Origin of the sequence: Enterobacter cloacae complex sp. IR5422 (assembly GCF_049238165.1) — a bacterium.
Lineage (GTDB): Bacteria > Pseudomonadota > Gammaproteobacteria > Enterobacterales > Enterobacteriaceae > Enterobacter > Enterobacter roggenkampii.
In genome coordinates this window covers 1-57671 of record NZ_JBMKHT010000019.1, presented here as the reverse complement: position 1 = coordinate 57671, position 57671 = coordinate 1, and the positions used below count along the sequence as shown (strand labels likewise).

Here is a 57671-nt window from a genome sequence, read left to right as displayed (position 1 = left end):
TCGCTGTTTTGTTCACCAAATGTCATCGTGCCCAACCCCAGTTGGCTAATTTCCAGAGCGCTGTGGGGGATACGGTGATAATGCATAGCCGGCTTCCTCAGTAGACTTATAGACCGCGTCAGGCCGTGCCCGACAAAGGAATATAAACATGGCAGAGGGGAAGCAAAAGGGGAAGAAAAAAATCAAAAAGGCCAGCAAGCGACTGACCTCTCTCTGTTTATCGCTCGATAATTTGCGAGACTTCGTCGCGATTGATCTGCATTTTATTGCCTTCCTGGTCGCGGTAGCTGACCAGACCGGTATCATCGTCGACTTCGGGTTTGCCGTCGGTCAGGATCATTCGACCATCTTTTGTCGCCATGACGTAATCGCTGCTACAGCCCGATACAGCAAACGCTAAACCGACTGCTGACACTAACACTGCCCATTTTTTCATCGTTATCGTCCTCATCTGGCTTGTATCAAATCATAATCTAGTATTAACCCGATATAGCGACTTGAGGAAGCGGTAAAATCTTAAAAAGCAGTCGATTATGTTCGAGAGCTCTCAAAATAAGTAAAAAACTATGTTTTCAACAGGAAATGACGTGCAAGTAGTGCACCGGTGAAATTCTTTTTGAGATAAAAACCGCGCGGCAACGTCAGGATAGGCTCGCCCTGCGCGCCGATTGCCTCGGTAAGTGCTTTACTGTTGGCCGCTTTCGGACGCAGCTGTAGTACTTCTCCGTGTCGGGCGGTGATACGCTCTACCTGCCCAAGCACAATCATGTCCATTAGCTCCTCCCAGTCCAGACGCAGCTGATGCTCCTCATCCTCGTCAGGGCTCCAGAGCAGCGGCGCGCCGACGCGTCGGTCGGCCAGGGGGATCTGACGCTCACCCTCAACCGGTACCCACAATACGCGCTTCAGCTTGTGGCGAACGTGGCTGGTTTCCCAGGTTACGCCGGTATTGCCGGTTAATGGCGCAACGCAGACGAAGGTGGTCTCAAGCGGCTTGCCCTGGCGGTCTACTGGGATGGTTTTTAACTCCACGCCAAGGGCTGCAAAATCCTGCTCGGGTTTGCTCCCTGCGCTGGCACCCAGCCACAGCTCCAGCAGCATACCGATCCAGCCTTTATCCCGCTTCAGATCCTTTGGGATCGGAAGCCCGGCCATTGCCGCCAGCTCGCCAAGCGAAAAGCCAGCCAGACGCTGTGCCTGCAGTAGCAACTGGCTCTCGCTGGACGGTGGTGAGAGCAAGGGTGTAAGCGGGTGCATGACGGTAACCTTTTGATTAAAAAATAAACGAAGAAATTGTCCCCTGTGGATAGAGTTTAACTATTTCTGTACCAATATGACATCTCTATGATTTATAGGATTTTTTATTGGTCTGAAATCGTTCCGCCTGGGCGAGAAAACCGGTTGTTCAAATCTGGTCACTGACAATGAACAGGATCTTACACCATGTTATCCACAGAAAAATGGGATAACTGGGCATAACCCTGACTACTGTTTCCATTTACAGCCTTGACGTGCGATGAAAATCGAATTTTCAAACAAATTGTGACTAAGTTATTGGCACAATCTGTGGATAAAACCGACGCTGTTCGATCTTTCATCAGTGCGACGATCCCTGATGTGACGATCGTCACGCTAATCAGTTTTTTGTTTATGTAAATACGTATAACTATATGAAAATAATCATATTAATGAGGTGGGGTATAAAAGGGTCTTTCGCGGCGCTTGAGGTTGTTCATCGGTAATCAGACACTTCTTCACAACTATATCCACAGAAAAGGTGAATAAAATTCCCTTTGCTGTCTCACATCTGTTTATAACTCCGCACATATTTGTGAGTTATTCAATTGTTATTAGGTTGCAGGCCTGTAAGAGAGTGGTTTACCGCCTCCCTGTAGTGTGAAACAATCATTCATATATAAGGTTTAGTTTGGGGTAGTCCGGTGATTGATGACGATGGCTACCGCCCAAACGTAGGAATAGTAATTTGTAATCGTCAGGGCCAGGTGATGTGGGCCCGTCGATATGGTCAGCACTCCTGGCAGTTCCCGCAAGGCGGGATCAATCCTGGAGAGTCCCCAGAACAAGCGATGTACCGGGAGCTTTTTGAAGAGGTCGGTTTGAGCCGAAAAGATGTTCGCATCCTGGCTTCGACCCGCAACTGGTTGCGTTACAAGTTACCGAAACGTTTGGTGCGTTGGGACACAAAGCCGGTTTGTATCGGCCAGAAACAGAAGTGGTTTCTGTTGCAGTTGGTGGGCAACGATTCAGACATCAATATGCAAACCAGCAGTACGCCGGAGTTCGATGGCTGGCGCTGGGTGAGCTATTGGTATCCTGTTCGTCAGGTCGTGTCATTTAAGCGCGATGTTTACCGTAGGGTGATGAAAGAGTTTGCAAGTGTGGTGATGCAGCTTCAGGAGATCCCGCCTAAGCCGCAGAGCGCACCTGCCTGGCGACGTAAAAGAGGTTAAGCTACGCAAATCATGCTCACCCGCTTGCGAGAAATAGTCGAGAAGGTGGCCAGCGCGCCGCGTCTGAACGAGGCGCTGAATATTCTGGTCACCGACATCTGTCTTGCGATGGAGACCGAGGTCTGTTCGGTGTATCTGGCCGACCACGATCGGCGCTGCTATTACCTGATGGCGACCCGTGGTTTGAAAAAACCGCGTGGACGCACCGTAACGCTCGCATTTGATGAGGGTATCGTGGGTCTGGTTGGGCGACTGGCTGAACCTATTAACCTTGCTGACGCGCAAAAACACCCCAGCTTTAAATACATTCCTTCCGTAAAAGAAGAGCGCTTCCGCGCTTTCCTTGGCGTGCCGATTATCCAGCGTCGCCAGCTGCTCGGCGTGCTGGTTGTCCAGCAGCGTGAGCTACGTCAGTACGACGAAAGCGAGGAGTCATTCCTCGTCACGCTGGCCACGCAGATGGCGGCGATCCTCTCCCAGTCTCAGCTTGCCGCGCTCTTTGGCCAGTATCGCCATACGCGCATTCGTGCCCTTCCGGCCTCGCCAGGCGTGGCGATTGCTGAAGGCTGGATGGATGCCACGCTGCCGCTCATGGAGCAGGTTTACGAAGCCTCAACGCTTGATGAAGCGCTGGAGCGCGAGCGTCTTACCGCCGCGCTGGAAGAGGCCGCGAATGAATTTCGTCGCTACAGCAAACGCTTTGCCGCAGGCGCGCAAAAAGAGACGGCGGCCATCTTTGACCTCTATTCGCACCTGCTTTCCGATGCGCGCCTGCGTCGTGAGCTTTTTGCGGAAGTGGATAAAGGCTCGGTCGCGGAGTGGGCGGTTAAGAAGGTCATCGAAAAATTTGCCGATCAATTTGCGGCACTGACCGACGGTTACCTGAAAGAGCGCGCAGGCGATCTGCGCGCCCTGGGGCAGCGCCTGCTGTTCCATCTTGATGACACCATTCAGGGGCCGAACGCCTGGCCAAAACGGTTTGTTCTGGTCGCCGATGAACTCTCAGCAACGACGCTGGCTGAACTGCCGCAGGACAGGCTGGCTGGTGTGGTGGTGCGCGATGGTGCCGCCAACTCGCACGCCGCCATTATGGTGCGCGCGCTGGGTATCCCTACCGTTATGGGGGCGGACATTCAGCCGTCGGTGCTTCATCGCCGTACACTGGTGGTCGACGGCTATCGCGGTGAGCTGCTGGTCGATCCTGAGCCGGTTCTGCTCCAGGAATACCAGCGTCTTATCAGCGAAGAGAATGAATTAAGCAAGCTGGCGGAAGATGACGTTAACCTGCCCGCCCAGCTTAAGAGCGGTGAGCGGATCAAAGTCATGCTCAACGCCGGTTTAAGCCCTGAGCATGAAGAGAAGCTGGGCAGCCGCATCGACGGCATTGGCCTGTACCGCACCGAAATCCCGTTCATGCTGCAAAGCGGTTTCCCCTCTGAAGAGGAGCAGGCGGCGCAGTATCAGGGCATGCTGCAGATGTTTAACGACAAACCTGTCACCCTGCGAACCCTGGACGTCGGGGCGGATAAACAGCTGCCCTATATGCCGATCAGCGAAGAAAACCCGTGCCTGGGCTGGCGTGGGATCCGCATTACGCTCGATCAGCCGGAGATCTTCCTGATCCAGGTGCGCGCGATGCTCCGCGCCAACGCGGCGACGGGCAATCTCAGCATTTTACTGCCGATGGTCACCAGCATCGATGAGATCGACGAAGCGCGTCGGTTGATCGAACGTGCAGGCCGTGAAGTGGAAGAGATGATCGGTTATGCGATTCCGAAACCGCGGATCGGCGTCATGCTTGAAGTGCCGTCTATGGTCTTTATGCTGCCGCAGCTGGCGAACCGGGTTGATTTTATCTCTGTCGGCACGAACGACCTGACGCAATATATTCTGGCCGTCGACCGTAACAACACCCGCGTCGCCAGTATCTATGACAGCCTGCATCCGGCGATCATTCGCGCCTTAGCGATGATTGCCCGTGAAGCGGAGCAGTACGGCATTGATTTACGCCTGTGCGGTGAAATGGCCGGGGACTCCATGTGCGTTGCGATCCTGATTGGTCTGGGATATCGCCATCTGTCGATGAACGGTCGCGCTGTTGCCCGCGTGAAGTATCTGCTGCGGCATATTGACATCAATGATGCCCGCGAACTGGCAGAACGTAGCCTTGAGGCGCAGCTGGCTGCTGAGGTTCGCCACCAGGTCGCGGCGTTTATGGAACGACGCGGTATGGGCGGTCTGATCCGCGGCGGCCGCTAAAGCCTTTCTCCCTCTCCCTGTGGGAGAAGGCACCAGCGCGCATAAAACCCTATACACATCTTTTACATCTCGGGCGCATCCTCCGCGCCCGCCTTGTGCTATGATTCGCAACTTTGGAGCCTCTGCTTACGGCAGAATCGCATTTCTACCGCTGTCCACTTTCAGCGGAATAACAACATCTTGTGGTGACAGATGAACAGTGGTTATCTGCATTTTCCGGAATTTGATCCGGTCATTTTCTCAGTAGGACCTGTTTCGCTTCACTGGTACGGTCTGATGTACCTGGTGGGCTTCATTTTTGCCATGTGGCTCGCGGGCCGTCGCGCCAGCCGTCCTGGCAGCGGCTGGACCAAAAACGAAGTTGAAAACCTGCTCTATGCGGGCTTCCTCGGCGTATTCCTCGGTGGCCGTATTGGGTATGTGCTGTTCTATAACTTCCCGGTATTCCTGAACGATCCCCTCTATCTGTTCCGCGTCTGGGACGGCGGCATGTCCTTCCACGGCGGCCTGATTGGGGTGATTCTGGTGATGGTGATTTTTGCCAAACGCACCAAACGCAACTTCTTCCAGGTGTCAGATTTCATCGCACCGCTGATCCCGTTTGGTCTCGGGGCAGGCCGTCTGGGCAACTTCATCAACGGTGAGCTGTGGGGGCGTGTCGACCCGAGCGTTTCCTTTACCATGCTGTTCCCGGGGTCGCGCGCGGAAGACATGGCGCTGTTGCCGTCGCATCCTGAGTGGCAGTCCATTTTCGATACCTACGGCGTGCTGCCGCGCCATATGTCCCAGCTGTACGAGCTGGCGCTGGAAGGCGTGGTGCTGTTTATCATCCTCAACCTGTTTATCCGCAAGCCTCGTCCGATGGGGGCTGTTTCCGGGCTGTTCCTGATTGGCTATGGCGCGTTCCGCATCATCGTCGAATTCTTCCGCCAGCCTGACGCCCAGTTTACCGGCGAGTGGGTACAGTACATCAGCATGGGGCAGATCCTCTCCATTCCGATGATTGTCGCGGGTGCCATTATGATGATTTGGGCGTATCGTCGTCCACAGCAACAGATTTCCTGAGGAACCATGAAACAGTATCTTGAACTGATGAAAAAAGTGCTCGATGAGGGCACGCCGAAAAATGACCGCACCGGTACCGGTACGCTCTCCATTTTTGGCCACCAGATGCGCTTCAACCTGCAAGAAGGCTTCCCGCTGGTGACGACAAAGCGCTGCCACCTGCGCTCGATCATTCATGAACTGCTCTGGTTCCTGCAAGGCGATACTAACGTTGCGTATCTGCACGAAAATAACGTCTCCATCTGGGACGAATGGGCAGACGAGAACGGCAACCTGGGCCCCGTTTACGGCAAGCAGTGGCGCGCATGGCCAACGCCTGATGGCCGCCATATTGACCAGATCACCACCGTGATGAACCAACTGAAAAACGATCCGGACTCGCGCCGCATCATCGTTTCCGCCTGGAACGTTGGCGAACTGGATAAAATGGCGCTGGCGCCGTGCCACGCGTTCTTCCAGTTCTATGTCGCTGACGGCAAGCTCTCCTGCCAGCTCTACCAGCGCTCCTGTGACGTGTTCCTCGGCCTGCCGTTTAACATTGCCAGCTATGCGCTGTTAGTTCATATGATGGCGCAGCAGTGCGACCTGGAAGTGGGTGATTTCGTCTGGACCGGTGGGGATACCCATCTCTACAGCAACCATATGGAACAGACGCATCTCCAGCTAACCCGCGAACCGCGTGCGCTGCCGAAGCTGATCATCAAACGCAAACCGGCATCAATCTTCGACTACCGCTTTGAAGATTTCGAGATTGAGGGCTACGACCCGCACCCGGGCATCAAAGCGCCTGTCGCGATCTGATGCCGTAAAGCCTGACACAACCGGTGCTGTTTAGCGCCGGTTTTTTTTCGCCTTTCTCCCGTTTCCCGAAGCGCTATCCAGAAAGCGTGCAACGCGCTGCAACCCTCCCAATTCTGCGGATGACGCCTCGTAAAACGATAATCCGATGCTCGTCATGTTCACGGCGCTTCGCCACACTCCCGGTATGAAAAAAGAGAACGGTTTTACGCTTATCGAAACGCTGGTCGCTGTTTCGCTTGTCGTCATCCTCAGCGCTTCAGGTCTGTACGGCTGGGACAGCTGGCAACGGCATCAGCGGCTGTGGCAAACCGCCAGTCAGGTGCGAGATTACCTGCTGTTTCTGCGCAACCATGCCAACCGCCACAACCGCGACCATCAAATCACCCGTCAGCGGGTTGGCGACAGGGACTGTCTGGTGAGCTCTGCCGTGCAGGGCTGTGAGAAGGACAGCCCCTTTGTGCTGCTCCCCCTCTGGCCTGAGGTCGCGATCGGCGAGGTCACGCCGTCGCTGGGGTTCTATGGATTACGGGATACGGCATGGGCAGGGCGGATACGCGTTCAAAGTCGTGCCGGAGACTGGCTGATTATCGTTTCAGACGGAGGGCGCATCAGGATGTGTAAGGTCTCCGAGGGAGGACAATGTCGATGAGACAGGGCGGCTTTTCGCTTACCGAAGTGCTGATTGCTACGGTCATCAGCAGCCTGTTATTGATAAGCACATCGCGCTTTTTACCCGGATTACAGCGGGCGGTATTACTGCAATCTACCCAGCGAGAGCTGGAAGAAGAGGTCTGGCAACGCCTGTTTGCCCTCGGCAAACAGCTTCAGCGTGCGGGGTACTGCGCGGGAAATTGCCAGGGACAGGCGCTGACGATCGGCAGGCAGGGGCGCTGCATCATTGCGCGGTGGGATGCCAACAGTAACGGCTACTGGGATAGCAGCGCGTCAGAAAATGACAGCACCGGTTTTCGTCTGGAATCGGGGGCGCTGGAAACCCTGCGTGGCGCGACGTCGTGTGAAGGAAAAGGGTGGGAAAAGCTCACGGACCCGGACAGGCTTACGATAGCACACTTTGTGGTGAGGAGAGTCGAACATGCCGGTTTTGCGCCAGAGCTGAATATCGAACTGGCCGCGAGGCGTAAAGATGAAAAAGGGGAACCCTGGCAGGCGTTGTATACGGTCACGGGGTACAACCTATGAATCGTCAACGCGGCATATCTTCGCTGGCGCTGGTTCTGCTTTTACTGGTGCTTGGTACTTTGATCCTGACGGGCCTCAATCAGCAGCTCACAACGTTCAGTGTGCTCGTCGGCGGTGAGAGCCGCTCGCTTCAGCAGCAGGCGACGGTGCAGTCCGCGCTTGAGTGGGGGCGCGTTCAGCGCTGGGCGTCAGCGCCACCAGTCCAGTGCAAAACGACATCGGCATGGCGGGTGTGTTTGCGTCAGCTGAGCGAGGCGCGGGTACTGCTGATAGCCGGCGGCAACGACCTGCTGCTCTGGCGCAGGGGAGAGATCGTCGACGGGATAGTGCGCTTTTCGCCTCACGGCTGGAGCGATTTTTGCCCCCTTAAGGAGAGTGCGTTATGTCAACTGCCGTGAGCAGAGAAAAAGGGTTTAGCATGGTTGAGGTCCTGCTGGCGATGATGCTGCTGGTGGGGGTCGTGACGGCACTGTCGGGGTATCACCGGGCGCTGGCGGCGCGGTTCACCGTGTTTAATCAGTATCGCCAGCTCTGGCACCATGCCTGGAACCAGTCTCAGCTCTCAACAAATGTTCTCCCGGCAGGCTGGCAGGACAGTCGGGGGCAGACAACGCTCGCAGGATGTGTCAGCATCACGGTTACACTTATTTCTCCTCTGGGTCGGCGCGGCGAGTTAACGCGTCTGCATTGCCCGGTTAGCCAGTAGTCGGGAGCGTCTATGTTAAGGGTCTACCACTCAAATCGTCTGGATGTGCTGGAAGCACTGATGGAGTTTATCGTTGAGCGCGAGCGGCTTGACGATCCTTTTGAGCCTGAAATGGTGCTGGTGCAGAGCACCGGTATGGCGCAGTGGCTGCAAATGTCGCTTTCCCGCAAATTTGGCATTGCCGCGAATATTGATTTCCCGCTGCCTGCGAGCTTCATCTGGGAGATGTTTGTCCGCGTGTTGCCGGATATCCCGGAGCAGAGCGCCTTCAACAAGCAGGCCATGAGCTGGAAGCTGATGGCGCTGCTGCCGGAAATGCTGCAGCACGATGAATTTGCCATGCTGCGCCACTACCTCAATGACGATACCGACAAGCGCAAGCTGTTCCAGCTGGCGTCGCGCACTGCCGATCTCTACGACCAATACCTTGTTTACCGCTCCGACTGGTTAATTCGTTGGGAAGCGGGCGAGTTGATTGAAGGCCTGCCGGAGGCGCAAATATGGCAGGCCCCGCTGTGGAAAGCGCTGGTGGAGCATACCGAGAGACTGGGCCAGCCTAAGTGGCACCGTGCCAATCTCTACGATCGGTTTATTTCGATACTTGAAAATGCGTCGGAACGCCCGGCCCGACTGCCGTCACGCGTTTTTATCTGCGGGATATCCGCATTACCCCCTGTCTATCTGAAGGCGCTGAATGCGCTGGGTAAACATATTGATATTCATATTTTGTTTACCAACCCTTGCCGACAGTATTGGGGGGATATTCTCGACGAACGCTGGCTTGCACGGCTGGTAACTCGCCAAAGAAAGCGACTTTTTGAAGAACGATCCATCCCGCTGTTTAAAGACGGCTCGACGGCCGGGCAGCTTTTCGATGAAGACGGTATCCAGAACCTGCCCAATCCGCTGCTTGCCTCATGGGGGAAGCTGGGGCGTGACTACATTCACATGCTTTCAGACATCACTTCCTCAGGTGAAGGTGACGTGGATGCCTTTGTTGAGATCGCCCCGGACTGCCTGCTGCATAATATTCAGTTAGATATTCTGGATCTGGAAAACCGCGCCGTCATGGGCGTGACGGCGAACGAGTTCGAACGCAGCGACAATAAGCGAAAACTGGATCCTGACGATCGCAGCGTCACGATCCACGTTTGCCACAGCCCGCAGCGTGAGGTCGAAGTGCTTCACGACCAGCTGCTGGCGATGCTGCAGGAGGATCCCGATCTGACGCCACGCGATATCGTGGTGATGGTGGCGGATATCGACACCTACAGTCCCTTTATTCAGGCCGTCTTTGGCAGCGCGACGGGGGAACGGTACCTGCCTTATGCGATATCTGACCGTCGTGCCCGCCAGTCGCATCCGGTATTGCAGGCGTTTATCACTCTGCTGTCACTGCCGGATAGCCGGTTTATCTCCGAAGATGTCCTGGCGTTGCTGGATGTTCCCGTGCTGGCCGCACGCTTCAACATCAATGAAGAGGGTCTGCGCTACCTTCGTCAGTGGGTGAATGAGTCTGGCGTGCGCTGGGGGATCGATGACGATAACGTTCAGGAGTTCGAGCTTCCCGCAACCGGACAGCACACCTGGCGATTTGGCCTGACGCGTATGCTGTTGGGCTACGCCATGGAAAGTAGCCAGGGCGAGTGGAATGAGGTGCTGCCTTATGATGAGTCCAGCGGGTTAATTGCTGAACTGGTGGGGCATTTAGCATCGCTATTAATGCAGCTTAACCGCTGGCGATATGCGCTGTTGCAGCCGCGTCCACTTGAAGAATGGCTCCCGGTCTGCAGGGCGTTACTCAATGATTTCTTCCTGCCGGACAATGACACCGAAGCGGCGATGGCGCTCATTGAAACCCAGTGGCAGGCTATCATCGACGAAGGCGTGAATTCCCACTACCACGAGGCCATCCCGCTGTCGCTGCTGCGTGATGAGCTGACGCAGCGGCTTGACCAGGAGCGAATCAGCCAGCGTTTCCTGGCGGGGCCTGTCAACATCTGCACCCTGATGCCCATGCGTTCTATCCCGTTCAGGGTGGTCTGCCTGCTTGGCATGAACGACGGTGTGTATCCGCGCACGCTGCCGCCGCTGGGGTTCGACTTGATGAGCGCAAACCCAAAACGGGGCGATCGTAGCCGCCGCGATGATGACCGCTACCTCTTCCTTGAAGCGCTCATTTCTGCTCAGAGCAAGCTCTATATCAGCTATATCGGCCGTTCTATTCAGGACAACAGCGAGCGTTTCCCCTCCGTACTGGTGCAGGAGCTGGTGGACTATATCGGCCAGAGCCACTACCTGCCGGGAGATGAAGAGCGCAACTGTGATGAAAGCGAGCAGAGGGTGAAAGCCCATATAACCTGTTTCCACAGCCGCATGCCGTTTGACCCGGTGAACTATATTGCCGGCGAGCGCCAGAGCTATGCCCATGAGTGGTTACCGGCGGCGAAAAAAGAGGGGAATGCGCATACTGATTTCATTCAGGAACTTGACCCGCGCCCCATCGACACCCTGACCTTCGAGCAGCTTCAGCGGTTTTGGGCACATCCGGTGCGCGCCTTCTTCCAGCAGCGACTGCAGGTCAACTTCCGCTCTGAAGAGAGTGAAATTCCTGATGCAGAACCGTTTACGCTGGAAGGTCTGGAGCGCTACCAGTTAAACCTGCAGCTGCTGAATGCGCTGGTTGAAGAGGAAGATGCGGACAAACTTTACCGTCGCTACCGTGCTGCGGGTCAGCTGCCCTACGGAGCGTTCGGGGAGATCGTCTGGGAGGCGCAGTGCCAGGAGATGACCGCTCTGGCAGAGCGCGTAAGAGCGTGCCGACAGCCGGGGAAAAGTATTGAAATTGATCTCAACTGCAACGGGGTACAGCTCACGGGCTGGTTAACCCAGGTACAGCCGGATGGGCTGCTGCGCTGGCGGCCCTCAATGCTAAGCGTTTCGCAAGGATTGCAACTCTGGCTGGAACATCTTGTCTACAGTGCGGGTGGGCATAAAGGCGAAAGCCGCATTTTCGTGCGCAAAGAGGGCGAATGGCGCTTCCCGCCGATGGAGGCCGAGCAGGCGTTAGGTTATCTGTCTTTGTACATTGAAGGCTACCGTCAGGGAATGAACAAACCGCTCCTGTTACTACCGGAAAGTGGCGGCGCCTGGATAAAAGCCTGTTATGACGTGCAGAATGATGCGATGTTAACGGATGAGGTTTCGCTCCAGAAAGCGCGCAGTAAGTTTATGCAGGCCTATGAAGGAAACATGATGGTGCGGGGTGAAGGTGAGGATGTCTGGTATCAGCGTTTGTGGCGAGCGCTCGAGCCAGAGTACTTTGAGGCGATCACGGAAGAGGCGCAGCGCTACCTGTTGCCGTTGTTTAGATTTAATCAGTCCTGAGCGCTGTATAAAAATTGCGCAGATAAAGGTGTTCATTTATGATGCACTTCTTATCACGGACTGATGTACCCAAAGAAAGAGATGTTGGCGTGTCCAGCACGCAGTTTGTTAATGATGTAGCCGTGATAAAGAGGTCGTAATGCCAGGCAGCACCTTGTTTAAAGCGTTTGTTTTGTTTATTGCCCTTTGGGCGCCCGTCACTCACGCAGACTCCGGTTGGCAACCCGTTCAGGAAACTATCCGTAAGAGCGAAAAAGATACCCGTCAATATCAGGCTATTCGCCTTGATAACGGGATGACCGTGCTGCTGGTTTCCGACCCGCAGGCGGTGAAATCCCTGTCGGCATTAGTGGTGCCGGTTGGGTCGCTGGAAGATCCTGACGCTCATCCTGGGCTTGCACACTATCTGGAACATATGACGCTGATGGGGTCAAAAAAATACCCGCAGCCAGATAGCCTGTCCGAATTTCTGAAGATGCATGGCGGCAGCCACAATGCCAGTACGGCACCGTACCGCACGGCCTTTTATCTCGAAGTCGAAAATGATGCGCTGGAAGGGGCTGTCGATCGCCTTGCTGATTCCATTGCCGCGCCGTTGCTGGATAAAAAATACGCCGAGCGTGAACGCAATGCGGTGAATGCCGAGCTGACCATGGCCCGCACGCGAGACGGTATGCGCATGGCGCAGGTCAGCGCCGAAACCATCAACCCCGCGCACCCGGGTTCGCGCTTCTCCGGCGGTAATCTGGAAACCTTGAGCGACAAACCGAACAGCCCGGTGCTGGATGCCCTGCACGCGTTTCGCGATAAATACTACTCCGCCAACCTGATGAAAGCGGTCATCTACAGCAATAAACCGTTGCCGGAGCTGGCAGCCATGGCGGCCAAAACCTTTGGCCGGGTGCCGAATAAAAATATCGACCTGCCGCAAATAACCGTTCCGGTGGTCACGGACGCGCAAAAAGGCATCGTGATCCACTACGTTCCTGCCATGCCGCGCAAAGTGCTGCGCGTGGAATTCCGCATTGATAACAACACGGCACAGTTCCGCAGTAAAACCGATGAGCTGGTCACCTATCTGATTGGTAACCGTAGCCCGGGTACGCTGTCTGACTGGCTGCAAAAGCAGGGGCTGGCGGAAGGCATTCGCGCCGACTCCGATCCGGTTGTGAACGGCAATAGCGGCGTGCTGGCGATCTCCGCGACCCTGACTGACAAAGGACAGGCCAACCGTGATGAAGTCGTAGCGGCTATCTTTAGCTACCTCTCCTTACTGCGTGAGAAAGGCGTCGATAAGCGCTATTTTGATGAACTCGCGCACGTGCTGGATCTCGATTTCCGCTACCCGTCCATCACCCGCGACATGGATTATGTGGAGTGGCTGGCGGACACCATGATCCGCGTGCCGGTGGAACATACACTCGACGCGGTGAATATTGCCGACCGGTATGATGCCGGGGCGTTAAAAGACCGCCTGGCGATGATGACGCCGGAGAATGCCCGCATCTGGTACATCAGCCCGAACGAACCGCATAACAAGACGGCGTACTTTGTCGATGCCCCTTATCAGGTGGATAAAATCAGCGCCCAGACCTTCGCCGACTGGCAGAAGAAGGCCGGTGAGATTGCGTTGAAGCTGCCGGAGCTGAACCCCTATATTCCGGATGACTTCTCGCTGATCAAAACGACGAAAGATTACCCGCATCCGGAACTCATCATTGATGAGCCCACGCTGCGCGTCGTGTACACCCCAAGCCGCTATTTCGCCAGCGAGCCGAAGGCCGATGTCAGCGTGGTGCTGCGTAACCCGAAAGCCATGAACAGCGCCAAAAATCAGGTGATGTTCGCGCTCAATGACTATCTCGCCGGGATTGCGCTCGATCAGCTCAGCAACCAGGCCGCCGTGGGCGGGATCAGCTTCTCCACCAACGCCAATAACGGTTTGATGCTTAATGCAAACGGCTATACCCAGCGCTTGCCTCAGCTGTTCCAGGCCCTGCTGGAGGGCTACTTCAGCTACACGCCGACGGAAGAGCAGCTTGAGCAGGCTAAATCCTGGTATGCCCAGATGATGGATTCTGCCGAGAAGGGCAAGGCTTACGATCTGGCGCTTATGCCGGCGCAAATGCTGTCTCAGGTTCCTTATTTCCAGCGTGAGGATCGCCGCGCGCTGCTGCCTTCCATCGCCTTAAAAGACGTGCTCGCGTACCGCGACGCGCTGAAAACCAACACGCGTCCTGAGTTCCTGATCGTTGGCAACATGAGTGAGGAGCAGGCCAAAACCCTGGCGCAGAATGTTCGCACTCAGCTCGGCTCTAAAGGCGACGAGTGGTGCCGCAACCAGGACGTGCTGGTTGAGAAAAAGCAGAATGTGATCTTTGAAAAAGCGGGTAACAGCACGGATTCCGCGCTGGCCGCGGTCTTTGTGCCAACGGGCTACGATGAATTCGCCAGTTCAGCGCAGAGCGCCGTGCTGGGACAGATTATTCAGCCGTGGTTCTATAACCAGTTACGCACAGAGGAGCAGCTTGGCTACGCGGTGTTTGCCTTCTCCATGAACGTCGGTCGTCAGTGGGGGCTGGGTTTCCTGCTGCAAAGCAGCGATAAACAACCGGCGTATCTCTGGCAGCGTTACCAGGCTTTCTTCCCGCAGGTGGAAGCAAAACTGCGTGCCATGAAGCCGGAAGAGTTTGCCCAGATCCAGCAGGCCGTCATCGCGCAGGTGATGCAGCCGCCGCAGACGCTGGGTGAAGAAGCCTCGCAGCTGAGCAAAGATTTCGATCGCGGTAATCTGAAATTTGATTCGCGTGATAAAGTAGTGGCCGAGATAAAACAGCTGACGCCGCAGAAGGTTGCCGACTTCTTCCATCAGGCGGTCATTAAGCCGCAGGGAATCACCATCCTGTCTCAGGTTTCCGGTAGCCAGAACGGGAAAACGGAGTACGTGAACCCGAAAGGCTGGAAAGTCTGGAAGAGCGTCAGCGCGCTGCAGCAATCTATGCCCTGGAGTAAGAAAGAATGACCGATACCGCTGAGTCCCTTGATCCCTTACGTTTACCTCTGCAGGGTGAACGATTGATTGAAGCCTCAGCGGGAACGGGAAAAACCTTCACCATTGCCGCCCTCTATCTGCGCCTGCTGTTAGGCCTTGGCGGCAACGCCGCTTTTCCACGTCCTTTGAGCGTGGAAGAGCTGCTGGTGGTCACCTTCACCGAGGCCGCTACCGCGGAGCTGCGGGGCCGTATTCGTACCAATATCCACGAGCTGCGCATCGCCTGTCTGCGTCAGAGCACGGATAACCCCCTCTACGCGAGCCTTCTTGAAGAGATTGCCGATAAGCAGCAGGCAGCCCAGTGGCTGCTGCTCGCTGAACGGCAGATGGACGAAGCGTCCGTCTTTACCATTCACGGTTTTTGCCAGCGCATGCTGAGCCTGAACGCGTTCGAGTCCGGTATGCTGTTCGAACAGCAGCTTATTGAAGATGAATCCGTGCTTCGCTATCAGGCCTGCGCGGATTTCTGGCGTCGCCACTGCTACCCCTTACAGCGCGATATTGCCGAAGCGGTACACGCGCTCTGGAAAGGCCCGGAGGCGCTGCTGCGCGCGATCGATCGTTATCTACAGGGGGAAGCGCCGGTCATCAAATCCCCGCCGCCGGCAGATGAAACCCTGGCCTCGCGGCATGAAAAAATCATCGCGAAAATTGCGGACATCAAGCAAAAGTGGATGGAGTCAGTCGGCGAGATTGACGCCATTATCGAAAATTCCGGGATTGACCGTCGCAAGTTCAACCGTGGCAATCAGGGAAAATGGATCGACAAGGTCAGCGCCTGGGCGCAGGAAGAGACGCGGGGCTACCAGCTCCCGGACGCGCTGGAGAAATTCTCCCAACGTTTCCTGGCTGAGCGGACAAAAGCCGACGGCATTGTGCCTGAGCATCCCCTGTTTGTGGCGATTGAAACCCTGCTGGCGGAGCCCCTTACGCTCAACGATCTGATGATCGCTCGCGCCATGACGGAAATTCGTGAAGCCGTGGCGCGCGAAAAGCGCCGCCGTGGCGAGCTGGGGTTCGACGATATGCTGAGCCGCCTGGATGCGGCGCTGTGCAGTGAAAATGGCGAAGCGCTTGCCGCCGCGATTCGCACCCGCTTCCCGGTGGCGATGATAGACGAATTCCAGGACACCGACCCTCAGCAGTACCGCATTTTCCGCCGTATCTGGCGCCAGCAGCCCGACACCGCGCTGCTGTTAATCGGCGATCCGAAACAGGCCATCTACGCCTTCCGCGGTGCGGATATTTTCACCTATATGAAGGCCCGCAGCGAGGTTGATGCGCACTACACGCTCGATACCAACTGGCGCTCCTCTCCCGGCATGGTGGAAAGCGTCAACGCGCTGTTTAGCCGCATGGAAACGGCGTTTATGTTCCGGGAGATCCCGTTTCAGCCGGTAAAATTTGCCCCGAAAAACGCCTCGTTGCGCTTCGAGTTTAACGGCGTGACGCAGCCTGCCATGAACTTCTGGCTGCTGGATGGGGAAGGCTGCGGCGTTGCCGACTATCAAAATGCCATGGCCCAGCACTGTGCTGCGCAAATCCGTGACTGGCTCAGTGCGGGAGCGCGAGGCGAGGCGCTGCTGTGGAAGGGGGATAACCCCACCCCGGTAAAGGCATCGGATATTACGGTGCTGGTGCGCAGCCGTCAGGAGGCCGCATTCATCCGCGACGCCCTGACGTTACTGAATATCCCCTCCGTCTACCTCTCGAACCGCGACAGCGTCTTTGAAACGCTGGAGGCGCAGGAGATGTTATGGCTGCTGCAGGCCGTGCTTGCCCCGGAGCGGGAAAGTACATTGCGCAGCGCATTAGCCAGCGCGATGCTCGGACTGAACGCGCGCGATATTGATGCGCTCAACAATGACGAAGCCGCGTGGGATGCGGTGGTGGAAGAGTTTGTCCACTACCGGGAAAGATGGCAGAAGCGCGGCGTGATGGCGATGGTGCGCGAGCTCATGGCTCAGCGGCACATTGCCGAGAATATGCTGGCTACCGCAGGTGGCGAGCGGCGTTTGACCGATATTTTACACATCAGTGAACTCTTGCAGGAGGCGGGTACGCAGCTGGAGAGCGAGCATGCCCTGGTGCGCTGGCTGGCGCAGCAGATTGCCGATCCGAACAGCAATTCCTCCAGCCAGCAGATGCGCCTCGAGAGTGATAAACATCTGGTGCAGATCGTCACCATCCACAAGTCGAAAGGCCTGGAATATCCGCTGGTCTGGCTGCCGTTTATCGCCAATTACCGCGTGCAGGATCAGGCTTTTTACCACGATCGCGAGTCGTTCGAGGCGGTGCTCGATCTCAGCAACGCGGAGTCCAGCGTTGAGCTGGCAGAGGCCGAACGTCTGGCGGAAGATTTGCGCCTGCTCTACGTGGCGCTGACCCGCTCGGTATGGCACTGCAGCCTGGGCGTTGCGCCGCTGTTCCGTCGCCGTGGCGAAAAGAGCGGAGAGAGCGATTTTCATCTGAGCGCGCTGGGGCGGCTTATTCAGCAGGGTGAACCCAAAGACGCGGCGGGCCTGCGACAGTGCATCGAATCGCTTTGTACTGAGCATGTTGCCCTACATATTCCATCGCTGCCCGACAACAGCCGCTGGCACATGCCGGAGCCGCACGAGTCAGATCTCCATGCCCGTCAGGTGGTACGTACGATTGCCGACGACTGGCGCGTTACCAGCTACTCTGGCTTACAGCAGCACGGGCAGAGTATTGCCCAGGATCTGATGCCAAAACTGGACGTGGATGCCGCAGGCGCCGGTAGCGTACCCGCTGAGCCGGTGCTGACGCCGCACCAGTTCCCGCGCGGCGCCTCGCCGGGCACGTTTTTACACAGCCTGTTTGAAGAGCTGGATTTTACCCAGCCGGTTTCCGAAGAGTGGGTGCTGAAGATGCTACAGAGCGGTGGTTACGACGCGCAATGGCAGCCGGTTCTTACTGAATGGATCCGCGCGGTTCTGCACGCCCCGCTCACCGCACAGGGGATCTCGCTTAGCCAGTTGACCGCCAAAGATAAGCAGGCGGAGATGGAGTTTTACCTCCCCATCGCCAGCCCGCTCAGGGCCGAGGCGCTTGATGCGTTGATCCGCGAGTACGATCCGCTGTCCGCCGGGTGCCCGCCGCTGAACTTCCGCCAGGTGCAGGGGATGCTAAAAGGCTTTATCGACCTTGTTTTCCGCCACGACGGGCGCTACTACCTGCTGGATTACAAATCGAACTGGCTGGGCGAAAACAGCGAAGCCTATACCCAACAGGCGATGGCGTCGGCTATGCAACTGCATCGCTACGATCTGCAGTACCAGCTTTATACCCTGGCGCTGCACCGTTACCTGCGCCATCGTATTGCCGATTACCGTTACGACGCGCATTTTGGCGGCGTGATTTACCTGTTCCTGCGCGGCGTGGATGCCAACGACCCGCATTCCGGCGTCTTTAGCACGCGTCCGGCTGTGGAACTGATTGAAAAAATGGATAACCTGTTTGCCGCAGGCACGGAGGAGATGGCATGACGATGCAGGCGCTACTGCTGGACGCGGTTGAACAACGATTACTGCGCCACCTGGACGTGCAGTTTGCCATGATGGTGGCAGGCGAGGAGCCAGCCGTCATGCTTGCCGCCGCGATTCTGAGCAAAGACGCGGGGGAAGGGCACGTATGCCTGCCGCTGTCGCGTCTGGCGGTGGATGAGAAAATGCCTCCGGCTTTACAGGCGTGTTTCGCGCTGCTGGGGGACGCACTGGACTGGCAGGCGATACTACGCGGTTCGCCTGCCGTGAGCGGAGCCGATACCGGGACGCCAATGATTCTGGTCGGCGAGCGTTTGTATCTTAACCGGCTGTGGCGTAACGAACTGACGGTGGCGCGCTTCTTCAGCGAGACCAACGCCCCGCTTCCCTGCGATGAAACGCAGCTCCGGCAAACGCTGGATGCGCTGTTTTCCTCTGACGAGGCGACAGACTGGCAGAAAGTGGCGGCAGCCGTGGCCTTAACGCGTAGGATCTCGGTGATTTCAGGCGGACCGGGCACCGGGAAAACGACAACCGTGGCAAAACTGCTTGCCGCGCTGATTCAGCTCTCGGGTGAGCAAAAGTGCCGTATTCGCCTGGCGGCCCCCACCGGTAAAGCGGCGGCGCGTCTGACGGAATCGTTAGGCGGCGCGCTGCAAAAGCTGCCGCTTACCGGGGAGCAGCTTGCGCTTTTCCCCAACGAAGCCAGCACGCTACACCGTTTGCTTGGCGCTCAGCCCGGCAGCCAGCGTTTGCGCTACCATGCCGGTAATCCCCTGCACCTGGATGTGCTGGTGGTGGATGAGGCGTCGATGATTGACCTGACGATGATGTCGCGTTTGATTGATGCCCTACCGCCGCACGCGCGCGTTATTTTCCTGGGCGATCGCGACCAGCTTGCCTCCGTGGAGGCGGGGGCTGTGCTGGGCGATATCTGCACCTATGCCAGCCTGGGATATACCGCAGAACGCGCTCAGGAGCTCGCCCGTCTCACCGGATGCTCGCTCACCTCTGAAAACCATTCGCTTGCAGGGGCACTGCGCGACAGCCTGTGTCTGCTGCAGAAAAGCTACCGCTTCGGCAGCGATTCCGGTATCGGCCAGCTTGCGGCGGCCGTGAACCGGGGCGACCGGCGCACAACCACTGCGGTGTTTGACGGCACCTTTACGGATATTGAGAAAAAATCGCTGCAGACCGGGGAAGAGTATCAGGCGATGCTGGATGATGCCCTGCAGGGGTATCAGCACTTTCTGACGGGCGTACAACAGCAGCGTTCGCCGGAGCAGGTCATTGCCGCATTTGGTGAATATCAGCTGCTCTGTGCGCTGAGGGAAGGTCCCTTTGGTGTCCGGGGCCTGAACGACAGGCTGGAACAGCTGCTGGTGCAAAAGCGTAAAATAAACCGCACCCCGCATTCGCGCTGGTATGAAGGGCGGCCGGTGATGATTTCCCGCAACGACAGCGCGCTGGGGTTGTTTAACGGGGATATCGGGATTGCGCTCGACTGCGGCCAGGGGCTGCGCGTCTGGTTCCAGATGCCGGACGGGAGCGTGAAGTCTTTCCAGCCCAGCCGTTTGCCCGAGCATGAAACCGCCTGGGCGATGACGGTGCATAAGTCCCAGGGCTCCGAGTTTAACCACGCGGCGCTGATCCTGCCCACGCAGCTTTCCCCCGTCATTACCCGCGAGCTGATCTATACCGCCATTACGCGCGCGCGTCAGCGCCTGTCGCTGTATACCGATGAACGCGTGCTGGTGCAGGCGATTGCCACCCGCACGGAACGCCGGAGCGGGCTGGGCGCGATATTTGAGTCCCTCTGAATGAAAGCCCTCGCCGCACGGTGAGGGCGTCGTATCATCCCAGGTCCGCCATCAGCACTTTTGAACGGCGCTGATAGTTGTACATCTCTTTCTTCGTTTCCGGCAGAGAATCGATATCCACCGGCGTGAACCCGCGCTCCTGGAACCAGTGAATGCTGCGCGTCGTCAGGACGAACAGCTTGCTCAGCCCCATCTGGCGCGCCTGTGCCGCCACGCGCTCAAGCAGCATTTCACCGCGTGAAGAGCTGCGGTAATCAGGATGCACCGCCACGCAGGCCATTTCACCGATCTTCTCTTCCGGGAACGGATAGAGCGCGGCGCAGGCGATGGTCAGGTTATCGCGCTGAATAATGGTGAATTTGTCGATTTCCATCTCCAGCTGCTCGCGCGAACGACGCACCAGAATACCCTGCTGTTCCAGCGGGCGGATCAGCTCCAGAATGCCGCCGATGTCGTTAATGGTGGCGCGGCGGATCTGCTCCGCGCTCTCCATGACAATCTGCGTACCAATACCGTCGCGGGAGAACAACTCCTGCAGCAGGGCGCCGTCTTCCTGATAGCTGATCAGGTGGCTACGACGCACGCCGCTGCGGCAGGCCTTCACGGCGCCACGCAGGAAGCGGACCGTGCCGGAGTGATAATCGCCTTCGGCTTCCAGCGCTTCCACGCGGGCCTGGGCTTCATTCGGGAAGAGTTCCGGCACGATCGTTCCTTCATCATTCACGACGCCCTGCGAGGAGCAGAACCCAATCATTTTTTCCGCCTTCAGCTTGATCGCCAGCTGCGTGGCGATCTCTTCTGAAGTGAGGTTGAAGCTTTCGCCGGTCACCGAAACGGCGACCGGGCCCATCAGCACGATGGCACCGCTGTCCAGCTGGCGGTGAATGGCTTCTTCATCAATACGACGAATGCGGCCGCTGTGGCAGTAATCCACGCCATCGTCCACGCCGAGCGGCTGGGCAATGATGAAGTTGCCGCTCACGACGTTGATATGCGCGCCCTGCAGCGGCGTGTTGTTCAGGCTCATGGACAGGCGAGCGGTGATATCCAGCTGCAGCAGACCTGCCGCCTGCTTCACCAGCTCAAGGGTTTTGGCATCCGTGACGCGGGTATGCTTGTGGTAAATCGGCTCGTGGTGGTGAGCGGCCAGGTTAGCGTCGATCTGCGGGCGCGCGCCATAGACCACCACCAGGCGGATCCCCAGGCTGTGCAGCAGGCCAATGTCATTGACGATGCTGGAAAAATTTTCATGCTCAATGGCTTCGCCGCCAAGCATGATGACAAACGTTTTTCCCCGATGGGCGTTGATATAGGGAACAGAATGGCGGAATCCCTGGACCAGTTCGGTTCTACGTTCCTTCACCATGGCACAACCCTTAATGAATGTTTATTCGTAATTTCTGTATTTTTATTCGATTGTGGCCGCGTGTGCAAGCGCAAATTTTCCGCGACCCACAGAAAATGATAAGTAATCCGTGCGTTAGCGTATGATTGTTTACCCTTTTATAGATGACAGTTTATGCGTCATTCGTTAAAGTTTTCGGTCAATCTGGACATTTTGTATATCAGTCAGTGTTCTTGCTCGGGAGAAGCATGTCGGGATCCAATTCAGCAATAAGCCGCCGCCGTTTGTTAAAAGGGGCCGGGGCAATGTGGTTGCTTAGCGTCAGTCAGGTCGGTCTTGCCGCCACCAGTCAGGTCGTGGCGGTGCGCGTCTGGCCATCGTCGACCTATACGCGCGTGACGGTCGAATCCAATCGCGTGCTGAAATATAAGCAATTTGCCCTCAGCAACCCGGAACGTGTGGTGGTGGATCTCGAAGGCGTTAACCTCAACTCCGTGCTGAAAGGGATGGCGGCGCAGATCCGCGGCGACGATCCGTTTATTAAATCGGCGCGCGTCGGGCAGTTCGATCCGCAAACCGTGCGCATGGTGTTTGAACTGAAGCAGAACGTGAAGCCGCAGCTGTTTGCCCTGGCGCCTGTCGCGACGTTCAAAGAGCGCCTGGTGATGGATCTCTACCCGGCCAATGCGACGAATATTCAGGATCCACTTCTTGCCCTGCTGGAAGATTACAACAAAGGCGATCTGCAGCGTCAGGTTCCGCCGGCGCAAAGCGGTCCGCAGCCGGGGAAAGCAGGGCGCGATCGTCCGATTGTGATCATGCTCGATCCAGGCCACGGCGGCGAAGACTCCGGTGCGGTGGGGAAATACCGCACGCGTGAAAAAGACGTGGTTCTGCAAATTGCCCGTCGTCTGAAGGCGCTGATTGATAAAGAAGGCAACATGCGCGCCTATATGACGCGTAATGAAGACGTCTTTATTCCGCTGAAGGTCAGGGTGGCGAAAGCGCAGAAGCAGCGCGCAGATTTGTTCGTCTCGATCCATGCGGATGCGTTTACCAGCCGCCAGCCAAGCGGCTCGTCGGTGTTTGCGCTCTCAACCAAAGGCGCGACCAGTACCGCAGCAAGATACCTGGCGGATACCCAGAACGCCTCGGACCTGATCGGTGGCGTGAGCAAAAGCGGCGACCGCTACGTTGACCACACCATGTTCGACATGGTGCAGTCGCTGACCATTAACGACAGCCTGAAGTTTGGTAAAGCGGTGCTGGGCAAGCTGGGCAACATCAATAAGCTGCACAAGAACAGCGTTGAACAGGCCGGATTTGCGGTACTCAAGGCGCCGGATATCCCGTCCATCCTGGTTGAAACCGCGTTTATCAGTAACGTGGAAGAGGAGCGTAAGCTCAAGACGGCAAAATTCCAGCAGGAAGTGGCGGAGTCGATTCTGGCAGGGATACGGGCGTATTTCTCTGACGGGGCGACGCTGGCGCGGCGCGGGTAGATCTTTTGGCCGGGTTTACGCCCGGCAAATTCACAAATGACAGATACAAAAAAACACCCTTAAGGGTGTTTATTGTTTTAGAAGTGTTGGTTGCGGGGGCCGGATTTGAACCGACGACCTTCGGGTTATGAGCCCGACGAGCTACCAGGCTGCTCCACCCCGCGTCCGTCTTTCTACTCTCGCAGAAACTTACTTCTTCAAATTTGATTGGTTGCGGGGGCCGGATTTGAACCGACGACCTTCGGGTTATGAGCCCGACGAGCTACCAGGCTGCTCCACCCCGCGTCCGTCTTTCTACAGTCGTAGAAGATACTTCATCAAATTTTAATTGGTTGCGGGGGCCGGATTTGAACCGACGACCTTCGGGTTATGAGCCCGACGAGCTACCAGGCTGCTCCACCCCGCGTCCGTGGATGCGCACTATACTCGGATAGACTTGTGATGCAACCCCTTTTTCACATTTATCATGATTTTGTATGCAAATTGAACGACATGGCGCTGTTTGGACTATTTTTTGCGCAAAATTTGCCAAAGGGCATGCGATCGCATTTCATTAGCCCTGGCGGTTTGTTATCTTCATCACGCGGAAATGGGCAACTTAAAGACGAGACAGAATGAAAGGACGTTGGGCGAAGTATCTGATGGCGGGCGCAATGGTAGCGATTCTTGCGGCCTGTTCTTCCAAACCGACCGATCGCGGTCAACAGTATAAAGACGGGAAGTTATCCCAGCCTTTCTCTTTAGTTAATCAGCCTGATGCGGTCGGCGCACCGATCAATGCCGGTGATTTCTCCGAGCAGGTCTACCAGATCCGCAACGCGTCACCGCGTCTGTACAGCGCACAGAACAACGTTTATAGCGCGGTGCAGGACTGGCTGCGCGCGGGCGGCGATACGCGCAACATGCGCCAGTTTGGTATCGACGCCTGGCAGATGGAAGGGGCCGATAACTACGGCAACGTTCAGTTTACCGGCTACTACACCCCGGTTATCCAGGCGCGACACACGCGTCAGGGCGAGTTCCAGTACCCTATCTACCGTATGCCGCCAAAACGCGGCCGTCTGCCGTCGCGCGCTGAGATCTACGCCGGTGCGCTAAGCGAAAACTACGTTCTTGCTTACAGCAACTCCCTGATGGACAACTTCATCATGGACGTTCAGGGCAGCGGCTATATTGATTTTGGCGACGGCTCGCCGCTTAACTTCTTCAGCTATTCCGGTAAAAACGGCCACGCCTATCGCAGTATTGGCAAGGTGCTGATCGACCGCGGCGAAGTGAAGAAAGAAGACATGTCGATGCAGGCGATCCGCGAGTGGGGCGAAAAGCACAGCGAAGCCGAGGTGCGTGAGCTGCTGGAGCAGAACCCGTCGTTCGTCTTCTTTAAACCGCAAAACTTCGCGCCGGTGAAAGGGGCGAGTGCGGTACCGCTGATTGGCCGTGCGTCGGTGGCATCGGATCGTTCGATTATTCCTGCGGGCACCACGCTGCTGGCTGAGGTCCCGCTGCTGGACAACAACGGCAAGTTCAACGGCCAGTATGAGCTGCGTCTGATGGTGGCGCTGGACGTTGGCGGCGCGATCAAAGGCCAGCACTTCGATATCTATCAGGGCATTGGCCCGGATGCAGGCCACCGCGCAGGCTGGTATAACCACTACGGACGCGTGTGGGTGCTTAAGGCGGCACCGGGTGCCGGAAACGTATTCAGCGGCTGATTGTGGTATTCTGAGCGCAATACGGATTACTGTTCAGGGTGAGGAGAACCTCACCCTTTTTACATCTGAGGTGTTATGTCTGTGGTAATCAGCGATGCCTGGCGCCAGCGTTTTGGCGGCACGGCACGTCTCTATGGTGAAAAAGCCCTGCAGCTGTTTGCGGATGCGCACGTCTGCGTCGTGGGCATTGGTGGTGTGGGGTCGTGGGCCGCAGAAGCGCTGGCGAGAACCGGTATTGGCGCAATCACGCTGATTGATATGGATGACGTGTGCGTCACCAACACCAACCGTCAAATCCACGCCCTGCGTGATAGCGTCGGCCTGGCAAAATCTGAGGTCATGGCGGAACGTATCCGCCTGATTAACCCGGAATGTCGGGTCACGGTGATTGATGATTTTGTGACGGCAGATAACGTCGCTGAATACATGAGCAAAGGCTACAGCTATGTGATTGACGCCATCGACAGCGTGCGTCCAAAAGCGGCGCTGATCGCCTACTGTCGTCGTTACAAGGTTCCCCTGGTGACGACCGGCGGCGCGGGCGGGCAAATCGACCCTACGCAGATTCAGGTGGCCGATCTGGCGAAAACCATTCAGGATCCACTGGCCGCCAAGCTGCGTGAACGCCTGAAGAGCGACTTCAACGTGGTGAAGAACAGCAAGGGCAAGCTGGGCGTAGACTGCGTGTTCTCGACCGAAGCGCTGGTCTATCCGCAGGCGGATGGCTCCGTGTGTGCGATGAAAAGCACGGCGGAAGGGCCAAAGAGAATGGATTGCGCCTCAGGCTTTGGCGCGGCCACCATGGTGACCGCTTCCTTCGGCTTTGTGGCGGTGTCTCACGCCCTGAAGAAGATGATGGCGAGGGCGGAACGTCAGGCCTGAGCCTGACGTGCAGCGTCCAGTACCGCGTCGTTGAGCGCGATCAACCCCTGACCGCGCGAGACGCTGAGCTGCGCGCGCAGCCCCAGCTCATCAAATAACGCCAGCGGCGAATGCGCCAGCAGTTCCGCCGCGCTTTTCCCTTCCACTGCCGTCAACAATACGGCCAACAGGCCCCGGACGATGCGGCCTTCGCTGTCGCCGAAGAAGTGCAGCTTCTCACCGGAAACGCTCACGCCCAGCCAGACGCGATTTTCACAGCCTGCAATCTCTTTCGCCTGCGCCTTGAGATCGTCAGAGAGGGTCGGTAACTGCTTACCGAGAAGAATCAGCTGGCGATATTTATCTTCCCACTGTGAAAGCGGGGCAAAGGTCTGTTTTAACGTCTCTTCAGTGATGACGGTGCCAAACGGATGTCCGGCTAAAGCAGCGTGAGTCATTAATCCACCAGTATTTCAAGCGCGCGGTCGACGGCGGCAACCAGCGCGTCAACATCGCTTTGTGTGTTATAGGGCGCGAACGAGGCGCGCAGCGTGCCGCTCACGCCGAGCGCCGCCAGCAGCGGCTGCGCGCAGTGCTGCCCGGCGCGCAGGGCGATGCCATACCCCGCCAGCAGCGTTACCATGTCGCTGTGATGCACGCCCACAAAATCAAAGGCGAGCAGGCTTGAATCCTGAACGCGGAACGAGCGGAAACCCGGGCGCTTTTTCAGTTCTTCCTCTGCCAGCGTCGCCAGCCCCCGGCTCCAGCTTTCAGCCTGAACACTGTCTGTTTCTGCCAGCCACTCCAGCGCCGCGCTTAGGCCAATCACGCCGGCCACGTTCGGCGTACCGGCTTCCAGGCGGTAAGGCAAATCCTGCGTTTTGAAACCGTCAAAAGTCACTTCAGCGATCATCTTGCCGCCCCCGAGCCACGGGGTCATTTTTGCCAGCAATTCCGGCTTGCCGTACAACACCCCAATACCGGTTGGCCCGTAGAGCTTATGTCCTGAGAAGGCATAGAAGTCGATATCCAGCGCCTTCACGTCGGCGGGGAAATGCACCACGCCCTGCGCACCGTCGACCATCACCACCATCCCGTTGGCATGCGCGATGCGAATCGCCTGAGCCAGGTCCGGGCAACCACCGGTGACGTTAGACATCTGTCCAAGCGCCAGAATGCGGCTGCGAGGGGTAATCAACTCGGGGAGACGGGCCACATCGGGCAGAAGGTCTGCGCCCAGCGGAAGCTTCACCACGCGTGCACCCGTTTGTTCGGCCACCATCAGCCACGGCACCAGGTTGGCGTGATGTTCCGCCTCGCTGACGACGATCTCATCGCCCGGCTGAAGCAGCGGGCGCGCGTAGCACTGGGCCACCATATTGATGGCCTCGGTGGTGCCGCGCGTCCAGACGATATTTTTCCCGCTTTCGGCATTGATCAGGTGCGCCACGCGATCGCGTGCGGCTTCGTAGCGCGCGGTTAATCGCTGCGCCTCGGCAAACTGGCTGCGATGCACGTTCCCGGCGCTCAGGCTGTAAAACTGCTGCGTGGCGTCAATGACCGCCTGTGGCTTAAGGGCGGTGGCGGCACTGTCCAGATAAATACCGGCATCGGCCAGCGCCGGAAACTGTGCGCGGAACTGCGCAGGACTGAAAGCGTTCATGGGATTCCTCATTTCAATATCACGATCGTCGCGCAATTTCCGCGGCAGGGCAAGGAGGTTGATATCTATCAGAATTGTCTGCTTATCCTCATGACCCCAAAAAAGCAGGTTATGCTAAATAGTGTTAGGCGGATGTTTTAGCCTGTTATAAATCGAGGTTTGAATAGCATTAATTGCTAAAGGAGAATAATCATGAATAAGACAGCTGCAATCATCTCTGCCTGTGCGTTTACTTTTGCCCTGAGCGCCTGTTCCGGTAACAACTACGTGATGCACACTAACGATGGTCGTTCCATCGTTTCGGAAGGGAAACCGACAACCGATAACGATACCGGGATGATTTCGTACAAAGATGCTAACGGGAACAAGCAGCAGATCAACCGCACGGACGTGAAAGAGATGAAAGAGATCGAGCATTAACCGATCGCAGGCGAAAAAAAAGCACCGCAAGTTGGCGGTGCTACATTAATCACTATGGACAGACAGGGTAAATGTACAGGAAGTGAAAAATTGGTAGCGTTGCTACCGTGGTCTGAATCGCAGACCAATTGCAAACACAACAACACAACATCACAACCGTAAGCCAAAAGCCCTTCAGAACACGCATTCCGAAAAAAGCTCTTCGTTCCGGCTCAGGAAGTGCCGCCACTATAGGTATTTGCTGGTAGTTCCTCAACGGACAAATTATAATGGCTCAGATAAAAAAAACTAATAGGTTAAACGTTGTTTCCTATTTGTTAAATTCCTTTAACATCTAAGCCATATAACCATGTCAAAGCGATTGCCCCCCCTCAACGCATTACGTGTTTTTGATGCAGCAGCACGTCACCTGAGCTTCACCCGCGCAGCCGATGAGCTTTTTGTGACACAGGCCGCAGTAAGTCACCAAATCAAGTCTCTGGAGGATTTTCTGGGCCTTAAGCTGTTTCGTCGACGCAACCGCTCGTTGCTGTTGACCGAAGAGGGGCAGAGCTATTTTCAGGATATTAAAGAGATTTTTTCGCAGCTTACTGAAGCCACGCGTAAGCTACAGGCCCGCAGTGCAAAAGGTGCTCTGACTGTCAGTTTATTGCCCAGTTTTGCCATTCAGTGGCTGGTGCCAAGACTCTCAAGCTTTAACTCAGCTTATCCGGGGATAGACGTTCGAATCCAGGCCGTGGATCGTCAGGAAGACAAGCTGGCCGATGACGTGGACGTCGCGATTTTTTATGGGCGCGGTAACTGGCCGGGCTTGCGTGTTGAGAAATTATACGCAGAATATCTCCTGCCGGTCTGTTCCCCTCTGCTGTTAACGGGCGACAAAGCGCTGAAGTCTCCCGCTGACCTGGCGCAGCATACGCTTTTGCATGATGCCTCTCGACGCGACTGGCAAACTTATACCCGTCAATTAGGTCTTACACATATAAACGTGCAGCAGGGACCCATCTTTAGCCACAGTGCGATGGTGTTACAGGCTGCCATTCACGGGCAGGGCGTGGCGTTGGCGAACAACGTCATGGCGCAGTCCGAAATAGAGGCAGGTCGCCTGGTCTGCCCTTTTAATGATGTACTGGTCAGCAAGAATGCGTTTTATCTGGTTTGTCATGACAGTCAGGCAGAACTGGGTAAAATAGCCGCCTTCCGGCAGTGGATACTGGCGAAAGCGGCAAGCGAGCAAGAAAAATTCCGCTTCAGGTATGAACAATAACGTTTGTGTGCCGGGCACGCATCAATTCAGGACTTAAACATGACCAGCCGATTCATGCTGATTTTTGCCGCGGTGAGTGGCTTTATTTTTGTTGCACTGGGCGCCTTTGGCGCACATGTCTTAAGCAAGTCGTTGGGCGCTGTAGAGATGGGCTGGATCCAGACCGGCCTTGAATATCAGGCGTTCCATACGCTGGCAATCTTTGGGCTGGCGGTGGCGATGCAGCGCCGTATCAGCATCTGGTTTTACTGGAGCAGCGTCTTTCTGGCGCTGGGTACGGTGCTTTTCAGCGGCAGCCTTTACTGTCTGGCACTTTCGCATTTACGCCTGTGGGCGTTTGTTACACCTGTCGGTGGCGTCAGCTTCCTGGCGGGTTGGGTATTAATGTTTATCGGAGCTATCCGTCTGAAACGCAAGGGCGTTGTTCATGAATAAGGTTGTTTTATATTGTCGCCCGGGGTTTGAGAAAGAGTGCGCCGCGGAAATTACCGATAAAGCGGCGAAGCGCGAAATCTTCGGCTTCGCCCGCGTAAAAGAAAACGCGGGCTATGTGGTATTCGAATGCTATCAGCCTGAAGATGCGGATAAGCTGGCGCGCGAGCTGCCGTTCAGCTCGCTGATTTTTGCGCGCCAGATGTTTGTCGCGGGTGAGCTGCTCAAAGACCTTCCCCCGGAAGACCGCATCACGCCAATCGTGGGCATGCTGCAGGGCGTGGTGGAGAAGGGCGGCGATCTGCGCGTTGAAGTGGCGGATACCAACGAAAGTAAAGAGCTGATGAAGTTCTGCCGTAAGTTCACCGTTCCGCTGCGCGCGGCGCTGCGTGATGCGGGCGTGCTGACGAACTACGAAACGCCGAAGCGTCCGGTGGTGCATATCTTCTTTATTGCACCGGGCTGCTGCTATACGGGCTACTCGTACACCACCAACAACTCTCCTTTCTTTATGGGCATCCCGCGTTTGCGCTTCCCGGCCGATGCGCCAAGCCGTTCTACGCTGAAGCTGGAAGAGGCGTTCCACGTCTTTATCCCGGCGGATGAGTGGGATGAGCGTCTGGCAAACGGCATGTACGCTGTCGATCTCGGCGCGTGCCCGGGCGGCTGGACCTATCAGCTGGTGAAACGCAACATGTGGGTATCGTCCGTTGATAACGGCCCAATGGCGCAAAGCCTGATGGACACCGGACAGGTCACCTGGCTGCGTGAAGACGGTTTCCGCTATCGCCCGAACCGCAACAACATCTCATGGATGGTGTGCGACATGGTTGAGAAACCGGCGAAAGTGGCCGCGCTGATGGCCTCCTGGCTGGTTAACGGCTGGTGTCGCGAGACCATTTTCAACCTCAAGCTGCCGATGAAAAAGCGCTATGAGGAGGTGTCGCAGAACCTGGCCTACATTCAGGAGCAACTGGACGAACACGGGATTAACGTGGAGATCCAGGCGCGTCAGCTGTATCACGACCGCGAAGAGGTGACGGTGCATATTCGTCGCTGGTGGGCGGCCGTAGGCGGGCGTCGCGACGAGCGATAGCACGTACTTTGTTTTGCCCGGTGGCGCTGCGCTTACCGGGCCTACAAAAACCCTGTAGTCGTTTTAACGTTCTAAGCGCAATTGCTGTAAATTCCCGTCCAGCTGTAAATCCGTCTGTAGCGTTGCGATTTCCCGGCAGATAAACGCCATCTCTTTATGCGCCTCCAGCTTCTTGCGCCATTTTTCGGGCACCTCGTCCAGACGGGCGTAAATGCCCTCCAGACTCTGAAAATCGGTCAGCAACTGCGCGGCGCTCTTCGGCCCAATACCGGCCACGCCCGGAACTTTAGAGCTGCTGATGCCTGCCAGGCCCCAGTAATCCGGCAATTGCTCAGGCGATACGCCAAACTCGCTGGCAATGAACGGCGCGTCCAGCCAGCGTTTTTGAAAATAGTCGCGAATGCGAATAGTCGGGGAGAGCAGCTGGCAGTAGCCTTTATCCGTTGAAACGATCGTGGCCTGATGCCCGGCACTCGCCACCTTTACGGCCAGGGTGGCCGCGAGATCGTCGGCTTCATTTCCCTGTGCGCCCCAGCAGGGGACGCCCCGCTGTTCAAATGCGGCGCGCAGCATGGGTAATTCGGCGTGAAGATCGTCCGGCATCGGTGCGCGTCCGGCTTTGTAGTCGGGCAGACGCTGGTGCCGCCAGCCCGTGTTGCGGGCTTCGTCATCAAAAACCGCGACCGCGTGGGTGGGCTCGCTGTGGCGGATAAGCTGTTCCAGCGCGTGCAGGCAGGTGTCTTTACAGGGCGTCCCCTGTACCGCATGGATACGGCGAATCAGGTTAAGTGCATCGACGATAAGTAAATGAACGGCCACAGATAATCTCCCTTCTATCTCATGCAAGAAGGGTAACACTGTCAGCAGCGTGAAACTATGAATGGTGGGGAAAACAGGAAGAAGCCTCGCAAAACGAGGCTTCCTGAGAGGCTTAATCGCAGGTCACGATCTTCATCGCCAGGCCGCCGCGAGAGGTTTCGCGGTATTTGGCGTTCATATCTTTACCCGTTTCGTACATGGTTTCGATAACCTTATCGAGACAGACGCGCGGTTCGCTGGTGCGGCGCAGCGCCATACGCGCCGCGTTTACCGCCTTCACGGAGGCAATCGCGTTACGCTCGATGCACGGAACCTGTACCTGTCCGGCAACCGGATCGCAGGTCAGCCCCAGGTTGTGTTCCATGCCGATTTCCGCAGCGATGCACACCTGCGCCGGGCTTGCGCCTAACAGCTCCGCCAGACCTGCCGCCGCCATGGAGCACGCCACGCCGACTTCACCCTGACAGCCCACTTCCGCACCGGAAATGGAGGCGTTCATCTTATACAGCGAACCAATCGCACTGGCCACCAGCAGGTAGCGTGCCAGCGAGTTCGCGTTCACTTCACGGATAAACTTGTCGTAGTACGCCAGTACGGCCGGAACGATGCCGCAGGCACCGTTGGTTGGCGCGGTGACCACACGGCCCCCTGCGGCGTTTTCTTCGTTTACCGCCAGGGCGAACATGTTGATCCAGTCCACCACGGCCATTGGGTCCGTAGTCGTTTTGTCGGTGCTTACCAGCATACGGCGCAGCGCTGCCGCACGACGCGGTACGCGAAGCTTGCCCGGCAGAACGCCTTCGGTGGTGATCCCGCGCTCAATACCGCCGCGCATCACTTCCCAGACGTTAGCGAAGTGCTGTTCCAGCTCCTCTTTGCTGTGCAGCGCCAGCTCGTTTTTCATCATCAGACCGGAGAGGGAAAGTCCCGTCTCCTGGCAGTGGCGCTGGAGGTCTGCCGCCGTTTTGTACGGATACGGCACCTCGACAGAAGAGGTACTGGTTTGACCAAAGTGGTCTTCGTCGACGATAAAACCGCCGCCGATAGAGTAGTAAGTCTGGCTGTATACCGCTTTGTCGCCGGCCAGCGCGGTAATGCGCATGCCGTTTTCGTGTAGCGACAGGTTGTCCGCATGGAAATTCATGCAGTGGTCAACCGGGAATTCAACCTCATGCTCGCCGTTCGCCAGCAGCAGGCGCCCGTGGGTGTTCACGTCCTGGATAAAGCCAGGGATCGCATCAATATCAACGGTGTCCGGCAGGTTTCCCGCCAGGCCCATGATAATGGCGATATCGGTGTGGTGGCCTTTCCCGGTCAGGGAAAGTGAGCCGTATACATCGACAACCACGCGGGTGATGTCGTGCAGGATGCCGCGTGCAATCAAGTCATCCGTGAACTGCTTACCGGCTTTCATCGGTCCGACGGTGTGAGAGCTGGAAGGACCAATACCGATTTTGAAGATATCGAATACGCTAATCATGATGCGTCCATTGCTTTCAGTCAGAGAGGAGGGTGTGCGCCGTCCGGGGACGGCGCGGGTGAGAATCAGAACATGGTGTACAGGGAGTAGAAGATCGCAGAGATAGCGATAAGCCCCATGATAACCACAAAGACGTTGCTGACATGACCGCTGTACTTACGCATAGCCGGGACTTTCTGAATCGCGTACATCGGCATCAGGAACAGAATCATCGCGATGACCGGGCCGCCCAAGGTTTCAATCATGCCCAGGATGCTTGGGTTCAGCGTCGCTACCGCCCAGGTGGTGAGCAGCATGAACAGTGCAGTGATTTTGTTCAGCTTGTTGATTTCAATGCTCTTGCCTTTACCGCGCAGAGATTTGATCACCATACCGTTGAAGCCTTCACGTGCGCCCAGGTAGTGGCCCAGGAAGGATTTGGTGATGGCGATCATCGCGATGATCGGTGCCATCCACGCAATCAGCGGTGCGTTAAAGTGGTTCGCCAGGTAAGACAGAATTGAGATGTTCTGCTCTTTCGCTGCCGCCAGGTCCGCCGGGGAGAGGCTCAGTACGCAGCTGAAGACGAAGAACATAACGGTCAGTACCATCATGATGTGAGCGCGTGCCAGGATGCTGGAGCACTTCTTCTCTGCGCCATTACCGTACTCTTCACGTTTCGCCACGGCGAAAGAGGAGATGATTGGGGAGTGGTTGAAGGAGAAGACCATTACCGGGATCGCCAGCCACAGGGTCATCAGCAGGCCGTTACCGGTTGCAGACGCGCTGCTCAGGGACAGGGTTTCCAGCGCTGCGCCGTTCCACTGTGGGATCAGGTAGCAGGCCAGCAGCATCAGTGCGGCCACAAACGGGAACACCAGCACGCTCATCGCTTTCACAATCATCTGCTCACCGAAGCGCACGATGGTCATCATGCCGACAATCAGGATCAGAGACAGGATGGCACGCGGTGGCGGCGTCATGTGCAGCTGGTGCAGCATGAAGCTTTCAACGGTGTTGGTGATCGCCACGCTGTAAACCAGCAGGATAGGGTAAATCGCAAAGAAGTAGAGCAGGGTAATCAGTTTACCTGCGCCCACGCCGAAATGCTCTTCAACCACTTCAGTGATGTCTTCGCCCGGGTTTTTACCGGACAGCACGAAGCGGGTCAGACCGCGGTGTGCAAAGAAGGTCATCGGGAAAGCAATGATAGCCATAATGATCAGCGGAATCAGACCGCCGACGCCTGCGTTGATAGGAAGGAACAGTACACCAGCGCCGATTGCCGTGCCGTAAAGGCCAAGCATCCACATGGTATCCGTTTTGCGCCAACCACTTCGGGATTCAATCGAAGCAACGGTGCTGGTTTGAGTGGTTTCCATCTGTATCTCCTGGAGGAAGCAAATTGTCAGGTTTTTAGTCAAATCCGATGAAAAAGTGCCTGACGGTAATATGAAATTCGTTCAGTGACGGTTTTTTAATAATTTTCGCCCGTAACTATTGGCGGGCGGAAAGATACATTCTCGTTATGAATCTATCAGTGATCGCGATCCCAAATGCAATAATCCACTTATGATGTGGGCATCTTTAGACCATTTATCTGTTAAAAAAACATCAAAGAGAATTTACGCGCGCGAAGGCTACCACCAACGACATGTGCGCTGAAAGACTGGCCCTTGATATAGGTGTCTTTCGCTGTAAAGAAATGGGTTTTTAGTATTTTCTGGCAGGTAATTTGGATTAAGGCTGATAATTTACGGTTGAAAAATACAGGTAATCGTTTGCGTTTGTGGCGATTTTGTAAAAGATATAAGTGATGCCTATGAATTACATCAGGAATAAAAAAAGCCGGAACGCGCGACAGGGCGACCCGGCTTTGATGAGATGCCGCTAAGCGTTATGTGCAGATTTCGTAGCAAGGAATATAGGCGGAGCCCGGCAGCTTCATGCGGTGCTGGGCGACAAAGCCCTGCAGCATGTCATCCATGCGGCGCATCATCTCCGGATCGCCGTGGATCTTGTACGGACCGTACTGCTCAATGGCGCGTATACCGACCTCTTTGACGTTGCCCGCCACAATCCCGGAGAAGGCGCGACGCAGATCGGCGGCCAGGACTTCCACCGGCTGATCCGGGTAAAGTTTCAGGTTCGCCATGTTCTCGTGTGAAGGCTCGAACGGGATCTGCAGGTCCGGCGCAATGCGGATTGACCAGTTAAAGCTGTAGGCATCCCCGGTATCGCGACGGTTCTCCTTCACCAGCGGCATCGCTTTTTTCATCTGACGCGCCACTTCCGCAGCATCGTCGATGATGATGCGATAGTGACGACGCGCGGATTCACCCAGCGTGTGCACGATAAACTCGTCCAGCACGCGGAAGTAGTCGGCGCTCTCTTTTGGTCCGGTCAGGATCAGCGGCAGGACCTGATCTTTGTTGGCCGGGTTCATCAGAATACCCAGCAGATAGAGCAGCTCTTCCGCTGTCCCCACGCCGCCCGGGAAGATGATGATGCCGTGAGCGATACGGACAAACGCTTCAAGACGTTTTTCGATATCCGGCATGATAATCAGCTCGTTAACCAGCGGGTTAGGTGGCTCAGCGGCGATGATGGACGGCTCGGTCATGCCGATAAACCGTCCCTCTTTGTAGCGCTGCTGCGCGTGACCCACTGCGGCACCTTTCATTGGCGCTTCCATCGCACCCGGACCACATCCGGTACAGATATTCAGCTCGCGCAGGCCAAGCTGGGTGCCCACCCGACGCGCATAAAGGTATTCGGTTTCGTTAATGGAGTGACCGCCCCAGCAGACAACCATGTTCGGCGCTTCACCCACGTGCAGGGCACGGGCGTTGCGCAAAATAGAGAACACCAGGTTGGTGATATGGACCGAGCTTTCCAGGTCGAGATGCTGGAAACGGCCTGCGTTGTGGATCTGCCCGTTAACAAACAGGATGTCACGCAGCACGGCAAACAGGTTAGCCTGAAGTGAACGGATGATGCGTCCGTCGACAAACGCCTCTTCCGGCGGGTTGATGACTTCAAGCTTCACGCCGCGCTCGCGGCGCAGCACGTTGATATCAAAGCTTTCGAAGCGGGACAGCAGTTCTTTACTGTTGTCTGTCAGGCTTCCGGAGTTCAGAACGGCAAGTGAACAGTTACGAAACAGTTGATAAAGATCGCTGCTGGCCGTGCGTTTAAGCATGTCCACTTCCAGCTGCGACAACATATCCATTGAGCCAAGCGGGCTAATATGTGTAATCAAGTGAGCTCCTTACGGGACGATTATCGTCTTTCCCTGTTGATTACAATAGCCCTGGCGCGTGACGTTTCACAACCTAAAGCGCGGAAGATACCGCGCATATTGTGAAAATATTTTTATTACTGACGCACCAGCCGGCCCGTCGCCGGGACAAAATCGGTGTTGGTACGCCACGGGTTGATGTCCAAGCCGCCGCGGCGGGTGTAGCGCGCGTAAACGCTCAATTTTTCCGGCTGGCAGAAGCGTTGGATATCGCTAAAGATGCGCTCCACGCACTGCTCGTGGAATTCATTGTGATGGCGGAACGACACCAGGTAGCGCAGCAGCTTTTCCCGGTCGATTTTTGGCCCGCGATACTGGATCTGCACCGAGCCCCAGTCCGGCTGGTGGGTAATCAGGCAGTTGGATTTCAGGAGATGGCTCACCAGCGTCTCTTCAACCACCTTGCCGCTCGCCGCGTTTTCGAGGTAATCGGCGCTGAATTCATAATTCTCCACCTCGATATCCTGATCGTCGATGCAGGTCCCGTTGAAGTGGGCGACCGGCTGGCCTTCCAGCTCGTGCAGGCGATACAGTGAAACGCTCACCTTACCCTGCGCGCAGGCGCTTAAATCACGTTCCAGGGTGCGCTGAACGTCGTCCCAGCTGTTGAATTTGGTCTGGTTAAAACTGTTGAGATAGAGCTTAAAGCTTTTGGACTCGACGAGATTCACGCTGGCATAGTCCAGCTCAACGTGTCCCACCGCCACCTGCGGCAGGCCGCGCGCGTTGAGCCACGAGAGTTCGTACAGCGTCCAGATATCGCCACCCACGAACGGCAGCGCGTCCGCGTGCAGTCCCAGAGGATCGCGGTTCAGGCTACGCGGCACGCCCTGCAGCAGGCTTGCATCGTAGGTATCGCGGTAATCGGTCGATTTACCCAGCGTTAAGCCGGTTAACGCCTGATGATTTTCGTAAGACATGTTTCATAGCCACTTTACAGGTACACTTATGGCCTGAGTTTATCCTGTCTGACAAGAAGAGAGAAATCGGTGGACATCGAAACTGCAAATGCCCTCACTACCTTCACGACCCGCTACTGCGACGCATGGCATGAAAAGCAGGGCACGTGGCCGCAAAGTGCTGATTTATATGGCGTCCCTTCGCCGTGCATTATCTCTTCGCTTGATGATTACGTGATCTGGCAGCCGAAGCCGAATAACGGCGAGCAGAATGTAAATGCGGTTGAACGGGCAATGGACATTGTGGTACAACCAGCGGTTCATGCGTTTTATGCCACGCAGTTTGCAGGGGATATGCCCGCGCGCTTTGCGGACATGACGCTGACGCTGTTGCAGACCTGGAGCGAAGACGATCTGCAGCGTGTTCAGGAAAACCTGATTGGTCATCTGGTCACGCAAAAGCGCCTTAAGCTTTCTCCGACGCTCTTTATTGCCACGCTGGACAGCGAACTGGACGTTATCTCCGTCTGTAACCTGTCAGGCGAAGTGATTAAAGAGACTATCGGTACCCGCAATCGCGAGACTCTCGCCCCTTCTCTTGCGGATTTCCTCACCCGACTTGAGCCCCTTCTGTAATCCATGCTGCTACAGCGCGTGTGAGAGATCTCTTACAAGGTTTGTGAGAGATCGCTGGAACATTCAGTATTACCTCATTAAATTCAGATTAATATTACTCTATTTTTCAACGAATTAGTTGTTCCTCCTATTATTTTTAGGGAGTCCCCGCGTCTTACAACTCTGGCTGAGTGGGTTGTAAGACGAAGCGGAATAGCGGATTCTATCTCCGTCGACAGGAAGCCGACACGAGAAACGAACATCAGGATGATGGCGTTTCTCACACAGGACTCGTCAGGATGGCGCAGCAGGAAGGCTTCTGGATGAAGCGAAGTGGATAACGCAGGATGCGTAAGGGACACCTCCAGGAAGGAGAACGAGAGCCGGTCAGGATGGTCGGTGGGTCAGGAAGGCCAGGACGTTTCAGGATGAAACAAACACGTCAGGAAGATGTGTGCAGGATGCGAAAGGTAGACGGATGACCAGGCCTTCGGGCTTCAGGAAAAGTTGTCACGGATGAGCAGGGAGCACGAATTGTAGCTGGAATGCTGCGGAACGAACCGGGAGCACTGTTTTTACAGTGCTCCCTTTTTTTATTTCTGCCTTTCGCAATGCTATGCTGCGCGCCGTTCACATTTTCAGTTGAGGTTACTATGACGCAACACGATAGCGTTCGTGCTCAGTTGCACGCCATCGAAGCCCTTTTGCGCCAACATCAGCTGTGGCAGGAGACCGCGCCGCAGCCAGAAGCGTTCACCAGCACCCAGCCTTTCTGCCTGGATACGCTGGCGCCTTTCGAGTGGCTGCAGTGGGTGTTAATTCCGCGCATGCACGCCCTGCTTGAGGGGGGGCACCCCTTGCCGCAGGCGTTTGCTGTCTCTCCCTATTATGAAATGGCGCTCGACGCGACGCACCCTGCGCGCGACGTCATGCTGGTCGAACTGGAAAAGCTGGATGCCCTGTTTGCCGGTGAAGATGCATGACGCTGGAAATCCTCTATCAGGACGAGTGGCTGGTGGCGGTGAATAAACCGTCAGGCTGGCTGGTGCACCGCAGCTGGCTGGATCGCGACGAGAAAGTGGTGGTGATGCAGACCGTTCGTGACCAGATTGGTCAGCATGTGTTTACCGCCCATCGCCTCGACAGGCCGACCTCCGGCGTGCTGCTGATGGGGCTTTCCAGCGAAGCTGGCCGTCTGCTGGCTCAGCAGTTCGAACAGCACCAGATCCAGAAGCGCTACCACGCGATCGTGCGTGGTTGGCTGACCGAGTCCGCCACCCTGGATTATCCGCTGGTGGAGGAGCTGGACAAAATCGGCGATAAATTTGCCCGGGATGACAAAGGCCCGCAGCCGGCCGTGACGGATTATCGCGGCATGGCGACGACGGAAATGCCGGTGGCCACCAGCAAATTTCCGACCACACGCTACAGCCTGGTTGAGCTTCTGCCCAAAACCGGGCGCAAGCACCAGCTGCGACGCCACCTTGCGCATCTGCGCCACCCGATTATTGGCGACAGCAAACACGGTGATTTGCGCCAGAACCGCAGCGCGGCCGAACACTTTGGCTGCCATCGTCTGATGTTACACGCAAGCGAGCTGAGCTTGATGCACCCGTTTACCGGCGAGCCGCTGACTCTCCGCGCGGGGCTGGACGACGTCTGGATGCAGGCGCTGTCACAGTTTGGCTGGCTGGGACAACTCCCCGAAAATGAAAGGGTTGAGTTTGTATCGGGCAACGTTCAGGATGAAGAGTAAGCGCATTCACTATGGGAAAATAGCATGGCTGAAGTAGGCATTTTTGTCGGCACAATGTACGGCAACTCGCTGCTGGTTGCGGAAGAGGCGGAGGCGATTCTGGCAAGCCAGGGTCATAAAGCCACGGTCTATGAAGATCCGGAGCTGGCGGACTGGGAAAAGTATAAAGATAAATACATTCTGGTGGTGACCTCCACTACCGGGCAGGGCGATCTGCCGGACAGCATCGTGCCGCTGTTCCAGGGCATTAAAGACCAGCTTGGCTATCAGCCAGACGTTCGCTACGGCATCATCGCCCTCGGCGACAGCGCTTACGCTAACTTCTGCGGCGGCGGCAAGCAGTTCGATGCGCTGTTGCAGGAGCAGAGCGCCCAGCGCGTCGGCGAGATGCTGCTGATTGATGCGGGTGAGCACCCGGAGCCAGAAAGCGAATCAAACCCGTGGGTGGAGAACTGGGCCTCACTTCTCAAATAACACTCTGCCCGGCGGCGCTTCGCTTGCGTGGGCCTACGGGTTTTCCAGGCCGGGTCAGGCGTAGCCGCCACCCGGCATTACACTCCGCACCAAACGCCATTTCCGTGAACCACCTTCCACTCCTCTGGGCTTATGCCCTAAACAACCTCCCTCACGCCCTTTAATACTGTGTTTTTGCACGGTGAGGTGAAGAGGCACTCCTTCATATACTTTTCCGGTCACGATAAAACGGCTTCAGGCCGTACCAAAACGACAAAAACCAATCTCATTCTGCTTACCCTACCGGTGCTGTACAGAATGAACCAGGCGAAAGCTATGTTTCAGGAGTGCAACAATGAGTTCATTAAGCCACGCAGCGAGCAGCGCTGAAAAGCGCACCAATGCCCGCTACTGGATAGTGGTGATGCTGTTTATCGTCACGTCCTTTAACTATGGTGACCGCGCCACGCTGTCGATTGCCGGCTCGGAAATGGCAAAAGATATCGGCCTTGATCCCGTGGGCATGGGTTACGTTTTCTCCGCCTTCTCGTGGGCCTACGTCATCGGGCAAATTCCTGGCGGCTGGCTGCTCGACCGCTTTGGCTCGAAACGGGTCTACTTCTGGTCCATCTTCATCTGGTCTGCCTTTACCCTGCTGCAGGGCTTCGTCGATATCTTCAGCGGCTTCGGCATTATCGTCGCGCTCTTCACGCTGCGCTTCCTGGTGGGCTTAGCGGAAGCGCCTTCCTTCCCGGGCAACAGCCGCATTGTGGCGGCCTGGTTCCCGGCGCAGGAGAGGGGAACGGCGGTGGCGATTTTCAACTCCGCACAGTACTTCGCGACGGTGATCTTTGCGCCCATTATGGGCTGGCTAACCCATGAGGTGGGCTGGTCGCACGTGTTCTTCTTTATGGGCGGACTCGGGATCGTCATCAGCTTTATCTGGCTGAAAGTGATCCACGAACCCAACCTGCACCCTGGCGTAAACAAAAAAGAGCTCGAGTACATCGCTGAAGGCGGCGCGCTGATCAACATGGATCAGAAATCCTCGACGGCGAAAGTGCCGTTCAGCCAGAAATGGGCGCAGATCAGGCAGCTTGTCGGATCGCGTATGATGATCGGGATCTATCTGGGCCAGTACTGTATCAACGCCTTGACCTACTTTTTCATCACCTGGTTCCCGGTGTACCTCGTGCAGGCACGCGGCATGTCGATTCTGAAAGCGGGGTTTGTTGCCTCGGTCCCGGCCATCTGTGGCTTCGTGGGGGGCGTGCTCGGCGGGGTGATTTCCGACTGGCTGATGCGCCGCACGGGTTCACTGAACATCGCGCGTAAAACGCCCATCGTGCTCGGCATGCTGCTCTCCATGACCATGGTGTTCTGTAACTACGTCAATGCCGAGTGGATGATTATCGGCTTTATGGCGATGGCCTTCTTCGGCAAAGGCATTGGCGCGCTGGGCTGGGCGGTAATGGCGGATACGGCCCCGAAAGAGATCAGCGGCCTGAGCGGCGGTCTGTTCAACATGTTCGGCAACATCTCCGGGATTGTGACGCCCATCGCTATCGGCTACATCGTCGGTACCACCGGCTCGTTCAACGGTGCGCTAATCTACGTGGGTGTGCATGCGCTGGTGGCGGTCCTGAGTTACCTGGTGCTGGTGGGGGATATCAAACGCGTCGAACTTAAACCTGTTACGGAGCGTGGCTGATGACAACGCAATCGAGCCCTATCGTCACCGAGATGAAGGTCATCCCGGTGGCCGGACAGGACAGCATGCTGCTCAATATTGGCGGCGCCCATAACGCCTGGTTTACCCGTAATATCGTCGTGCTAAAAGACAGCACAGGGAATACCGGCGTGGGCGAGGCCCCTGGCGGAGAGGTGATTTACCAGACGCTGGTCGATGCCATTCCGCAGGTCGTGGGGCAGGAGATTGCCCGTCTGAACAGGGTGGTTCAGCGGGTGCATAAGGGCAACCAGTCGGCAGACTTTGAGACGTTCGGTAAAGGTGCCTGGACGTTTGAACTGCGCGTCAATGCGGTCGCCGCACTGGAAGCGGCTCTGCTCGATTTACTGGGTAAGGCGCTCAATGTCCCGGTCTGCGAGCTGCTGGGGCCCGGCAAACAGCGCGATGCGGTCACCGTGCTGGGCTATCTGTTCTACATTGGCGATCGCAATAAAACCGATCTCCCCTATCTGGCTCGATCCACGGGCGATCACGACTGGTATCGCCTGCGCCACCAGGAAGCGCTCTCCAGCGACGCGGTGGTGCGGCTGGCCGAGGCGGCGCAGGATCGCTACGGCTTTAAGGATTTCAAGCTGAAGGGCGGCGTGCTGCCCGGCGAGCGGGAGATTGAAACGGCCCGGGCGCTGAAAAAGCGCTTCCCGGATGCGCGGATCACCGTCGATCCCAACGGCGCATGGCTGCTGGATGAAGCCATTAGCCTGTGCAAAGGGCTGGGGGATGTCCTGACCTATGCGGAAGACCCCTGCGGCGCGGAACAGGGCTTCTCGGGCCGCGAAGTCATGGCCGAGTTCCGTCGGGCCACCGGGCTGCCGGTGGCGACCAATATGATCGCCACGAACTGGCGCGAAATGGGCCATGCGGTGATGCTCAACGCCGTCGACATTCCGCTGGCGGACCCGCACTTCTGGACGCTCTCAGGCGCGGTCCGCGTGGCGCAGCTGTGCGATGACTGGGGACTCACCTGGGGCTGTCATTCGAACAATCACTTTGATATTTCGCTGGCGATGTTTACCCACGTTGGCGCCGCTGCGCCGGGTAACCCGACCGCCATCGACACGCACTGGATTTGGCAGGAAGGCGAAGCCCGCCTGACGAAAAATCCGCTGGAAATCATCAATGGCAAGATTGCCGTACCGGATGCGCCGGGCCTGGGCGTGGAGCTGGACTGGGATCGGATCCATAAAGCCCATGAGGCGTATAAAAAATTGCCGGGTGGCGCGCGAAACGATGCGGGCCCGATGCAGTACCTTATTCCCGGCTGGACATTTGACCGTAAGCGCCCTGTTTTCGGACGTCACTGATAAAAGGATTACACGATGAGTACTTTTACGACCCCTGTCGTCACTTCCATGCAAATCATTCCGGTTGCGGGCCATGACAGCATGCTGATGAATCTGAGCGGCGCGCACGCGCCGTTCTTCACGCGCAACATTGTCATCATCAAAGACAATGCCGGCCATACCGGCGTGGGTGAAATTCCGGGCGGGGAGAAGATCCGCAAAACGCTGGAGGACGCCATTCCGCTGGTGGTGGGCAAAACGCTGGGTGAGTACAAAAATGTCCTCAACACCGTGCGTAACACCTTTGCCGATCGCGATGCCGGGGGCCGGGGTCTGCAGACCTTCGATCTGCGCACCACTATCCACGTGGTGACCGGCATTGAAGCCGCGATGCTGGATCTGCTGGGCCAGCATCTGGGCGTTAACGTTGCGTCGCTGCTGGGCGAGGGGCAGCAGCGCAGCGAAGTGGAAATGCTGGGCTATCTGTTCTTTGTCGGCGACCGCAAGCTGACGCCACTGCCGTATCAGAGCCAGCCGGATGAACAATGCGACTGGTACCGGCTTCGCCACGACGAGGCAATGACCCCGGATGCGGTGGTGCGCCTGGCGGAAGCGGCATACGAAAAATATGGCTTCAACGATTTCAAACTGAAGGGCGGCGTGCTGGCCGGGGAAGAAGAGGCGGAAGCCGTCACCGCGCTGGCAAAACGTTTCCCGCAGGCGCGTGTGACGCTCGATCCGAACGGGGCCTGGTCCCTTGATGAAGCGATTGCGATCGGCAAGCAGCTGAAAGGCGTGCTGGCCTACGCGGAGGACCCGTGCGGGGCTGAGCAAGGCTTCTCTGGCCGTGAAGTGATGGCGGAATTCCGTCGCGCTACGGGGCTGCCGACCGCGACCAATATGATTGCGACCGACTGGCGTCAGATGGGACACACCTTATCCCTCCAGTCAGTCGATATTCCGCTGGCCGACCCGCACTTCTGGACGATGCAGGGGTCGGTGCGCGTGGCGCAGATGTGCCATGAGTTTGGCCTGACCTGGGGTTCGCACTCCAACAACCACTTCGATATCTCGCTGGCGATGTTCACGCACGTCGCCGCCGCTGCGCCGGGCACGATCACTGCTATCGACACCCACTGGATCTGGCAGGAAGGTAATCAGCGTCTTACTAAGCAGCCGTTTGAGATCAAAGGTGGCATGGTGCAGGTGCCTTCCACGCCGGGGCTGGGGGTTGAGCTGGATATGGATCAGGTCATGAAGGCCCATGAGCTGTATCAGAAACACGGTCTGGGCGCGCGCGACGATGCGATGGCGATGCAGTATCTGATCCCTGACTGGACATTCGACAATAAACGCCCGTGCATGGTACGATAAACGCATTGGGACCGCTCCCATGAGCGGTCTTTTACGTGGTGTATGCTTAACGTAACGACTATGCGTAAGGATGGCTTATGAAAATTGTTATCGCACCGGACTCGTATAAGGAAAGTTTGAGTGCGCTTGAGGTTGCGACAGCGATAGAACGTGGTTTTCGCGAGATCTTTCCCGAGGCGGTTTACGTGAAGCTGCCGGTCGCGGACGGTGGCGAAGGGACGGTTGAGGCGATGATCGCGGCAACGCAGGGAAGCATTGTACATGTTCCGGTGACCGGCCCGCTGGGCGAGCGCGTGGAGGGGTTTTATGGCTTGTCCGGAGATAAGCAGAGCGCCTTTATTGAAATGGCGGCGGCAAGCGGCCTGGAGCGGGTTGCGCCTTCGCAGCGTAATCCGCTGAAAACCACCTCCTGGGGCACGGGCGAACTGATTCGTCACGCGCTGGATGTGGGCGTTAAGCATATTATTATTGGCATTGGCGGCAGCGCTACCAACGACGGCGGCGCAGGGATGGTGCAGGCGCTGGGGGCGAAGCTGCTGGACGACAATGAACAGCCTCTTGGGCAGGGCGGGGGCGAGCTGGGAAAACTCGCGCGTATCGACCTGAGCGGGCTGGACAAGCGTCTGGTGGAATGCCGGATTGAGGTGGCCTGCGATGTAACCAATCCGCTTACCGGGAACGATGGCGCGTCAGCGGTATTCGGCCCGCAGAAGGGCGCCACACCCGAGATGATCGTCACCCTGGACAATGCGCTTGCGCACTATGCGAGCGTCATTGCCCGGGATCTGGATATCGACGTGCTGAACCTTGCTGGCGGCGGCGCGGCGGGGGGCATGGGCGCGGCGCTCTACGCCTTTTGCGGCGCGCAGCTGCGCCAGGGCATTGAGATCGTCACCGATGCGCTACACCTGGCCGACCAGGTGGCCGATGCGGATCTGGTGATCACGGGGGAAGGCCGCATTGACAGCCAGACGATCCACGGCAAAGTCCCGGTGGGGGTGGCGAAGGTGGCAAAACGCTTTAACAAACCCGTTATTGGCATTGCAGGCAGCCTGACGGCGGACGTTGGCGTGGTACACGATCACGGCATTGATGCCGTGTTTAGCGTGATCTACACCATCTGCACGCTGGAAGACGCGCTGGAAAATGCCGGCGAGAACGTCAGGATGGCCGCAAGGAATATCGCGGCGGTGCTGAAAGTGGGGCAGGCATTTTAGCTGTGATTGCCGGGTGGCGGCTTCGCCTTACCCGGCCTACGTTAGTGCACCTGTAGGCCCGGCAAGCGTAGCGCCACCGGGCTTTTACCTCAGCTCCCCAACACCTTCATCGCTTCGCGCGTCACGTTATCCATTTCATCCAGCAGCTCCAGGAACTCCGGTTCAAGCTCCGATTCCGGCGTGCCCGCACGCAGCTGCTGCTCCAGAAGCTGACAGAGGTTTTTCAGCCGCGGTACGCCGCTGTACCCGCAGCTGCCGTGCAGCTTGTGGATTGCGTCCAGCAGATCTTCCGGGTTTTCACCCACCAGCTGCTCTTCCACCTTGTTGCGAATTTCCGGCAGAAACGCGACCAGCATTTGCAGCATGTCGCGGGCCAAATCGGGTTTACCTGCCGCCTGGCGCAGCGCGAGCTGCCAGTCAAAGGTGGCGTTCTGATTAACGCTTATCTCAGCCTGCTCGCTGGAAACCGTGTACGTTCCGCCAATATGACCCGGCTTGTAGCGCAACAGCAGGCTATGAAGTTTCTCTTCATCGATGGGCTTCGCCAGGTAATCATTCATCCCGGCGCTCAGCAGCTTCTCCTTCTGGCCCGCCATCGCGTGCGCGGTGACAGCAATAACCGGCGTTTGCTGCTGATGCGGCAACTGGTGGATCAGCTCGCAGGCCCGGATGCCGTCCATGCCCGGCATCTGAATATCCATCAGGATTAAATCGAACTGCATCTGCTTAGCCTGTTCAACCGCCTGCGCGCCGCTGGTGCACAGCTCCACATGCTGAACCTGGTCCTCAAGCAATGCGCCAATGAGCTTCAGGTTGGCCGGATTATCATCCACCGCCATCACGCTCATCGGCAATTTTTGCTCATCGTTAATCAGCGGAAGGGCATGCTGGCTAAGACGGCAATATTCCGTGAGGGCTGGCAGCAAACGGGTTGCGGTCAGTGGTTTCAAAAGGCACGCGGCCGCGCCGTCGTTTTTCAGTTCTTCCGCGTTGAGCTGCCCATGGCACGGCAGCGCCAGCAGCAGGTAGTCGGTCATCGACGCGGCTTTCGCCAGGCGCTCCTGCTGCATGGTCAACTCGCCGGTGAAGGTTACCGGAATGCCCATCAGCAGAATATCGTAATGCTCTACGGCAAGCGCCGAGAAGGTGGGGCTGTAGACCACCTCCAGCGGCGTGGTGCTTAAGATGTCGAGCGTACACTGCGCCGCCGCAGCGTTAGGTTCAACGTAGGCCAGACGCTTGCCTTTCAGGCAGTCCGTCACCGGGCCATCGGTCAGCACGTTCGGATTAAGGTCCAGATTAATGTGGAACCAGAAGGTTGAACCGCGGTTTGGCTGGCTGTGGAAAGAGATATCGCCGCCCATCTCGTTCACCAGGCGCTGGGTGATCACCAGCCCCAGACCGGTACCGCCATGACGGCGGGAGATGCTGGCGTCCGCCTGACGGAACGCCTGGAACAGACGCGACTGGTCGCGCTCCGGAATGCCGATGCCGGTATCGCGGATCTGGACTTCAATCTGGACCTTATTGCTGCTGATCGAGCGTTTCTCTACCAGGATGTCGATATTACCGCTTTCGGTGAACTTAATGGCATTCCCGACAAGGTTGGTTATGACCTGCTGCAGGCGCAGCGGATCGCCAATAACGTTATCCGGCACGTCGTTTTTAATGTTAAGCGTCAGCTCCAGGCCTTTGTCGTGCGACGAGTGCGCGAGCAGCGTCACCACTTCATCCAGCGTGCTGCGCAGCGGGAAGGGGATACTCTCGAGGATCAGCTTGCCCGCTTCCAGCTTGGAGAAGTCCAGCACGTCGTTAATGATCGCCAGCAGGTTGTTGGCCGAGCGTTCAATGGTGTGCAGGTGATCCCGCTGAGTGGGGTTGAGCTCGCTTTTCAGGGTCAGACGGGTAAAGCCGATCACGCCATTGAGCGGCGTGCGCAGCTCGTGCGACATATTGGCAAGGAATTCCGATTTAATACGCGCCGCTTCCTGAGCGCGCTTTTTCGCCAGATCCAGCTCAACGTTCTGGATCTCCATCTGCTCCAGCGTTTCGCGCAGGTCGGACGTCGCCTGGTCAACGTTGTGCTGCATCTCTTCGTGATACGCCGCCAGCGACATCGCCATCGAGTTGATGCCGTTTTTCAGCATATCCAGCTCGCCCAGCATAAACCCTTCCACACGGCTGTCGAGCTGTCCCCGGCGAATGCGGTCAACCGTGTTAACCATGTTGCGGATGGGACCCGTCACGTCGCGCATCAGGCGCCAGCCGAAGATCAGCGCAATGCCGATGCAGAACAGCATCATCACGCCGGAAATGAAGATCTCTTTGTACTGCTGTAGCCGGACCGACTTGAGATCCAGCTCCAGCGCCACATATCCCAGCATATTATTGCTGGATTTGGCGTCGGATTGCGCAGACTCATCGGGGGAATAGCTTTCCGACACGATCGGCGTGCGCAGGATCATGATATCGCCGCGCCGCAATACGGTGAGGTGGCGCGGGAACGGCGTACCGTCCGGGATTTTCAGTGCTGCCGGATCGAGATGAAAGTTTGAGGTGACGAACAGGCGGTTATGTTCGTCGTAAACGGAAATGGCGCGTACGATGTCCGAGTGGCGGCGGTGGAGTACGCTGATTAACTGCCCAATGGATTCGCGGTTTTGCAGGTTCATGCCGTACTCGCTGGAGACGGCAAGCGGTTCGATAATGCTGGCGCCTGCATCTTCCAGCTGTCGCTGCAAATCGTTATAGCGGTGCACCACAAAGAAGATACTCAGCAGCAAACCGATGAGAACGGTGGGGGCGAGGATCAAAATCATCATGCGCGCGCGCAGGCTGTAGTTGGTCATGGCGTTCCGTTATGGGACAATTAAGATAATTATGGTTATGTGAGAAAAATCTCTGCGATGGCGCAATTCTACTCTGCAAAGCGACGCGTGACGACGCGTCAAATCATCACTGTTGAGGCCACGGAACTCGATCCGTTTGGCCAGGGAGTGGCACGTCACAATGGTAAGGCTCTGTTTATAACAGGTTTACTGCCAGCAGAACGAGCAGAAATTACGCTGACGGAAGATAAACGCCAGTTTGCGCGCGGGCAGGTTAAGCGTCGCCTCAGCGATAGCCCGGAGCGTGTGGCACCCCGCTGCCCCCATTTTGGCGTGTGCGGCGGCTGCCAGCAACAGCATGCGAGCACAGAATTACAGCAAAAAAGCAAAAGCCGCGCGCTGGCGCGTCTGCTCAAACATGACGTTAACGAAATTGTTGCCGATGAGCCCTGGGGCTATCGTCGTCGCGCGCGCCTGAGCCTCAGCTATCAGCCAAAAACGGAGCGGCTGGAGATGGGGTTTCGCAAGGCCGGCTCCAGCGACATCGTTGACGTGAAGCAGTGCCCCATTTTGGTGCCCCATCTTGAGGCATTGCTTCCGGAAGTGCGCATCTGCCTCTCCGGGCTGGACGGCGTACGCCATCTTGGGCACGTCGAACTGGTCATGGCAAACAATGGCCCGCTGATGGTGCTGCGCCATACCGCGCCGTTGTCGAAGAAAGATCGCGAAAAACTGGAACGCTTTTCGCATTCCCACGACCTGGCGCTTTTCTTGGCACCACAAAGCGAGATACTTGAACAGGTTACCGGTGAGGCGCCCTGGTATGCGTCAAACGGGCTACGCTTAACGTTCAGCCCGCGGGATTTCATTCAGGTTAATGATGGTGTTAACCAGCAGATGGTGGCGAAAGCGCTGGCGTGGCTGGACGTTCAGAAAAGCGACCGGGTGCTCGATCTGTTCTGCGGAATGGGCAACTTCACGCTGCCGCTGGCGCAAGAAGCGGCCAGCGTCGTCGGCGTGGAAGGCGTTGAGGCGCTGGTGGCGAAAGGGCAGGAGAACGCGCGGCAGAACGGCTTGCAAAATGTGACATTCTTTCATCAAAATCTTGAGGACGATGTCACCCAACAGCCGTGGGCAAAGCAGGGCTTTGATAAAATTTTGCTCGACCCGGCGCGTGCCGGTGCCCCGGGCGTGATGGCACATATTATTAAACTCGCGCCAAAGCGTGTGGTCTATGTTTCCTGTAACCCGGCAACGCTTGCCCGGGACAGCGAGGCACTGCTCAGCGCGGGTTACCAGATTCAGCGTCTGGCAATGCTGGACATGTTCCCGCACACTGGGCATCTGGAATCGATGGTGTTGTTCGAGCACATCTAATTTGTTTGGCTTGTCGACTTCGACAGGCCCTGGTCCCTAAAGGAGAGGACAATGGTTGCGGTAAGAAGTGCACATCTCAATAAAGCTGGGGAGTTTGACCCACAAAAATGGATCGCAAGTCTGGGAATTTCCAGCCAGCAGTCGTGTGAACGCTTAACCGAAACCTGGGCCTATTGTCTGCGCACCACGCAGGGGCATCCCGACGCCGATCTTCTCCTGTGGCGCGGCGTGGAGATGGTTGAAATCCTGTCCATGCTGAACATGGACATCGAAACGCTGCAGGCCGCGCTGCTCTTCCCCCTCGCGGATGCGGACGTGGTCAGCGAAGACGTGCTGCGCGACAGCGTCGGAAAATCCGTCGTCGCGCTGATCCACGGCGTGCGCGATATGGCAGCCATTCGTCAGCTCAAAGCCGCGCATACGGATTCCGTCTCCTCAGAGCAGGTCGATAACGTTCGCCGGATGCTGCTGGCCATGGTGGATGATTTCCGCTGCGTGGTCATCAAGCTGGCCGAGCGTATTGCCCATCTGCGAGAGGTGAAGGATGCGCCGGAAGACGAGCGCGTGCTGGCTGCCAAAGAGTGTACGAACATCTATGCGCCGCTGGCGAACCGGCTGGGGATTGGTCAGCTGAAGTGGGAGCTGGAAGATTACTGCTTCCGCTATCTGCACCCGGCGGAATACAAACGGATTGCCAAACTCCTGCACGAGCGCCGCATCGACCGCGAGCACTATATCGAGGAATTTGTCGGCGGCCTGCGCCAGGCGATGAAAGAAGAGAACGTGCGCGCTGAAGTCTACGGTCGACCAAAGCACATCTACAGTATCTGGCGCAAAATGCAGAAGAAACACCTCGCCTTTGACGAGCTGTTTGACGTGCGCGCCGTGCGTATCGTGGCGGAGCGTCTGCAGGACTGCTACGCCGCGCTGGGGATAGTGCACACGCACTTCCGCCATCTGCCCGATGAGTTTGACGACTATGTCGCCAACCCCAAACCGAACGGCTATCAGTCAATCCATACCGTGGTGCTTGGACCTGGCGGTAAAACGGTCGAGATTCAGATCCGCACCAAACAGATGCACGAGGACGCCGAGCTGGGCGTTGCCGCGCACTGGAAATACAAAGAAGGCACGTCCGGCGGGGCGCGTTCTGGCCACGAAGACCGCATTGCCTGGCTGCGTAAGCTGATTGCGTGGCAGGAAGAGATGGCCGATTCCGGCGAGATGCTCGACGAAGTGCGCAGCCAGGTCTTTGACGATCGCGTCTACGTCTTTACCCCGAAAGGGGACGTTGTCGACCTGCCGGCCGGCTCTACGCCGCTCGATTTTGCCTACCACATCCATAGCGATGTGGGGCACCGCTGCATCGGGGCGAAAATTGGCGGGCGTATCGTACCGTTCACCTATCAGCTGCAGATGGGCGACCAGATTGAAATCATTACCCAGAAGCAGCCGAACCCGAGCCGGGACTGGCTTAACCCGAACCTGGGGTATGTCACCACCAGCCGAGGGCGCTCGAAGATTCACGCCTGGTTCCGTAAACAGGATCGAGACAAGAATATCCTTGCCGGTCGCCAGATCCTTGACGACGAGCTGGAGCATATCGGGATCAGCCTGAAAGAGGCGGAGAAATTCCTGCTGCCGCGCTACAACTTCAACGAGCTTGATGAGCTGTTAGCGGCGATTGGCGGCGGTGATATTCGTCTGAATCAGATGGTGAACTTCCTGCAGGCGCAGTTCAATAAGCCAAGCGCGGAAGAGCAGGACGCGGCGGCGCTGAAGCAGCTGCAGCAGAAAACCTACGCGCCGCAGCAGCGCAGCAAAGACAACGGCCGCGTGGTGGTCGAAGGTGTCGGTAACCTGATGCACCACATTGCCCGCTGCTGTCAGCCAATTCCAGGCGACGATATCGTCGGCTTTATCACCCAGGGGCGCGGGATCTCGATCCACCGCTCCGACTGCGACCAGCTTGCCGAGCTGCAGTCCCATGCGCCGGAGCGCATCGTGGAAGCGGTCTGGGGCGAGAGCTACTCCGCCGGCTACTCGCTGGTGGTGCGCGTCACTGCCAACGACCGCAGCGGCCTGCTGCGCGACATCACGACCATTCTCGCCAACGAGAAGGTCAACGTGCTGGGCGTCGCCAGCCGCAGCGATACCCGCGAGCAGCTTGCCACCATCGATATGACCATCGAAATCTATAACCTGCAGGTGCTGGGCCGCGTGCTTGGCAAGCTGAACCAGGTGCCGGATGTGATTGACGCGCGTCGTCTGCACGGCGGCTAAACATCCTCTTCCGTAGGCCGGGTAAGGCAACGCCGCCACCCGGCATTTTTTCATCAGGACAGTATTATGACTCAAATCGACCGCCTGCTCGGCATCATGAAACGCCTGCGCGACCCGGAAAACGGCTGCCCGTGGGACAAAGAGCAGACTTTCGCCACCATCGCCCCGTACACCCTTGAAGAGACCTACGAGGTGCTGGACGCGATTTCCCGTGAAGATTTTGACGACCTGCGCGGCGAGCTGGGCGATCTGCTTTTCCAGGTTGTGTTCTACGCGCAGATGGCGCAGGAAGAGGGGCGCTTTAAATTTGACGATATCTGCGCTGCCATCAGCGACAAGCTTGAGCGCCGTCATCCCCATATTTTCGGTGACGCTACCGCAGGAACCAGCACCGAAGTCCTGGCCCGCTGGGAGCAGATCAAAAGCGCCGAGCGGGCAGAAAAATCCCAGCACTCCGCGCTGGACGACATTCCACTGAGCCTGCCCGCGCTGATGCGCGCGCACAAAATCCAGAAACGCTGCTCCGCCGTGGGGTTTGACTGGACCTCCCTCGGCCCGGTGCTGGATAAAGTGCACGAAGAGATTGACGAGGTGATGCACGAAGCGCAGCAGGCGGTGGTGGATGAAGCAAAGCTTGAGGAAGAGATGGGCGATCTGCTGTTTGCGACCGTCAACCTTTCTCGCCACCTGGGTGTAAAAGCGGAAACGGCGCTGCAAAAAGCCAACCTTAAGTTCGAACGCCGCTTTCGCGAAGTGGAGCGGATTGTCGCCTCGCGAGGCCTGGAAATGAGCGGTATTGACCTCGACGCGATGGAAGAAGTCTGGCAGGAAGTAAAGCGCCAGGAATCTGATCTCTAACGAAATTTTGCGATCAAGCGCAATTTGTGTGATTTTTTAAATGACAAGCGCTTGATTTGCGTCAAAAACATTTACCCAAAAGGGGCTATTTTCTCACTCCTTATATTTGTCATGGCCTGGAATGGAGACGGAGAATGAAAGTTTGTGGCGCTCGCCGTGTTCGGGTATACTACTTTCCCGTCCTGGTTATTCCATCGTTTCACCCTAACTTCTCAGGTTCAGCATGACAACGAACTATATTTTTGTGACCGGCGGGGTCGTATCCTCTCTGGGTAAAGGCATTGCCGCAGCCTCCCTCGCAGCCATTCTTGAAGCCCGTGGCCTCAATGTGACCATGATGAAACTGGATCCGTACATCAACGTCGATCCTGGCACCATGAGCCCAACCCAACACGGGGAAGTGTTCGTTACTGAAGACGGCGCTGAAACCGATCTGGATCTTGGCCACTACGAGCGTTTCATTCGTACCAAAATGACCCGTCGTAATAACTTCACGACTGGCCGCATCTACTCTGACGTTCTGCGTAAAGAGCGCCGTGGTGACTATCTGGGCGCGACCGTGCAGGTTATCCCACACATCACTAACGCCATCAAAGAGCGTGTCCTTGCCGGTGGCGAAGGGCATGACGTTGTGCTGGTTGAAATCGGCGGTACCGTGGGTGATATCGAATCCCTGCCGTTCCTCGAAGCGATTCGTCAGCTGGCGGTAGACATTGGTCGTGAACACGCGCTGTTCATGCACCTGACGCTGGTGCCTTACATGGCGGCGGCAGGTGAAGTGAAAACCAAACCGACCCAGCACTCTGTTAAAGAGCTGCTCTCTATCGGTATTCAGCCTGACATCCTGGTTTGCCGTTCCGATCGCGCCATTCCGGCGAACGAACGTGCGAAAATTGCATTGTTCTGTAACGTGCCTGAAAAAGCCGTTATTTCAATGAAAGATGTCGATTCCATTTATAAAATCCCGGGCCTGTTGAAATCACAGGGTCTGGACGATTATATTTGTAAACGATTCAGCTTGAACTGTCCGGAAGCTAACCTGTCTGAATGGGAACAGGTTATTTACGAAGAAGCCAACCCGGCAGGCGAAGTGACTATCGGTATGGTCGGCAAGTACATCGAGCTGCCGGATGCCTATAAGTCCGTGATCGAAGCGCTGAAACACGGTGGTCTGAAGAACCGTGTCTCCGTGAACATCAAGCTGATTGATTCGCAGGATGTTGAAACGCGTGGCGTTGAAATCCTGAAAGATCTGGATGCTATCCTTATCCCTGGCGGCTTCGGCTACCGTGGTGTAGAAGGCAAGATCGCCACCGCGCGTTATGCGCGTGAAAACAATATTCCATACCTCGGCATCTGTCTGGGTATGCAGGTTGCGCTGATCGAATTTGCGCGCAACGTAGCGGGAATGGAAAACGCGAACTCTACGGAATTTGTGCCAGACTGTAAGTACCCTGTTGTGGCGCTTATCACTGAATGGCGTGATGAAGACGGTAACGTCGAAGTCCGTACCGAGAAGAGCGATCTGGGTGGCACTATGCGTCTCGGCGCACAGGCCTGCCAGCTGACTGACGATAGCGTGGTTCGCAAGCTGTACGGCGAGCCGGTCATCACCGAGCGCCATCGTCACCGCTATGAAGTCAACAACATGCTGTTGAAACAAATTGAAGCTGCGGGTCTGCGTGTTGCGGGCCGCTCCGGGGATGATCAGTTAGTCGAGATCATCGAAGTGCCAAACCATCCGTGGTTTGTCGCCTGCCAGTTCCACCCGGAATTTACTTCAACGCCACGTGACGGGCATCCGCTGTTTGCAGGCTTCGTAAAAGCCGCCAGCGACTACCAGAAGCGTCAGGCGAAGTAAAAAAAGTTAGAACGGCAACGCGTACCTTTGGTACGCGTTGTTTGTCTGGAGTTTTAGTTTAACTTGTACTGAGGAAAATCTAATGTCCAAAATCGTTAAAGTCATCGGTCGTGAAATCATCGACTCCCGTGGTAACCCGACCGTTGAAGCCGAAGTTCATCTGGAAGGTGGTTTCGTCGGTATGGCAGCTGCTCCATCAGGTGCTTCTACCGGTTCCCGCGAAGCGCTGGAACTGCGTGATGGCGACAAATCCCGTTTCATGGGCAAAGGCGTACTGAAAGCGGTTGGCGCTGTTAACGGTCCTATTGCTCAGGCTATCGTTGGCAAAGATGCCAAAGATCAGGCTGGCATCGACAAGATCATGATCGATCTGGACGGTACTGAAAACAAATCTAACTTCGGTGCGAACGCAATCCTGGCCGTTTCCCTGGCGAACGCCAAAGCGGCTGCGGCGGCTAAAGGTATGCCACTGTTCGAGCACATCGCTGAACTGAACGGCACCCCAGGCAAATACTCCATGCCTGTACCAATGATGAACATCATCAACGGTGGTGAGCACGCAGACAACAACGTTGATATTCAGGAATTCATGATTCAGCCAGTTGGCGCGAAATCCCTGAAAGAAGCAGTACGTATGGGTTCTGAAGTGTTCCACAACCTGGCTAAAGTTCTGAAAGCTAAAGGTATGAACACGGCTGTGGGTGACGAAGGTGGCTATGCGCCAAACCTGGGTTCTAACGCAGAAGCACTGGCTGTTATCGCAGAAGCGGTAAAAGCAGCGGGCTACGAGCTGGGCAAAGACATCACCCTGGCGATGGACTGTGCAGCATCTGAATTCTACAAAGACGGTAAATACGTTCTGGCTGGCGAAGGCAACAAAGCGTTCACCTCCGAAGAGTTCACTCACTTCCTGGAAGACCTGACCAAACAGTACCCAATCGTGTCTATCGAAGACGGTCTGGACGAGTCTGACTGGGCTGGCTTCGCATACCAGACTAAAGTACTGGGCGACAAAATCCAGCTGGTGGGTGACGACCTGTTCGTAACCAACACCAAGATCCTGAAAGAAGGTATCGAGAAAGGCATCGTTAACTCCATCCTGATCAAATTCAACCAGATCGGTTCTCTGACCGAAACGCTGGCTGCGATCAAAATGGCGAAAGACGCTGGCTACACCGCGGTTATCTCTCACCGTTCTGGCGAAACTGAAGACGCTACCATCGCTGACCTGGCTGTGGGTACCGCTGCTGGCCAGATCAAAACCGGTTCTATGAGCCGTTCTGACCGTGTTGCTAAATACAACCAGCTGATTCGTATCGAAGAAGCGCTGGGCGAAAAAGCACCATACAACGGTCGTAAAGAGATCAAAGGCCAGGCATAATCGCTTAAGCCTTAACATGAAAATGCCAGTCGAATGACTGGCATTTTTTTTGGCTATTTAAAATCGACCGCCATTTGCTCCGGAATGGTCAGCCCCCGGGTGGTTTGCACGCAGCGGGCAATATAATCCGTAAACCGGGGTGGCTTCGGCATCCCCATGCTCAGCAGCTTATCGTTGCTGAATCGCACGTTAAGCGTGGCAAACGCACCGTATAACCGCATGGCCCTCAGCATCAGACGTTCGTTGCACGGGCCAAAAATCGTTTTCAGTTCACGGCGCATTCTGACCAGCGTTTCGTAGCTGACCTGTGCGTACTTATCGCCGACGGGTGCTTTCTCCAGCGCCTGCGCCATCGCATTATCAATATCCGCAAAGCGAACGCTGTTCTCTTCTCCGGCCGAAATGTGTACCACTTCCCCCGGACGCGCGTTGCTGTTGAGCAGCATTAACAGCGCGTCGGCGCAATAATCCACCGGGACAACGTCGATCCGGTCCTCCATCGAGCACATAAACTTCTGCAGCATCAGGCCCATGCTGAAGACCCAGAAAATACTGCTCGAGGGCGTGCAGCCGTGGCGGGTATGGCCGACAACGATGGACGGACGCGCGATGAGCAACGGCAGGTTCGGACATTCCTGGCGCATCAGTTGTTCGATGGTTGACTTCGAAAACGTGTATTCCACCAGGTGTTCAGCATTCTCTCTGAATTCGGCGCTTTCGGCGACCAGGGAATCCTGCTCCGGCGTACATGACATTGCCGTGCCCACGTGGAGGAAGCGTTGTAGCGTTGAAACCTGCTCCATGCGGCGCGCCAGTGCCAGCGTTCCTTCCACGTTGACCTTCCAGATGAGCGGGTTGTTACCAAATGAGGCAACAGCTGCACAGTTCACGACATGCGTGACCTGGTCCAGACGCGGATCGTTCAGGAAGGCTTCAGGCTGGCTGAGATCGCCAATGAGGATATTGTCCACGCTCAGAGTGGCCAGTTTGTCCTCAGGAACGTTGAACTTGCGCATGTTCTCCAGCACGCGCTCCAGCCCGCTCTGCGGATCGCTGGCACGCGCGAGCAAAAGCAGTTTTACGGATTGATCGCTGGTCAGAATTTTTTCCAGTACTGCACCGCCCAGAAACCCCGTCACGCCTGTAATCATTAACATCTTCATTAATACCGTCTCATTATGATTGATGAGGCGGATTGTAGGCGTGCAAAAGTAAACGGCATTTAAATAATAAAACGCCGAAATAGACAGCATCTTAAGCTTATTTTAAGGAAAGGAATTCAGGTGGAGATATTGGACATTACAGGCAGGGTGAAAATTCAATTTATTAAAATGAATATTTCAACCTTATGATTTCAAAGTTCTTTTTGTGGTGCTCATCGGATGGTAAACTTAATTCTAAATGTAATAAATATAATACTTTGTTACACCAAACATTTACCGGATAAATCATTTAAACACCACTTAACTTAAGGAAGTTGCGATTAAGTGGTCCGCAGCTCCCGATATGACGCCCCAAACCGTCCTTTATCGACGTCCTGTGGCTCAATTTTCCAATTTTCAGCCCAAAATCGTCTCTTCGTGGCTGATTTTGGC

General features: G+C 56.5%; 45 protein-coding genes and 3 tRNA genes (1 of these 48 running past the window's edge). 32 read left to right on the top strand and 16 right to left on the bottom strand.

The window, feature by feature from the left end; translation table 11 throughout:
• The 3 genes from ACOTXT_RS11570 to mutH all read right to left on the bottom strand — a co-directional run.
• A protein-coding gene (locus ACOTXT_RS11570) for an NADP(H)-dependent aldo-keto reductase (RefSeq protein WP_248246068.1) crosses the window boundary here: on the bottom strand, positions 1-86 show its 5' end (the start). Its footprint begins 955 nt before the window's first position; the window shows 86 of its 1041 coding nt (coding positions 1-86); the start codon lies at positions 84-86; its stop codon lies beyond the left edge, outside the window.
• A gap of 131 nt (positions 87-217) precedes the next feature.
• A complete protein-coding gene (locus ACOTXT_RS11565; RefSeq protein ID WP_008499668.1) occupies positions 218-436 on the bottom strand; it encodes a YgdI/YgdR family lipoprotein in 219 nt (72 codons plus the stop codon).
• A 128-nt stretch (positions 437-564) separates the two neighbouring features.
• Entirely contained in the window at positions 565-1257 is a 693-nt protein-coding gene (gene mutH / locus ACOTXT_RS11560) for a DNA mismatch repair endonuclease MutH (RefSeq protein WP_021242015.1), read from the bottom strand.
• A gap of 683 nt (positions 1258-1940) precedes the next feature.
• Here mutH and rppH point away from each other — a divergent pair.
• From rppH to recD, 12 genes are all read left to right on the top strand, one after another.
• Positions 1941-2471, top strand: coding sequence for an RNA pyrophosphohydrolase (gene rppH, locus ACOTXT_RS11555; RefSeq protein ID WP_013098553.1), 531 nt, complete (start codon positions 1941-1943; stop codon positions 2469-2471).
• A 12-nt stretch (positions 2472-2483) separates the two neighbouring features.
• The gene (gene ptsP / locus ACOTXT_RS11550; protein WP_421625315.1) at positions 2484-4730 is read left to right on the top strand and encodes a phosphoenolpyruvate--protein phosphotransferase; all 2247 of its coding nucleotides are present in this window, start codon (positions 2484-2486) and stop codon (positions 4728-4730) included.
• Between the two features lie 192 nt (positions 4731-4922).
• Positions 4923-5795: a prolipoprotein diacylglyceryl transferase gene (lgt, locus tag ACOTXT_RS11545; protein WP_039024117.1), complete on the top strand. Its 873-nt coding sequence runs from the start codon at positions 4923-4925 to the stop codon at positions 5793-5795.
• Between the two features lie 6 nt (positions 5796-5801).
• Positions 5802-6596 (top strand): thymidylate synthase, encoded by a 795-nt coding sequence (thyA, locus tag ACOTXT_RS11540; RefSeq protein WP_008499663.1) that lies wholly within the window; start codon positions 5802-5804, stop codon positions 6594-6596.
• A gap of 184 nt (positions 6597-6780) precedes the next feature.
• Positions 6781-7245: a prepilin peptidase-dependent protein gene (locus ACOTXT_RS11535; protein WP_025912413.1), complete on the top strand. Its 465-nt coding sequence runs from the start codon at positions 6781-6783 to the stop codon at positions 7243-7245.
• Positions 7236-7796: a prepilin peptidase-dependent protein gene (locus ACOTXT_RS11530; RefSeq protein WP_219291238.1), complete on the top strand. Its 561-nt coding sequence runs from the start codon at positions 7236-7238 to the stop codon at positions 7794-7796. Before ACOTXT_RS11535 ends, ACOTXT_RS11530 begins: the two co-directional genes overlap by 10 nt.
• Positions 7793-8194, top strand: coding sequence for a DUF2509 family protein (locus ACOTXT_RS11525; protein WP_320723898.1), 402 nt, complete (start codon positions 7793-7795; stop codon positions 8192-8194). Before ACOTXT_RS11530 ends, ACOTXT_RS11525 begins: the two co-directional genes overlap by 4 nt.
• Positions 8179-8502 (top strand): prepilin-type N-terminal cleavage/methylation domain-containing protein, encoded by a 324-nt coding sequence (locus tag ACOTXT_RS11520; protein ID WP_333165210.1) that lies wholly within the window; start codon positions 8179-8181, stop codon positions 8500-8502. Before ACOTXT_RS11525 ends, ACOTXT_RS11520 begins: the two co-directional genes overlap by 16 nt.
• A gap of 12 nt (positions 8503-8514) precedes the next feature.
• Positions 8515-11889: an exodeoxyribonuclease V subunit gamma gene (gene recC / locus ACOTXT_RS11515; protein WP_421625314.1), complete on the top strand. Its 3375-nt coding sequence runs from the start codon at positions 8515-8517 to the stop codon at positions 11887-11889.
• 139 nt (positions 11890-12028) lie between these two features.
• On the top strand, positions 12029-14911 hold the full coding sequence (gene ptrA / locus ACOTXT_RS11510) for a pitrilysin (RefSeq protein WP_333165204.1): 2883 nt from the start codon (positions 12029-12031) through the stop codon (positions 14909-14911).
• Positions 14908-18450: an exodeoxyribonuclease V subunit beta gene (gene recB / locus ACOTXT_RS11505; protein WP_333165201.1), complete on the top strand. Its 3543-nt coding sequence runs from the start codon at positions 14908-14910 to the stop codon at positions 18448-18450. Before ptrA ends, recB begins: the two co-directional genes overlap by 4 nt.
• On the top strand, positions 18447-20267 hold the full coding sequence (recD, locus tag ACOTXT_RS11500) for an exodeoxyribonuclease V subunit alpha (RefSeq protein WP_023325996.1): 1821 nt from the start codon (positions 18447-18449) through the stop codon (positions 20265-20267). Before recB ends, recD begins: the two co-directional genes overlap by 4 nt.
• A 34-nt stretch (positions 20268-20301) precedes the next feature.
• On the opposite strand, the gene argA is transcribed toward recD, so the two are convergent.
• Positions 20302-21633 (bottom strand): amino-acid N-acetyltransferase, encoded by a 1332-nt coding sequence (argA, locus tag ACOTXT_RS11495; protein WP_008499655.1) that lies wholly within the window; start codon positions 21631-21633, stop codon positions 20302-20304.
• Between the two features lie 227 nt (positions 21634-21860).
• On the opposite strand from argA, the gene amiC reads away from it, so the two are divergent.
• Complete coding sequence (gene amiC, locus ACOTXT_RS11490) at positions 21861-23114, top strand: N-acetylmuramoyl-L-alanine amidase AmiC (RefSeq protein WP_333165197.1); 1254 nt, start codon at positions 21861-21863, stop codon at positions 23112-23114.
• Positions 23115-23201: 87 nt separating this feature from the next.
• Here the strand turns inward: amiC and ACOTXT_RS11485 are convergent.
• From ACOTXT_RS11485 to ACOTXT_RS11475, 3 genes are all read right to left on the bottom strand, one after another.
• Positions 23202-23278 (bottom strand) — tRNA-Met (locus ACOTXT_RS11485).
• A gap of 44 nt (positions 23279-23322) precedes the next feature.
• A tRNA-Met gene (locus ACOTXT_RS11480) sits at positions 23323-23399 on the bottom strand.
• 44 nt (positions 23400-23443) lie between these two features.
• Positions 23444-23520: transfer RNA gene (locus tag ACOTXT_RS11475), tRNA-Met, on the bottom strand.
• Positions 23521-23728: 208 nt separating this feature from the next.
• On the opposite strand from ACOTXT_RS11475, the gene mltA reads away from it, so the two are divergent.
• Positions 23729-24826: a murein transglycosylase A gene (gene mltA / locus ACOTXT_RS11470; RefSeq protein ID WP_021241890.1), complete on the top strand. Its 1098-nt coding sequence runs from the start codon at positions 23729-23731 to the stop codon at positions 24824-24826.
• Between the two features lie 75 nt (positions 24827-24901).
• The gene (gene tcdA, locus ACOTXT_RS11465) at positions 24902-25708 is read left to right on the top strand and encodes a tRNA cyclic N6-threonylcarbamoyladenosine(37) synthase TcdA (RefSeq protein ID WP_055322087.1); all 807 of its coding nucleotides are present in this window, start codon (positions 24902-24904) and stop codon (positions 25706-25708) included.
• On the opposite strand, the gene csdE is transcribed toward tcdA, so the two are convergent.
• The gene (csdE, locus tag ACOTXT_RS11460; RefSeq protein WP_333165194.1) at positions 25699-26145 is read right to left on the bottom strand and encodes a cysteine desulfurase sulfur acceptor subunit CsdE; all 447 of its coding nucleotides are present in this window, start codon (positions 26143-26145) and stop codon (positions 25699-25701) included. The two genes, tcdA and csdE, sit on opposite strands and share 10 nt — an antisense overlap.
• The gene (gene csdA / locus ACOTXT_RS11455) at positions 26145-27350 is read right to left on the bottom strand and encodes a cysteine desulfurase CsdA (protein ID WP_025912408.1); all 1206 of its coding nucleotides are present in this window, start codon (positions 27348-27350) and stop codon (positions 26145-26147) included. Before csdA ends, csdE begins: the two co-directional genes overlap by 1 nt.
• Positions 27351-27542: 192 nt before the next feature.
• Between csdA and ACOTXT_RS11450 the strand changes: the two genes are divergently transcribed.
• The 4 genes from ACOTXT_RS11450 (at position 27543) to rlmM (ending at position 30565) form a co-directional block, all read left to right on the top strand.
• Entirely contained in the window at positions 27543-27770 is a 228-nt protein-coding gene (locus ACOTXT_RS11450) for a YgdI/YgdR family lipoprotein (RefSeq protein WP_008499648.1), read from the top strand.
• Positions 27771-28119: 349 nt separating this feature from the next.
• Positions 28120-29037 (top strand): glycine cleavage system transcriptional regulator GcvA, encoded by a 918-nt coding sequence (gcvA, locus tag ACOTXT_RS11445; RefSeq protein WP_008499647.1) that lies wholly within the window; start codon positions 28120-28122, stop codon positions 29035-29037.
• A 39-nt stretch (positions 29038-29076) separates the two neighbouring features.
• A complete protein-coding gene (locus ACOTXT_RS11440; protein ID WP_008499646.1) occupies positions 29077-29472 on the top strand; it encodes a DUF423 domain-containing protein in 396 nt (131 codons plus the stop codon).
• Entirely contained in the window at positions 29465-30565 is a 1101-nt protein-coding gene (gene rlmM / locus ACOTXT_RS11435; protein WP_021241891.1) for a 23S rRNA (cytidine(2498)-2'-O)-methyltransferase RlmM, read from the top strand. Before ACOTXT_RS11440 ends, rlmM begins: the two co-directional genes overlap by 8 nt.
• A gap of 63 nt (positions 30566-30628) precedes the next feature.
• Here the strand turns inward: rlmM and xni are convergent, their stop codons facing one another.
• The 5 genes from xni to queF all read right to left on the bottom strand — a co-directional run bounded on the left by xni (position 30629) and on the right by queF (position 37064).
• The gene (xni, locus tag ACOTXT_RS11430) at positions 30629-31384 is read right to left on the bottom strand and encodes a flap endonuclease Xni (RefSeq protein ID WP_021241892.1); all 756 of its coding nucleotides are present in this window, start codon (positions 31382-31384) and stop codon (positions 30629-30631) included.
• Positions 31385-31496: 112 nt separating this feature from the next.
• A complete protein-coding gene (gene sdaB, locus ACOTXT_RS11425) occupies positions 31497-32864 on the bottom strand; it encodes an L-serine ammonia-lyase II (protein ID WP_023294463.1) in 1368 nt (455 codons plus the stop codon).
• A 65-nt stretch (positions 32865-32929) separates the two neighbouring features.
• Positions 32930-34225, bottom strand: coding sequence for an HAAAP family serine/threonine permease (locus tag ACOTXT_RS11420; protein ID WP_008499642.1), 1296 nt, complete (start codon positions 34223-34225; stop codon positions 32930-32932).
• 515 nt (positions 34226-34740) lie between these two features.
• Positions 34741-36105, bottom strand: a complete 1365-nt coding sequence (ppnN, locus tag ACOTXT_RS11415; protein WP_021241893.1) for a nucleotide 5'-monophosphate nucleosidase PpnN — start codon at positions 36103-36105, stop codon at positions 34741-34743.
• A gap of 116 nt (positions 36106-36221) precedes the next feature.
• Positions 36222-37064, bottom strand: coding sequence for an NADPH-dependent 7-cyano-7-deazaguanine reductase QueF (queF, locus tag ACOTXT_RS11410; RefSeq protein ID WP_023294462.1), 843 nt, complete (start codon positions 37062-37064; stop codon positions 36222-36224).
• Positions 37065-37133: 69 nt separating this feature from the next.
• On the opposite strand from queF, the gene syd reads away from it, so the two are divergent.
• The 8 genes from syd (at position 37134) to ACOTXT_RS11370 (ending at position 45488) form a co-directional block, all read left to right on the top strand.
• Complete coding sequence (gene syd, locus ACOTXT_RS11405; RefSeq protein ID WP_055322085.1) at positions 37134-37679, top strand: SecY-interacting protein; 546 nt, start codon at positions 37134-37136, stop codon at positions 37677-37679.
• A gap of 632 nt (positions 37680-38311) precedes the next feature.
• Complete coding sequence (locus ACOTXT_RS11400) at positions 38312-38641, top strand: YqcC family protein (RefSeq protein ID WP_046091902.1); 330 nt, start codon at positions 38312-38314, stop codon at positions 38639-38641.
• Positions 38638-39414 carry a tRNA pseudouridine(65) synthase TruC gene (truC, locus tag ACOTXT_RS11395; protein ID WP_023325990.1) on the top strand — a complete coding sequence of 259 codons (777 nt, stop codon included), beginning with the start codon at positions 38638-38640 and terminating at the stop codon, positions 39412-39414. The genes ACOTXT_RS11400 and truC overlap by 4 nt, the downstream gene beginning before the upstream one ends.
• Before the next feature lie 24 nt (positions 39415-39438).
• Positions 39439-39888 (top strand): flavodoxin, encoded by a 450-nt coding sequence (locus tag ACOTXT_RS11390; protein WP_008499636.1) that lies wholly within the window; start codon positions 39439-39441, stop codon positions 39886-39888.
• A 334-nt stretch (positions 39889-40222) separates the two neighbouring features.
• Positions 40223-41578 carry a galactarate/glucarate/glycerate transporter GudP gene (gene gudP / locus ACOTXT_RS11385; RefSeq protein ID WP_063618215.1) on the top strand — a complete coding sequence of 452 codons (1356 nt, stop codon included), beginning with the start codon at positions 40223-40225 and terminating at the stop codon, positions 41576-41578.
• Positions 41578-42918 (top strand): enolase C-terminal domain-like protein, encoded by a 1341-nt coding sequence (locus ACOTXT_RS11380; protein ID WP_333165187.1) that lies wholly within the window; start codon positions 41578-41580, stop codon positions 42916-42918. Before gudP ends, ACOTXT_RS11380 begins: the two co-directional genes overlap by 1 nt.
• Before the next feature lie 15 nt (positions 42919-42933).
• Positions 42934-44271, top strand: a complete 1338-nt coding sequence (gene gudD / locus ACOTXT_RS11375; RefSeq protein ID WP_058653944.1) for a glucarate dehydratase — start codon at positions 42934-42936, stop codon at positions 44269-44271.
• 77 nt (positions 44272-44348) lie between these two features.
• Positions 44349-45488, top strand: a complete 1140-nt coding sequence (locus tag ACOTXT_RS11370) for a glycerate kinase (RefSeq protein WP_233396042.1) — start codon at positions 44349-44351, stop codon at positions 45486-45488.
• Between the two features lie 89 nt (positions 45489-45577).
• On the opposite strand, the gene barA is transcribed toward ACOTXT_RS11370, so the two are convergent.
• Positions 45578-48337: a two-component sensor histidine kinase BarA gene (barA, locus tag ACOTXT_RS11365; RefSeq protein ID WP_021241900.1), complete on the bottom strand. Its 2760-nt coding sequence runs from the start codon at positions 48335-48337 to the stop codon at positions 45578-45580.
• 57 nt (positions 48338-48394) lie between these two features.
• On the opposite strand from barA, the gene rlmD reads away from it, so the two are divergent.
• The 5 genes from rlmD to eno all read left to right on the top strand — a co-directional run bounded on the left by rlmD (position 48395) and on the right by eno (position 56076).
• Positions 48395-49693 (top strand): 23S rRNA (uracil(1939)-C(5))-methyltransferase RlmD, encoded by a 1299-nt coding sequence (gene rlmD / locus ACOTXT_RS11360; RefSeq protein ID WP_333165181.1) that lies wholly within the window; start codon positions 48395-48397, stop codon positions 49691-49693.
• 51 nt (positions 49694-49744) lie between these two features.
• A complete protein-coding gene (gene relA, locus ACOTXT_RS11355; RefSeq protein WP_008499628.1) occupies positions 49745-51976 on the top strand; it encodes a GTP diphosphokinase in 2232 nt (743 codons plus the stop codon).
• Between the two features lie 66 nt (positions 51977-52042).
• A complete protein-coding gene (gene mazG / locus ACOTXT_RS11350; RefSeq protein ID WP_063618210.1) occupies positions 52043-52834 on the top strand; it encodes a nucleoside triphosphate pyrophosphohydrolase in 792 nt (263 codons plus the stop codon).
• 223 nt (positions 52835-53057) lie between these two features.
• Positions 53058-54695 carry a glutamine hydrolyzing CTP synthase gene (pyrG, locus tag ACOTXT_RS11345; protein ID WP_008499626.1) on the top strand — a complete coding sequence of 546 codons (1638 nt, stop codon included), beginning with the start codon at positions 53058-53060 and terminating at the stop codon, positions 54693-54695.
• An 82-nt stretch (positions 54696-54777) separates the two neighbouring features.
• Entirely contained in the window at positions 54778-56076 is a 1299-nt protein-coding gene (eno, locus tag ACOTXT_RS11340; protein WP_003862715.1) for a phosphopyruvate hydratase, read from the top strand.
• A 53-nt stretch (positions 56077-56129) separates the two neighbouring features.
• On the opposite strand, the gene ACOTXT_RS11335 is transcribed toward eno, so the two are convergent.
• Positions 56130-57239, bottom strand: coding sequence for an SDR family oxidoreductase (locus tag ACOTXT_RS11335; protein ID WP_008499625.1), 1110 nt, complete (start codon positions 57237-57239; stop codon positions 56130-56132).
• Positions 57240-57671: the final 432 nt, after the last annotated feature.

Coding starts and splice junctions, on each gene's coding strand:
- ACOTXT_RS11565 (WP_008499668.1), bottom strand. CDS start 436: ATGAAAAAATGGGCAGTGTTAGTGTCAGCAGTCGGTTTAGCGTTTGCT.
- mutH (WP_021242015.1), bottom strand. CDS start 1,257: ATGCACCCGCTTACACCCTTGCTCTCACCACCGTCCAGCGAGAGCCAG.
- ptsP (WP_421625315.1), top strand. CDS start 2,484: ATGCTCACCCGCTTGCGAGAAATAGTCGAGAAGGTGGCCAGCGCGCCG.
- lgt (WP_039024117.1), top strand. CDS start 4,923: ATGAACAGTGGTTATCTGCATTTTCCGGAATTTGATCCGGTCATTTTC.
- thyA (WP_008499663.1), top strand. CDS start 5,802: ATGAAACAGTATCTTGAACTGATGAAAAAAGTGCTCGATGAGGGCACG.
- ACOTXT_RS11535 (WP_025912413.1), top strand. CDS start 6,781: ATGAAAAAAGAGAACGGTTTTACGCTTATCGAAACGCTGGTCGCTGTT.
- ACOTXT_RS11530 (WP_219291238.1), top strand. CDS start 7,236: ATGTCGATGAGACAGGGCGGCTTTTCGCTTACCGAAGTGCTGATTGCT.
- ACOTXT_RS11525 (WP_320723898.1), top strand. CDS start 7,793: ATGAATCGTCAACGCGGCATATCTTCGCTGGCGCTGGTTCTGCTTTTA.
- ACOTXT_RS11520 (WP_333165210.1), top strand. CDS start 8,179: ATGTCAACTGCCGTGAGCAGAGAAAAAGGGTTTAGCATGGTTGAGGTC.
- recC (WP_421625314.1), top strand. CDS start 8,515: ATGTTAAGGGTCTACCACTCAAATCGTCTGGATGTGCTGGAAGCACTG.
- ptrA (WP_333165204.1), top strand. CDS start 12,029: ATGCCAGGCAGCACCTTGTTTAAAGCGTTTGTTTTGTTTATTGCCCTT.
- recB (WP_333165201.1), top strand. CDS start 14,908: ATGACCGATACCGCTGAGTCCCTTGATCCCTTACGTTTACCTCTGCAG.
- recD (WP_023325996.1), top strand. CDS start 18,447: ATGACGATGCAGGCGCTACTGCTGGACGCGGTTGAACAACGATTACTG.
- argA (WP_008499655.1), bottom strand. CDS start 21,633: ATGGTGAAGGAACGTAGAACCGAACTGGTCCAGGGATTCCGCCATTCT.
- amiC (WP_333165197.1), top strand. CDS start 21,861: ATGTCGGGATCCAATTCAGCAATAAGCCGCCGCCGTTTGTTAAAAGGG.
- mltA (WP_021241890.1), top strand. CDS start 23,729: ATGAAAGGACGTTGGGCGAAGTATCTGATGGCGGGCGCAATGGTAGCG.
- tcdA (WP_055322087.1), top strand. CDS start 24,902: ATGTCTGTGGTAATCAGCGATGCCTGGCGCCAGCGTTTTGGCGGCACG.
- csdE (WP_333165194.1), bottom strand. CDS start 26,145: ATGACTCACGCTGCTTTAGCCGGACATCCGTTTGGCACCGTCATCACT.
- csdA (WP_025912408.1), bottom strand. CDS start 27,350: ATGAACGCTTTCAGTCCTGCGCAGTTCCGCGCACAGTTTCCGGCGCTG.
- ACOTXT_RS11450 (WP_008499648.1), top strand. CDS start 27,543: ATGAATAAGACAGCTGCAATCATCTCTGCCTGTGCGTTTACTTTTGCC.
- gcvA (WP_008499647.1), top strand. CDS start 28,120: ATGTCAAAGCGATTGCCCCCCCTCAACGCATTACGTGTTTTTGATGCA.
- ACOTXT_RS11440 (WP_008499646.1), top strand. CDS start 29,077: ATGACCAGCCGATTCATGCTGATTTTTGCCGCGGTGAGTGGCTTTATT.
- rlmM (WP_021241891.1), top strand. CDS start 29,465: ATGAATAAGGTTGTTTTATATTGTCGCCCGGGGTTTGAGAAAGAGTGC.
- sdaB (WP_023294463.1), bottom strand. CDS start 32,864: ATGATTAGCGTATTCGATATCTTCAAAATCGGTATTGGTCCTTCCAGC.
- ACOTXT_RS11420 (WP_008499642.1), bottom strand. CDS start 34,225: ATGGAAACCACTCAAACCAGCACCGTTGCTTCGATTGAATCCCGAAGT.
- queF (WP_023294462.1), bottom strand. CDS start 37,064: ATGTCTTACGAAAATCATCAGGCGTTAACCGGCTTAACGCTGGGTAAA.
- ACOTXT_RS11400 (WP_046091902.1), top strand. CDS start 38,312: ATGACGCAACACGATAGCGTTCGTGCTCAGTTGCACGCCATCGAAGCC.
- truC (WP_023325990.1), top strand. CDS start 38,638: ATGACGCTGGAAATCCTCTATCAGGACGAGTGGCTGGTGGCGGTGAAT.
- ACOTXT_RS11390 (WP_008499636.1), top strand. CDS start 39,439: ATGGCTGAAGTAGGCATTTTTGTCGGCACAATGTACGGCAACTCGCTG.
- gudP (WP_063618215.1), top strand. CDS start 40,223: ATGAGTTCATTAAGCCACGCAGCGAGCAGCGCTGAAAAGCGCACCAAT.
- ACOTXT_RS11380 (WP_333165187.1), top strand. CDS start 41,578: ATGACAACGCAATCGAGCCCTATCGTCACCGAGATGAAGGTCATCCCG.
- gudD (WP_058653944.1), top strand. CDS start 42,934: ATGAGTACTTTTACGACCCCTGTCGTCACTTCCATGCAAATCATTCCG.
- ACOTXT_RS11370 (WP_233396042.1), top strand. CDS start 44,349: ATGAAAATTGTTATCGCACCGGACTCGTATAAGGAAAGTTTGAGTGCG.
- barA (WP_021241900.1), bottom strand. CDS start 48,337: ATGACCAACTACAGCCTGCGCGCGCGCATGATGATTTTGATCCTCGCC.
- rlmD (WP_333165181.1), top strand. CDS start 48,395: ATGGCGCAATTCTACTCTGCAAAGCGACGCGTGACGACGCGTCAAATC.
- relA (WP_008499628.1), top strand. CDS start 49,745: ATGGTTGCGGTAAGAAGTGCACATCTCAATAAAGCTGGGGAGTTTGAC.
- mazG (WP_063618210.1), top strand. CDS start 52,043: ATGACTCAAATCGACCGCCTGCTCGGCATCATGAAACGCCTGCGCGAC.
- pyrG (WP_008499626.1), top strand. CDS start 53,058: ATGACAACGAACTATATTTTTGTGACCGGCGGGGTCGTATCCTCTCTG.
- eno (WP_003862715.1), top strand. CDS start 54,778: ATGTCCAAAATCGTTAAAGTCATCGGTCGTGAAATCATCGACTCCCGT.
- ACOTXT_RS11335 (WP_008499625.1), bottom strand. CDS start 57,239: ATGAAGATGTTAATGATTACAGGCGTGACGGGGTTTCTGGGCGGTGCA.